Here is a 44,573-nt window from a genome sequence, read left to right as displayed (position 1 = left end):
GCGGGTCGCGGCGACCAGCACCCCGGCGCCCAGCACGGCGACCACCGACGGCTCGTAGTGCAGCACCGGATGCAGCACGAACGCCGCCATGACCAACGCCAGCACGGCCAGTGACTGCCACAGCAGCCGCCGGTCGGCGATGGCCTCCCGTTCGTTCAGTGCCATGACCTCCGCTGCCCGTTCCGGGTCGTAGACGAAGGACTTGCGGAACAGGAAACGACACATACCGATATATACGATCATCAGCACGACGACCATCGGCGCCATGTGCACGAGGAAGTCGTTGAAGCTCAGCCCGCCCCGGCTGGCGATGATGATGTTCGGCGGGTCGCCGACCAGGGTGGCGGCGCCGCCGATGTTCGAGGCCATCGCTTCGGCGATGAGGAACGGCGCCGCCGGCAGCGCCAGCCGCTCGCACACCAGGAACGTCACCGGCGCGATCAGCAGCACCGTAGTGACATTGTCCAGCAGCGCCGAGGCCAGCGCGGTGATCACGACCAGCAGCACCATCAGCCGATAGGGCCGGCCCCTGGCACGCTTGGCCGCCCAGATCGCCAGATATTCGAAGACGCCGGTCTGTTTCAGCACACCGACGATCACCATCATGCCGAGCAGCAGGAAGATGACGTTCCAGTCGATGCCGGTCTCTTCGGAGAAGAACGCGGCGTGCGCGTCGGTGGCGTGGATCAGCAGCATGATCCCGGCCCCGCCGAGCGCCGCCGCGACGCGGTGGATCTTCTCGCTGGCGATCAGCGCGTAGGCGCCGAGGAAGACCGCCACCGCCACCCAGGCAGTGACCGTCACGCGGACACCGCCCGGTCCAGCAGCGCCTGCAGCGTCACGGCGCCGATGAGCTGCCCGTCGTCCACCACGGCCACCAGCGGGCTGCGCGTTCGGGCCATCAACGCAGCCATCTCGAGCAGCGTGGCATCGGGATCGGTGATGGGAAGCTCCCGAGGCCGTGGCGGCAGCGCTTCGCGGACAGTACGGTCGGCCACCGACCGCAGGAACCGGTCGGCGTGCTCCTCGTCCACCACCCGTGCCAGCGCCGGATCTTCCTGGCAGTAGTCCGGCACCGCCAGGCGCAGCACCTGCGTGCCGGGCAGGACGCTCAAGGGCATCCCCTGCTCGTCGACCACGATCAGCCCGGGCAACCGCTGCTGGGCCAGCAGACGTGCCGCCGCCGCAATGGATGTGTCCAGGGTAACGGTCGGAAAATCGGTGACCAGGTCGCGCGCACGCATCAGGAGGCCTCGCTTGGGAACGACGACATCAACTCGCCGACCAGGCTTCCCGGCACACCTGCCGACAACGTATCAGCAACCGCCTGCACCGGGCTGCTCGGCCTTGCCCATGGCGTATGTACCGCCCCTGTGGCACTCGAACAGACAGGAGCAGGCAGGACCAACAAGGCTGACTGGCTGCGGCCGAGGCGCGTGCCGGCCGCCGAGAGAAATCCCGGCGGTAACGCTGATGGCGGCCATGCTCACCACGGCGGCCGGGGCCACGGCCGGTGCTCGATGGGTGATCAGGGCGGCGAGCACACAGCGTGAGGACCAACACGGGAAGCCTGAGACCGAACGCCACCGCAGCGAATCCGACCAGGTCCGCCGAAGCGCCCGTCTTCGTGCCGATTCCGAAGGCGCTCATCACCAGCAGGCCCGCCCCCACTGCTACGCCCCAGGCTGCCGGCGACTCGCGCCGCCTCGCGCCCCAGCCATAACGACGCTGACTTGCGCGACCCCGGCCGCGTGGATCTCGGAGGCCTCAGACCCGGGCGTCCATGAACACGAAGCGAACGCGGATCTCACGCTCGTCCAGGTCGACTACGCTCGCGGGCCCACGTGCTTGATCCCCGCTGCTTCGCTCCGCCGCACGTTCGCCAGGCATCCCAAGGAGAGAACTCAAGCCCATCAGCCGCCCTGCACGTCACGCCGCTGAAAGGCCGCCATCCCCGCCAGCAGGAGCACGGCTGTGACGAAGCCGAGCCAAAGCAGCGGTCCGACATCCACGGGCTGGCCCAGCGCCCGCGGCACGTGGGCGAAGGGGGACAGGTCTCGCACCCAGTCGTCCAGCTGGAGCAGCTCGCCGAGCTGGCCGAGCAGGGCGAAGGCCAGCAGCGCCGCCCACGCGAGCACGGTCAGCCGGGGCAGCAGCCCGAACAGCAACATCGCGATCCCCACGAGCGTCCACGTGGCCGGCACCTGGATCAGCGCCGCGCCGAGCATGCGGACGCCCTGCCCGACCGGGTCGCCGATCCTGAAACCGTGCGCGATCCCGGCGGTCAACCCGCCCGCCGCGAGGACCACGGCGCTGCCACCGAGCGCCGTGCCCAGATGGCTGAGACTCCAACGCCGGCGGGCCACGGCCGTGGCCAGGACGGGTTCGGCCCGGAGCGCCGACTCCTCGTCCCGCAACCGCAGCGTGGCCTGAACGGCATAAGCTCCCGCGACCAAGCCGAGCAGGCCCATTTCGGCGGCCAGGAACGTGTCGGTCAGCGCTCCCGCGCCGCCCATCGCCGCCAAGATGGCGGCCAGCTGCGGATTGTCACCGACGATGTCGCCGACGCTGTGGGCCAGCGCGCCGAACAGCAGGCCCACGACGGCGAAGCCGACGCTCCAGCCGAGCAGGCTGCCGCGCTGCAGCCGCCACGCCAGGGCCATCGGGCTTCTGAGATACGGTGCGGCATCCGGAACGCCCGGGCGCGCGGGCACGAGTCCCGAGCCGAGGTCTCGCCGCCTGGCCAGCAGCGCCGCCCCGGCTACCAGCGCCGCGCCGGCGACGGCGAACAGAGTTATCAGCCACCATCGCTCGTCGGCGAACGCCCGCACCCGCTGCGCCCAGCCCAGGGGAGACATCCATGCGAGCGTTTCCACCTTCGCAGCGTCGCCGAGGGCGCGCAGTAGGAAGGCCAGGCCAAGGACGGCGGCGGCGATGGCGTTGGCGGTCCTGGCATACGCCGTGAGCTGGGCGGCGAGGACCGCGACCCCGGTGAACACCCAGCCCGTGCCGCCCACGGCCAGGCCGAAGGCGAGCGCACCCGCCAGGGGGAGCCCCTGCCCGGCCAGGCTCACCGTGATCAGCAACGCTATGAGCATGTTCGCGCCCGCGGCCAGGAGCACCGCCGCGGCAGGCACTGCCTGGCGGCCGACCGCGCATGCGCCGATCAGCTCGGCCCGGCCGGTCTCCTCTTCGGCCCGCGTGTGCCGGGTCACCGTCAACATGCTCATCAAGGCGGCCAGCACCGAGGTCATGGTGGTGGCTCGCCACGCGGTCAGCCCCCCGACCGAGGCCGCGTCGAAGACCGGCCCGGTGAGCGCTTGCAGCGCGGGCGCCGCGCCGATCGTGACGCCCAGCGCGATGCGCTGGCCCGCCTGCGGGTACAGCTCGGCGATGGCCGCGCCGCTGGCGGCGATGACGCCGACGATCACGGTGATCCAGACGGGCAGCAGGATGCGGTCGCGGCGCAGCGCCAGCCGCAGCAACGTCAGCGTGCCGGTCATGCCGCGACCTGGTAGTGCCGCAGGAACAGCTCCTCCAAGGTGGCCGGTTGGCAGGTCAGCGTGCGCACGCCCGAGTCGGTGAGCACGCGCAGCACTGTCTGGAGGTGCTCGCCGTCGACCTGGAAGCGTACGCGCGGGCCGTCGACGACCAGGTCGTGCACACCCGTCAGGCCGGTCAGGCCGTCAGGGCCGCGCTCCAGTTCGGCGCTGATCGTGGTACGGGTGAGATGGCGTAGCTCGGCCAGAGTGCCGGTCTCCGCCGTCCGCCCGTCTCGGATGATCGTGACCTTGTCACAGAGCGCCTCGACCTCGGACAGGACATGGCTGGACAGCAGCACGGTCCGCCCGCGGGCGCGTTCCTCGCCGATGACCTCACGGAACGCGGCCTCCATCAGCGGGTCCAGGCCTGAAGTGGGTTCGTCGAGCAGCAGCAGCTCGACGTCCGAGGCCAGCGCGGCGATCAACGCCACCTTCTGGCGGTTGCCCTTGGAGTAGGCGCGGCCCTTCCTGCTGGGGTCGAGGTCGAAGCGCTCCAGCAGCGCCGCCTTGCGCCGCCGATCGAGCCCGCCGCGCAACCGGCCGAGCAGGTCGATGGCCTCGCCGCCGGACAGGGCAGGCCACAGCACGACGTCGCCGGGCACGTACGCCAGCCGCCGGTGCAGCTCGACCGCGTCCCGCCACGGGTCGCCGCCGAGCAGTTCGGCGTGACCGGAGTCGGCCCGCAGCAGGCCGAGCAGGATCCGTAGCGTGGTGGTCTTGCCCGAGCCGTTCGGGCCGAGAAATCCGTGCACCTCGCCGGCCTGCACGGTGAGATCGAACCCGTCCAGGGCACGGACCTTGCCGAAGTGTTTGGTCAAGCCGCTGATGAGGACGGCAGGAAGGTTCTCCATGAGGCGCCTCCATGAGGCTGGTCCGATTTGACATTGCCGACCAGACTTCCCGGCGCTCCACGAGCGACAGTAACAGCGTCGCTGACGCTCCGCCAGACGGGCCGGCCTTGATCACGGCCCTCTATGACGCTCAGCACCAGCCCCAACCGGCGACCCCACCAAACCCAGGGCACACCAGAGTCTCCACCGACCCCGGAGCGGTTCAGCTCAGCCCACCGGCGAACTCTGGGCTCCCGCCTCGTCAGCCGAGGATCACCTTCTCCTCGGGCAGTTCGTAACGGCGGGTGCGCTGTTTCAGGGCGAGCGCCGAGCCCAGGGTGAGCGGGCCGATGCGGCCGATGAACATCAGCACGCTCAAGAGCACGTGCCCGGCCAGTGAGGTGTCGGCGGTGATGCCGGTGGACAGGCCGTTGGTGGCGAAGGCTGAGATCACCTCGAACAGCACCTGGTCGAGGCTGTGTGAGGTGATGATGAGCAGCAGCCAGGTGGAGATCGCGACCAGGATGACTCCGAGCAGGCTGATGGACAGCGCCTGACGCTGGCTGGCTGAGGGCAGCCGCCGATGGCCGATGTTGACCTGATGCTCGCCCCGCATCTCGGACCAGATGATGAAGAGCAGGAAGCCGAATGTGGTGACCTTGATGCCGCCCGCGGTTCCCGCGCTACCGCCGCCGATGAACATCAGCACGTCGGTGACCAGCCAGGAGGAGGGGTACATCTGGCTGATGTCGAGGGTGTTGAAGCCGCCGGAGCGCGGCATGACGGCTGCGAAGAAGGCGGCCAGCAGCTTGTGGGAGTCGTCCAGGGGGCCCATCGTCGCCGGATTGCGCCACTCGGTCACCAGGAACGCGAGAGTGCCGGCGCCGAGGAGTAAGGCGCTCACGCCGACGGTGATGCGGGTCAGTATCGACCAGCGGCGCGGGTGGCGCCAGGTGCGCAGCAGCTCGAAGACGACGGGATAACCAAGGCCGCCGACGATGACCGCCAGGGCGATGGTGAGGCAGATCCACGGATCGGTGACGAAACGCATCAGATTGTCCGGCCAGAGCGCGAAGCCGGCGTTGTTGAACGCTGATACCCCGTGGAAGACGCCGAGGTAGAGGGCCCGGCCCAGCGGCTCACCGTACCCGGTGACGAAGCGTACGGCGAGGACGGCGGCGATGGCAGCCTCGCAGATCAGGCTGAACGTCACCACCTTGCGCAGCACGTGACGCAGGTCGGCCGCCACCACCGACTTGGTCTCCAACTGGGCGGACAGCCTGGCCCGCAGGCCGATCCGGCCGGCGACGATGACCATGACGAGCGTGGCGAGCGTCATGATGCCCAGCCCACCTGCCTGGATGAGCATGAGGATCACCACCTCACCGAACACCGACCAGTGCGTCTCGGTGTCGACCACGACCAGGCCGGTCACGCAGACGGCGGAGGTGGCGGTGAACAGCGCGGTGAGCCAGTGGGAGCTGTCTCCCTCCGTCGTAGCGAGCGGGGTGCCGAGCAGCAGTGTCCCGATCAGCACTGCCGAGCCGAACCCGGCCGCGATGACCACGGCCGGATGCCGGCCGCGCCCCGGCACTGCCGGCTGACGCCGCTTCACTGGGTTCCCTGGCAACGCAGCTTGCCGGGCGAGCTGGAACCACCGTCATCCATCGCGGAGCCTCCGTTCAGTCGCGCGGCTGTAGACCTCGCCGACCAGACTTCCCGGCACTCCGGGCCATACCGTAGCGCACCGCGGCGCGCGACCAGAACAAGTCGGCCCGTGCCGAACACAGGTGGTTGATGTTCGGCCGCGTCGCAGTGGTGGTCCAGTGCGCCTTCGGATCCTCGATCGCGGTTCGCTGCTGGCGCGGCGTCCTTTGCTGGTATCCAATGATCACCCGTGCACGGATCGATCACCTGCTTGCACAGCAGCCTGGCTGGAAGCTGCGCGTGTTCGGGAGATCGGGCGCGTGACACCGGCGGCGGTTCCGGACGTGTACGCCGAGGCAGTCTTCGAGTAGCTCAGGACGCCAGCCTGTCAGGCCCCGCAAGAAGACGTGCCTGCCTACGTGCTGCCAGGCACCGTGTGTAGCGTGACCGTGCCGCGATGCAAACCGACATGATCAGGCCGACAGCACCGGCTTCCCTCTCCGCTGACCATATGGTTAGCATGCTGTCCATGCGATCAGCCGAGGATGATTGACCGCACGAGCCCGGGTCAGGAACGCGGCGCTGGAGTTGTTCGGCGCCGAAGGAGTCGGCCCGGTGAGTCTTCGCGCGGTGGCCCGGCGGGCCGGCGTCTCGCACGTCCTGATCCTGCATCACTTCGGCACCAAGGAGGGCCTGCGCCAGGCGTGTGACGGCTACGTGATCTCGCTGGTGCGTGATGCTCCGGACGCCCGACCTGGGCGACACGGCAGGACTGGCCGCCATGCTGGAGGCGGGTACGGCGGTACGCCGCTACCTGGGACGGGGTTCCTGGACAGCACCCCGGAGGCGGCGGCGCTGTTCGACGAGCTCGTCGCCTCCACCAGTCAATGGCTGGAGCAGGGGGTACGTGAGGGCTGGGTGCAGCCCAGCGACGACCCGCCCGCGCGGGCCGCGATGCACGTGACGTGGCTGCCGGCGCCGCTGGCGTTCGGTGAACATCTGGCACGCTCGCTGGGCGTGACGGACGTGCACGACATGCGGACGTTGCTGCGCTTCTCCCGCGCCGGCATCGAAATCTTCACCCGGGGCGTGTTCGCCGACGAGCGCGCCCTGGAGGCGTGGAAGGCCGTGCGTGACGAACGCGGGCCACAGTGCGGCTCGCGATGAACGCTGCGCCTCTGCCAGGAAGGGAACATCTGTCATGAGCATCGCCGCCAGAGTGCTGGCCAAAAGGGCGAAACTGGCCCCGGCCGAGACCGAGAACGTGACCATCGACAAGGACCTGCCTGTCCCGATGCCGGACGGCGTCGTGCTGCTGGCCGACCACTACGCCCCCCAAGGGCTCGGCGACCGGCCGACCGTGCTGATCCGCTAGGTCTGCACCGACAGGACCAAAGGCGCCATGGTCAGTCTGTGCGCGAGCTTCGGCGGTGCTAACGTCCGGAATGGAGCGCCGGGAAGCCTGGTCGGCATTGTTGCGAATGATGCTGGCCTTGGGAAAGAAGGCGCGATGGACCTGATCCGGCTGCCTGACATCGATGGCTCCATGCTCGGCCTCGTGGGCGGTAAGGCCGCCGGGCTCGGGGAGATGATCAAGGCGGGGGAGCGAGTTCCCGACGGCTTCTGCCTGACCGTCGAGTCCTACCGGTCGGGGCGTCTGCCAGAGAAGGAGCTGGTCGAGGCGTACGAGCGGCTCGGCGGCGGGCGGGTGGCGGTGCGCTCCAGCGCCACCGCCGAGGACCTGCCGGAGGCCAGCTTCGCCGGCCAGCAGGACACCTATCTCAACGTCGAAGGCCCAGGTGCGCTGATCGACGCGGTTCGCCGCTGCTGGGACTCCCTGTTCACCGAGCGCGCCGTCGCCTACCGCGCCGCCGCAGGCGTCGATGACGCGGCCATGGCCGTGGTGGTCCAGCGGATGGTCGACCCGGTCGCGGCCGGTGTGATGTTCACCGCCAACCCGATCACCGGCTGCCGTACCGAGATGGTCGTCGACGCGGCCCCCGGCCTGGGCACCGCCATCGTCGAGGGCACCGTCGTGCCCGACCTCGTCCGGCGGTGGCTGGCCGTCTCACGAGGCCAGCGGGTAGGGCCGCCACCACAGGCGCGTTCCGGGGTCCGCACCCACGCGCTGCTCATGGCGGTCATCCGGCACGCCGAACTCGGCCACGGCCGCCGGGACATCCTCAACGAACTGGCCGCCGCCGCGCTGCGCCGTTCCTGGTACGCCGGAAGCGAAGAGGAACTGCTGCCCCTGCGTGCGCTCCGACCCGGGCGGCGCCATCCCCCTCGCGCTCATCAGTGCCGTCCTGCTGGTGTCGCCACGGTTGTGGAAACGCCTGGCAGGCTCCGGCATGCCCGCCCACGCCCTCACCTCGGAGGGCTGGCAACAACTCGCCGGACACTAGAGAGCCGCCCATGTGACTCCCACGGCGCTGACCGTGCCTCTTCCTGACCCCGCTTCCGCGGCTTCTGAAGATGATGGGCGTGCGGCGTGTCGTGTGGGGCTTTTGTGGCGATCGTTGATGACGTTACGTCCAAACAAAAGCGGCCACTTGTCTTGAGAGGGCCAAAGAAATGCGAACGCGATATGCGGCAATTGCCGCATATCGCTGGAGGCTTGATAGTGCGCGGTGACATGGTCACCTCGTCCTCAAGTGGGCCGGTGGCGCGCCGGCCGTCCTCGCTGCAGCTCGTCGCCACCAGGACCGTGTACCCCTGTAGCCGGGACGAGAAGGGAGGAAACGCCCGCTCAACCCGTTATCAGGGTTCTGGCCTTCCTGAGCGGCTCGAAGAGGGCCAGGTCCTGGTTGGTGAGGATGACGATGGTGTAGCCCTTGGTGGGGAACATGTCCAGCTCGCTCCAGTAGCCGGGGATGCCGCCGTTGTGGCCGACCACGCGCACGCCGTTGCGCAGTTCGTCGCTGAAGCCGTAGCCGTACTGGCTGTCCTTGTTCAGGCCCTGCACCTTGCCCTCCATGACGGTCCGGGTGAGCTTGGCGTTGAGCAGCCGGTGCCCCTGCAGGTCCGCCGGCAGCAGCCGGCCCTGGTTGAGCGCGCGGTAGAAGGCGCTGAGATCGCCGGAGGTGGAGACCACCCCTCCGGCCGCGCCGCCGAAGCTCGCGTTCTGCCGGTCGACGTCGCGGGCCTGCCCTTGGCGTCGGGGTGGTAGCCGTGCGCGTGCGGGCCCTTGATCCCCTGAGGAGGCCTGCTGGTCACATAGGTGTGCCTCATCCCCAGAGGTACGAAAAGACGCCGCTCCAGCTCGGCGGACAGGCCGCGGCCGGTCACCTTCTCGACGATCAGGCCGAGGAGAACGTAGTTGGTGTTGGAGTAGACGAACCCCGCGCCCGGCTCCCCGACGCGGGAGACCTCGCGGGAGGCCTTCACCAGATCGATCGGGGAGTGGTAGGTCGTGAAGTCGAAGGTGTCGCCGAACTTGCCCGAAGCGAAGAAGTCAGGGATGCCGGAGCTGTGGCGGAGCAGTTGCTGGACGGTGATCTCGCCGGCCCGCTCGACCAGATCCTGCTGCGCCACCTGCGGCAGAACGGAGGCCAGCGTGTCCCCCAGGCCGAGCTTGCCCTCCTCGACCAGTTGCAGGACCACCGTGGCCGTCATCAGCTTGGTCTGGGACCCCACCCGGTAACGGGAAGCCGCAGGAATGTGCCCACCCTTGCCGCCAAACAGGCGCGTCCCCGCGCTTCCCTGCCCCTTGCGCCGGCCATCAACGTACAGCTCGCCGATGGCCCCCACCACGCCATCGGTCTTCGCCAGGTCCTCCATCGCCTGCTGGACGTCTCCCGGCTTGACCTCCACGGCGGCGGTGGCGGATGTGTGGAGACTCAACGCTGGCATGGCCGATGCCAGCCCGGTCATGCCGGACGCTCGTGCACGGCTCATCTCGTCGTGATCCTTTTCATGAGGTTCTTCGAGGGTGATCACATCTACCGGCCGCTGCTTATCGGCGGGCGATCGGCGGACCATATGTGGCCCATAGGTGGACGCCTGCGATACTGCCCGGATGCGTGTGCTCCTGGTCGAAGACGAGCAGCCCCTGGCCGGCTACATCGAGGCCGGGCTGCGCAAGCACGGTTTCACCGTCGACGTCGCCCTGGACGGTCGAAGCGCGCTGGACAAGTGCGAGCTCACCCCGTACGAGGTGGTGGTCCTGGACCGGGACCTGCCCGTCGTGCACGGCGACGCGGTCTGCCGCCGGCTGGCCCAGCGGGGCGAGTCGCGGGTGCTGATGCTGACCGCCTCCGACGCGGTGGAGGACCGGGTCGGCGGGTTGATGCTGGGGGCGGACGACTATCTGGGCAAGCCGTTCGCGTTCTCCGAGCTGGTGGCCCGGGTGCACGCCCTGGTGCGGCGCAGCGCGCCGGCCCGCCCGCCGGTGCTGCGCGCGGGCGGGGTGAGCCTGGATCCGGCCCGGCGCAGCGCCGAGCGGGACGGGCGGCTGCTGCGGCTGACGCCCAAGGAGTTCGGCGTGCTGCAGCAGCTGCTGGCCGCCGGCGGCGACGTGGTCAGCGCCGAGACGCTGCTGGAGCGGGTGTGGGACGAGCACGCCGACCCGTTCACCAACGCGGTCCGGATCACCGTCGGCACGCTGCGCCGCAAGCTCGGCGACCCGCCGCTGGTCGAGACCGTCATAGGCGCCGGCTACCGGATCGGCCCGTGCGGCTGACGGCCCGCGCCCGGCTCGCCCTGCTGCAGACCGCGCTGGTGCTGGCCGCCGGTGCCGCGCTGACCGGGCTGACCTACCTGCTGATGAAGCGCCGCCCGGCGCTCGTCACCCACCTGGACCCGAACGGCCCCGACCCGCGCAGCACGCTCCGGCTGATGCCGCCGCAGCCGCAGGACCTGCGCGATCTCGCCGACCGGGTGCAGGCCGACACGCTGTCCGCGCTGTTGCCCCAGGCCGCTCTGGCGCTCGTCGTGGTGACCGTCCTGGCCGCCGTGCTGGCCTGGCTGGTGGCCGGCCGGGTGCTGCGGCCGATCCGGGTGATCTCCTCGGCCGCCCGGCGGCTGTCGGCCGAGAACCTCACCGAACGGGTCCCGGTCACCGCCCCGGCCGACGAGCTGTCCGCTTTGGCGGGCACGGTCAACGACATGCTCGACCGCATCCAGCGTGGCGTCACCGAACGCGACCGGATCCTGGACAGCCAGCGGCTGTTCACCGCCAACGCCGCCCACGAGCTGCGCACCCCGCTGACCACCGCCCGCACCGCCATCGACGTCACCCTGGACGGGCAGCCCGGCCGGGACGAACTGCTCACCATGGCCGGTGACGTCCGCGACGCCGTCGAGCACATGCAGCGCGTTCTGAACGGGCTGCTGCTGCTGGCCCGCAGCCAGGCCGGAGCCGGCACGCAGGAGACGACCGACCTGGCCGCCATCACGGCAGCCACCCTGGGCACGGCCGAGGAACAAGCGGCAGCCGCCGGCATAGCCATCCGCGCACGGCTGCGGCCCGCACTGGTCACCGGCGAGCCCGTCCTGCTGGAACGCCTGGTCGGCAACCTGGTCGACAACGCGCTCCGCTACAACCACACCGACGGGCACCTCACCGTCGAGACGTCCACCGTCGAGACGCGCACAGCGGGCGCACGCGCCGTGCTGCGGATCAGCAACACCGGCCGCGAGATCCCGCCCGAGCAAGCGCAGACGCTGCTGGAACCGTTCGTGCACGGGCACGGCACCCGCGTCCGCACCGACGGCCCGGGCCTGGGCCTGGGACTGTCCATCGTGCACGCGATCACCCATGCCCACCAGGGACACATCACGATCACAGCCCGCCCAGGCGGCGGCCTCGACATCACCATCGACCTCCCGCATCACTCACGGGCCGCAGAGCGGCCGGCACGACGACCCGCTGCGGTCACCGCACAGCCGGCGTCCGTGATGCGTGCGGCACCACCGGGGAGCCGTCCCGCTGAATGAACGCAGTGAACCACGTGATGAGGCGGAACGCCGATCATGGCGGGAAGCGCGAAGCGGTGGCACCGCAGGTGATCTTCGGGGTCCTGGGACCGGTGCAGGCCGGCAGGGCTGGAGCAGCGTGCGGAACTGCACCGAGGCAGGCTGGCCGACGGACGCTACCTGGTGGTGTTGGACGACGCGGCCGACGAGCGGCACCTGGCGGCGCTGCTGCCCGGTACGCCGGGCAACGCAGTGCTGATCACCAGCCGGCGCCGGCTGACCGCCAATGCGTACCCCCGTCCCTGACCCGGCACGCGCACACGCGACTGTGCGGCCGGGCTACCGGCTGCCGCGCGGCCGTAGGCGGACTGGGTGGCCACCCACGCCCGTCCGGAGACCCGCACGCGCGGCCGGCCGATCCGCGTTGCGCAGCCCTGCCTGGATGTATCCGGCGAGAGGCTGCTCGTCTTCGGCCAGGAGCACACGTATCCGGGGAGTATCGCAGGCACTCCCTATGGACCGCCTATGGTGCGTCGATCGCCTGCCGATATGCGCCGGTGGATAGAAGTGATCACTCTCGAAGTTCCGTAGAGAGGATCACAGGAGATGAGCCGTGCACGAGCGGCCGGCATGACCGGGCTGGCCTTCGCCTCTGATGGAGGCCACGGTCATCCTGCGGCTGGGCGGGGAGGGCAAGCTCAAGCTGGAGGACAAGCTCGGCGACCTCCTGCCCGAAACGGCCGATCGACCTGGTCGAAGCCGCACGTGCTCAGCCTCAGGGCGAGCTGGGGCGGTATTGCTACTCCACCACCAACTACGTGCTGCTCGGCGTGATCATCGAGAGGGTGACCGGCCCCGACCGGGCCGCCGAGTTCAGGCGGGTCATCCGCCCTTCCCTTCGACAAGGAATGCTTTCATGAGACGACGAATCCTCAGCACGCTGGTCACGGCACCGATCGCGCTCACCCTGCTCCTGACCGGCTGCGGCTCCGGTGATGGGGGTGGAGCGGAGGTGGCCTCGGCCAGCGGCCCCGGCAAGCAGACCGCGGCAGGCGCGCAGCCGAGCGCGGACTCGCAGGAAAGGGCGCTGAAGTTCGCCCAGTGCATGCGCGACAACGGCGTGGAGTCCTACCCCGACCCCGAGGGCAGCATGATGCGCATCACCCAGGAGGCCGGTGAGGACCCCGACTTCGAGGCCGCGCAGGAGAAGTGCCAGAAGGAGTCGGCTGCCGCCAGCCCGGGAGGTTCTTGATGGGTATGGCCACCATCGACGGAAGGGCGGAGCCGGAGGCACGCCTGGCCGGCAGCGCCGCCGCCGCGGCAGGGGCAAGCTGGTGGCCGGGCTCCTGGTCGCAGTGGCGGCGGCGGGTGGCGGGTTCGTCGCGGTCAGCAGCACGGGCGTGCTGGAGGGCGGCGCCGGCCCGACCAGGTCGGCCGGCGCCCTGCCCCCGGCCACCGCCACGGTGGCCAGGCAGACCCTGAACGACACCAGGGACGCCGACGGCGAGCTCGGCTACGGCCCCGTGACCTCGGCCCTGGCCCGGCAACCCGGCACGATCACCTGGCTGCCCGGCAGCGGCGCGACGATCACGCGTGGCAGGTCGCTGTACCGGGTGGACAACAAGCCGATCATGCTCTTGTACGGAAACGTGCCCGCCTACCGCGACCTGAAGATCGGTGTGGAGGGCAAGGACGTGGAGAACCCGGAGCGCAACCTCAGCAAGCTCGGCTACAACGGCTTCACGGTGGACGAGGAGTTCACCTACGACACCTGCTGCCGGCGGCCGGCTGACCTCGGCGGCGGGCGCCGAACTCCTCCTGAGGTCTCCCGCGCCGCCGACACCCAGGCGAAGATGCCAATCGCAGCCGCCGGGGGAGCGGGCTTGTGTGCGGCGATGACGAGCTGCGGTTCGCGGTCGACGTGCTGATGGACGGGACGGCAACAACTGCCCGTAGCGACAGTGTGATCGTCGGCGATATCGATAGGTGACGGCTGACTTCCGGCGGTGTGCCGTCCTCGCGGTGTCCTGCGTTCCCACCCCGGAGGCGGCTCATGCTGAGCGAGACGGTACGGCTGCGGCTACGCGTGATCGACGCGGCCGCCGATCCCCAGGAGCTGGACGAGGCCACCGCCAGGCTGAGGGAGGAGTTGCTCGAACTGGACGTGGTGTCCGGCGCCGCCGAGGCGGGGGAGATCCCGGAAGGCGCCAGGGCGGTTCTGTCGTTCACGCTCGGTGGCCTGGTGATCGCGCTGGCCGGTACGGAACTGCTCGCCTCGATCGTGAACGCCGTGATCGCCTGGCTCAATCGCCATCAGCACCGTTCGGTCAAGCTGGAGATCGACGGCGACGTGCTGGAGTTGACCGGCATCCCGTCAAAGGAGCAACGCGAGTTCGCCGACGTTTGGTTGCGCCGCCGCGGGCGACCGGAGGCATCCACCCAGCCCGGGCGCCGTCTCGCGCTGATCGTGGCCAGTGACGAGTTCGGCGATCCCGGGTTGCGGCGGCTGAGGGCGCCGGCAGTGGACGCCGAGGCCCTGGCGAGGGTGCTGGGTGACGAGGCCATCGGTGGCTTCGACGTACGCACGATGCTCAACGAGTCCACCGCTGTCGTCAACGAGGCCGTGGAGGAGTTCTTCGCCGATCGCCATCCTGACGATCTGCTGTTGCTGCACTTCTCCGGCCACGGGGTCAAGGACGACAACGGCGAACTGTACCTCGCCACGCCCAGCACCAAGCTCAACAGGCTGGGAGCCACCGCGGTGTCGGCGGAGTTCGTCAACCGGCGGATGGGCCGCAGTCGCTGCCGGCGCATCGTCCTGTTGCTCGACTGCTGCTACGCGGGCGCCTTCGCACGCGGCGCGCTGCCGAGGGCGGGGACGGACGTGCACGTCGAGGAGCAGTTCGGCGGGCGCGGGCGAGTGGTCATCACGGCCTCCAACGCCCTGGAGTACGCCTTCGACGGGACCGACCTCGCCGATGCGCAGGAGACGACCTCGCCTTCGGTGTTCACCAGAGCGCTGGTGGAAGGGCTCGAGACCGGCGAGGCCGACCGGGACCAGGACGGCTATGTGGGCATCCATGAGCTGTACGACTTCGTCTACGACAAGGTACGGGCGGTCATGCCCAGCCAGACGCCGGGCAAGTGGACGTTCGACGTTCAGGGAGACCTGATCATCGCACGGCGCGGCCGTCCCGTGGATCGGCCCGCGCCGTTGCCGACCGAACTGCAGGAGGCCATCGACCACCCGATCGCCAAGATCAGGGAGGGCGCGATCGGTGAGCTGGCGCGGTTGCGGCACAGCCGCCACGCCGGGCTCGCGCTTGCGGCGCGGCTGGCCCTGCAGGAGCTGGCTGACGACGACAGCCGATCCGTCTCGGCGGCGGCGTCACGCGCCCTCGCCCGGCACGACGTCGTGCCCGCCGTCTCGCCCGCCGCTCCGTCGGAGGTCGTGCCCGTCGTCTCGCCCGATGATGCCCGCGGTGCGACATCCGCGGACGGCGTCCGTCGTATGCCCTCGGACGTCAGCCGCGCCGCGCCGGCCGCTGACGCACCAGCAGCCGATGAGAGGCCCGCCGACGACGTGCGGGCCGACGACGTGCGGGCCGACGACGTGCGGGCCGACCACGTGCGGGCCGACCACGTTCGCGCGGCGCCGGACGACAGTGCTCGCGCCGCCGTGTCGGCTCCCGGCTCCTGGACCAGCCCTGGAGCGAGGAGCGCCGCACCGCCGGCCGCCGGCGCATCGCCTGGCGGGGATCCCGGCACGCCGGGCGGAAGCGCGTGGCTGCTCCTCGCATTGCGCGGGCTGGCGCTGCTGGCGGGCCTGCTGCTGCTGGTCGGCCCTGGAAACACGCCCGAGTTCTCCCTCATGCTCAGCAGGGTGGTGGTCGCGGACTACAGAATTTGGCTGTGGCTCCTGATCGCAGCGGCATTTGGGGCCGGCCTGTTGCCACAGGGCCGATGGCGCACTGCGAGCCTTGGCGCGGCCGCCGGTCTGGCGGCTGTGCACCTGGGCGTGTTCGCCCATTTCGAGGCGGCCTTCAGCCGCGACGAACTGATCTTCATCACGGTATCCGGGCTGCTTCTCCTGCTGATCGCGTGCACTGAGACGACCCTGGCCCAGCCAGGCAGCCGGCTGTGGAGAGCCGCCGGGGCCGTTGGCGGGGCACTCGCGCTGGTCGTGATCGTCATCAACCTGCGGTTCCCTCAGGACATGAGGGACGATCCCGGCGAGGAGACCCCGTGGCTGGTGGTGTTCTCGGCGGTCGCCCTCTTGCTCGGGTTCTTCCTGACGCGCGTGGTTCTGCGCTGGCGAGCGGGCCAGACGCGGCCGCCGCTGGTCTTGGGCACGGTGGCCACGCTCCTGGTCGTCGTGGACGTGTGCGGCATCTACCTGTGGGAGAGCGGCTCCGACTACCCGCAGATCCCTGTGTACCTGCCCGCCCTGCTGGTGCTGCTGCTCGTGGCCGCCCAGACGATAGAGGACCGGCCGGAGCTGCTGGCGGCGGTCCAGCTCACCGTCATCGCGGGACTGGTGCACAACCTGGCCATGGTCCGGAGCTGGCCGACTTTCGTGGCGGTGCTCTTCGTCGCCGCCGCTTGCTCCGCGGCAGCGGTCTACCTTCCCGGCAGACGCTCGCGGCCAGGACAGTGAACGCCGGTTGCGAGACGCGTGCGGAGCTGCGGGGGAGCAGCAGCGAACGCCGGATGGAGGTCGGCGCCCATGAACACGGCCGGCCGGGCCCGCGCTCGCCGTCCACCACAGTTGCGGGTGCCTTGTGCTACGCAGCTTCTCCAGCACTTGTGACTCTTCGTGTTCCGGGATATGCCTAACCGAATCTAGCGGGCAGTGGCGAGCCATCGGCTGACTGCGGCCATGGCAGTCCTTTCGCTGTCGGAGTCGATGCGGGCGGCGAGGTCGGGGATCGTGACCTGGTGCAGAGGGTCCGCCCAGGCGTACCGTCGTCGAACCCGATGCACAGGTTCGTCCAGTCGCCAGCGAGCTTGTCCCAGGCGGGAACGGCGAGGCGGGCGTCATGCTCGCCTGGCGCGGCGAAGAAATGACGACTGGACGTCAGCAGGGGGCCTGGTGCCGGTGTGGGGCGGCTATGTGATGCGGCAGCGTGCAGCTGCGGCGCGAGCCTCGGCCGCGATTCGTTCTGCGGACTCTCGGCGGATGCCACCAACGGGCCAGGCGGTGCCCGACACCTCCACGGCCATCAAATGCCGGTGCAGCCGCCGCCCGCCGGCGCGCACGGCCTTGGCGGCGGCAGGGTCGACGAGGTCGATCATCGCAGCGGCGAGCATCCACCGCGACCTCCACCGGGCGATCGCGATGCCCCGATCGGCGCTGGTCATGGCCTTGCGCATGTCCGCCCGCAACTGGGGGAGTGTGGTGATCAGGCTTGCTGCCGCCTGATGCGCCAGCCGCCGGCCCGGCCACGCTTTGACCCGGAGCCTTCCCCATCGCCTGGCGCCGCCGGTGATGGCCGCGGCCACCTCAGCCCAGGTGATGCTTGCACGCATGTCCCGGACCCTACGCGCGAGCGCCCCAACAGAAGATCAAAAACGGCTCCCGCCACCATCAAGACGACGTTCCCGTCTTACAGACGTTCCAGTCCGGTCGACCCTGCCGGGTTGTGTTTGGAGCGCACCGGGGCAACGAGGACTGGCAGAACACGGCCCATCGGCTGGCCGCTGGGGGTGGCCTCAGTGCACAGGCCGGCTGCGGTGCGGCGCGTACGAGCTCTGCGGGGAGACAGTGCCGACGCAGGTCCAGTGCGGCCGCCACTCGGTAGGCGCGTGGCGCCTCCGCTCCGGGGGCAATCCGAGCACGCCGGCTGGCTGTGCCTGATCTGTGCAGGAGCCTGGCCTGCTGCGGAGCCCTGATGATCTGGGAGGCCAGCAGGTGGTGGTCGGCGACCTGGCCCGATGGTTCGCTAGGCTCGGCGCATCACCCTGCTGGCCCCCGATCGACCAGGAGAAGCATGCACCTTGCCCACGACGGCGATGAAGGCCTTCCTGCGGAGGTGTCCGCGGACCTGTTTCGGCTTCTTACGGGAGGCTGGGCCATCACCGGCCTGCAGCTCGCCAGCGGAGAGACGGGCCCGGCGTACCTGGTCAGCGCCTCAGCGGGGGAGTGGTCACTGCTGTCCAGCTATTCTCGCGACGCCGGGATCGCCGCCGCATGGACGGCCAGCTTGTACCGTGGCCTGGATGAGTACATCGTGCTTGATCGGCAAGAGTTCATCACCATCGTCGGTGGAACGCACAAGGACCTGATGCGTGCTTGGGCGAACAAGGAGCACCAGCTCGAGGTGCCGGAAGAGCACGAGGACGGGCCGGCAGGCGATGAGCCAGCCGGGGCCGACGGCTTGGAGCGGCTGAGCTTCACCGGCTTCATGACCATTCGAGGCAACAGCGCCGTCTACGCCGAACTGCTCGGCCGTAAACAGCAGTTCGGCCGTTTCGTCATCAACGCTGACGCTCTGCTCGGCCTTGATGAGGGTTCGTTCATCGAGGTCAGCTGAGCTGCGTTGATGCTCACGCGCAGATCCAGCGCATGCCGCCTGCCCGGTGGCGACGCTTCCGAACGGCCCGGGCCGGACGCGTCGACCTGGTGGCGGGAACGTGGGGCACCGGCGGAGCAGGCGACTGCAGCGCGAGGTCCAGCGGAGAACAGCGACGGGTGACGGCGGAGTGCCGGGCTCGTGTGTATCGGCTCGGCCTGCCCTGTTGGATCGCTTCTTCTGGCGAGCCGCACGTTCGGCCCCCACCACGGTGCCGTGGGCCGCAGGGGCCGCAGGGGCCGCGTGTGGCGGCAGGGCGGACGCCGCTCCTCAGGGCAGGAAGAAGATCACGCGCGCAGGCGTTCGACGGTACGTTCGTCGAGCTGTTGGGCGCTGCCCACGCCACGCGCGCGGAAGCGCGCGAGGTCGCGACGCATCCGGGCGACGGCCTTGCGGGTGCGCGCGGAGGTGACGCCGTCCATCTAGTCCAGGGCCCGTGACCAGGTAACACAGGCTTGTTTCGATGCTGCCTTGAGCGAGAAGGGGCTCAGCTTCCGCGACCAAGTCCAGGGCGATGATGCGCGCGTAGGTGGTGGCGGGGCGGCAGGCCGCTGCGCGGGCGAAGTGCTCGGCCGTGTTGCGCAGGTCGCCGAGAATCTGGAACGCCTTGGCCGAGCGCGACCACACAGTGCCTTGCGGCGGTCCCCACGCTTGTGCCCAAAACGGCAGGTCGGTGTCCTGGTCGCGAGTGAGAAGGTCATGGGCTCGCTGGATTTCGTCCATGGCCCTGCGCCGCTGTCCGCTCGTGGCCAAGGCGCTGGCGTGAGTGATGCGAAACAGCGCCTCGGTGGCGGGATCGACCTTGCCGCCGGCGCGGTCCAGCCCCTCTTTCGGCCAGGCCGAGGCAGTGTTCGGGGTGCCGAGCTTGAGGCCCTGCATGGCCATCGTGCGCAAGATGAACCCGTCGTGGCCGCTCACGCCGGATTCGACGGCCAGCGCGTACGAGTGCAGGTAGTAGCGCTGAGCCAGGCCCTGCTGCCGGCGTCGTAGCTTTCCAGCCGGCCAGGTGTACGGCTCGAGCGGCGGCTGAGAGCAACTGCCGGCGGGCTTGTTCGGTGCGGAAGCGAGCTCGGCACAGTGGGGCCACGTCGTCGCGGAGATATTGGATCCATGCGGTGCGGCCGTGCTGTCCGCCGTGACGTTCGTCCATGGCGGTGAAGGCGGTCACCATGTCGCGTACGGCGGTGACTTCTGCCATGCCGACGGTCAGGCCACCGTGAGCCGCCGCCGGTGGTGCGGGTGGCGATCTCATGTACCTGCTGGAGGGGGAGCGCGGCGGCGGCGACCGAGTAGGCGGAAGCGCTCAGGAAGTGTCGTCGGTCCACATCGCCTCTCCGCAGCGGCGTCAGTGCGTCGATCGGGTCGATGTCGAGGGTCAACCCGATCGTGTCATCGATGTGCCCGTCGGCGGGAGCCCATCCGAGTCCATCTTCGGTGATGATGCGGCCCAGACGGCGCGACAGGGCCGCAGCGAGATGATGGCGAGTCTTCTCGGCCGGGCGGCTGCCACTGATCCAGCGCTCCACGGCGGACTTGTTGGCGCGCTCGGCCGCGGCCTCGACCTGGCCGCCCTGGCCGCGCAGTTGCGCGCCGCTGGCGCCGGCCTGGAGTTCCTCACCGGTGAGGTGCAGGGCTCCCGCGATCCGGCCGGCGCGGTGCTACCCAAGCAGCGAGGCAGGTACAGAGCCCTGACGATCATGGAGTTGCGACGCTCTTTGATCACGGATGGTGCCTTTCTTAAGTACACCCGCTCACTCGGCGGCCACCGTCGCCTGCCACGCGCCCGGGCGCATGCCTGTCGCCTTCCGGAAGAACACCGAGAAGTTGGACGCGTCGGAGAAGCCGAGCGTGTTGGCGCAGGCGGCCGCGGTGAGGCGGTCGTGTGCGAGGAGCCGTTTGGCTTCCAGGACGATCCGATCGACGATGTACGCCTTCGCGCTGCGGCCGGTGACCTGCTGCACCGCTCTTGTGAGGGTGCGGGGCGCGTATCCCAGTGTCCGGGCGTAGTAGCCGGCGTCGTGATGTTCCCGGAAGTGCGCGTCGACGCTGGACCGGAACAGTCGGAACACCGGATTGATCGACCGTGCTTCGGCGTGGGGGGGCCGTAGCCGGGCGATGAGCGCGGAGAGCAGGATCTCGGGCAGCTCCGTCGAGATATCCCCGGGTGGGGCGGATGCTTCGAGGAGGAGATGGTCGCGCGCGGTGTCGACGAACGGCCAGTCCGCGTCGGAAATGCACCAGTGTGCGACCAGGTCCGGGGACGCGACGAGCTCCCGGGTGGCGTGGGTGACCGGCGCGGTCGGCACGAACAGCACGACGTGCCCAGCCACGCCAGCGATGTCATCCCATCGGTGCACAGCCCCAGGAGCGACCCACACCGCGGACCGCTCCTGGAGCGGGTGTCGGAGGAAGTCCACGGTGACGGATCCGTGCCCGGCATCGACGACGGCGAGGACGTGGAAGTCGGCACGCTGTGTCCCGCCGTCATTCAGCTCGCGAAGGCGGTCGAACGTCATGGTTTCGACAGTGGCGGCATGGCGCCCGACGGGCTGGTAGGTCATCTGCCGGATCACGGTCATCTGTCCAGTTTCCACCATCAGGTGACCGGTCGTGCCGATGCCCTGGCACAGCGGAAGAGATTGGATGAACACACAGAACAACCACCTCAGCACCTTGATCAAGAGAGTCTCGATGAACACGACGCAGCAGCCGCTACTGCCCGCTTATGACCACCGGCCGGGGACCGGACCGACCCTGGTGTTTCTGCACTACTGGGGTGGATCCGCCCGCACCTGGGACCTCGTCGTCGACCGCCTCGCGGGACGCGACATGCTCACTGTCGACTTCCGCGGGTGGAGCCGCTCGAGCAACCTGGCCGGCCCCTACACCCTCCGCCAACTCGCCGACGACACGCTCGCCGTGATCGCCGACGCGGGCGTCACCGAATACGTCCTCGTCGGACATTCCATGGGTGGCAAGATCGCGCAGCTCATGGCGGCGACCCGGCCCGCCGGCCTTCGCGCGATCATCCTCGTCGGTTCCGCTCCGGCGAAGCCCGCCGTAGAGATCACTCCCGAGTACCGGGAAGGCCTTTCCCACTCCTACGACTCCGACGAGTCCGTCGCTGACGCACGGGATCACATCCTCACCGCGACAGAGCTGCCCGAAGCGATCAAGTCGCAGATCGCGACCGACTCGCGGGCCAGCACCGACGCCGCCCGCACGGAGTGGCCGCTGCGCGGCATCGCGGAGGACGTCTGCGAGCACACCCGCATGATCAGCGTCCCCGCCCTCGTCGTCGCCGGGGAGAACGACCATGTCGAGCCCGTCGACGTGCTCGCCAACAACCTGGTGCCCTACCTCCCCGGAGCCGACTTCATGGTGATTCCGAACACGGGTCACCTGATCCCGCTGGAAGCTCCGGCCGACCTCGTCGACGCAATCACAGCCTTCGCACCAGCCTGAAAATCGACTTCGTCCACGATCACCCGCGGGACGCCCCGCCCCGTGACAGCGCGAGGCCGAGGCCCGGCCCTCCCGCGGTGATACGCACCCCGCCAGACCTGCTTGCCGCGGCCGACCGGGGCGACAAGCAGGTCGGCCTCACCGCCCGGCGCCGTGCCGAGACACCTCAGCAGGTGGGGCCCGTGTTCATGGACTACCTGCAGGCCGGTGACGTTGAGGATCTACTGTCGCTCCACGAGCCGACAGCGGCGGCTCCACCGCCTCGCGGACCGGGAACGTCTGCGGACCAAGGGCGAACCCGCGGCATGGCCATATGGCCTCTGACCTGATGGTCGTGGACACCAGCCGACGACCAGCGCGAATAGTTCTCCTGCCCCTCACATCAGAGCCGTGACCAGCAACTTCACAATGCACACCACTCATTGGGGAGACCTGTGCCTGTGCTGCCATCATGGCTGACCGAACCGCTTTGGGACCAATCCGCGTCCCTGCTGCTGTATGCGGCCGCAGTACCACCCGGACGATCCGCTGGGCTGCCACCGCCCACGCATCAGCGACCGGATCATCTTCGACAGAATGCTGCAACTCCTGCGCTTCGGCTGCTCCTACCAGGCGATCGCCGACACGACCTGCTCGGCCACCACGATCCGCAACCGCCGCAACGAGCGGATCCGTCTCGGCGTCTTCGCCAGGTTCAAGCAGATCGCGCTGGAGTCCTACGACCGGATCGTCGGCCTCGTCCTCGACCAGATCGCTGTCGACGGCTCCATCGCCAAGGCGCCCGGAGGCGGCGAGGTGGCCGGTCGCTCGCCGGTCGACCGCGGCAAACAGGGCCTGAAACGCTCAGGCATGACGGACGGGTACGGCATTCCACTGGGCCGCCTCCTGGCCGGAGCCAACCGCCACGACTCCCCATTGCTCGCCCCGACCCTGGACCGCTTGGACAACCTCCGGCCGTTACCCGACGACATCACCGTGCACCTGGACGCCGACTACGACTCGGACAAGACCCGCGCGCTGCCCCATCCGATGACGATGCCATCGTCTCTTTCGGGCTGTTGGCCTCTTTCCGCAGGTGAGAGCGAGATGCGTGGCCCCGGAGCACATGGAACCCGAGATACCGATTGGTCTCCGTGGCCGCCAGTCCCCGGTCAGCGTGACTGTGCGGCCAGCGCCCGGCGAACAGCGCGTGTGTCTTCGCGAACTGCCGCCAGGCGCTCCTTTTCTGCCCGGTTCACGGCAAGCACCTGCTCGATCACCTCGGGCGACTCGGCGACCGCGAAGGTCCACGGCGGCGGCGCGGTACCTCTGCCGTGTTGCCGCCTGATAGTGATCGACGTGCGTGGTCGCCATCCATGCCGGCACGCGCGGCATCGCGACGATGTCGGCGTGGGTGCGGTAGTCCGGCGCAGGATGTCGAGCAGCCACGCGGTGGCCGACCGCACCCGTTCCGGGTCGTCGGGTGGCAGCACCTGCGACGGCCACCCGGGCGGCGCCAAGCGAGCGGGACCGGTTCCCTCGGCGGCGCTCTCGGGGGTGTGCTCGACGTGCTCCACGACCGCTTCGATCGCGGTGTAGTCCGTGCCGGGCATGCGCCGGATTCGAGCTTCGGGAAGCCGCGCAGGTTCGTGATCGACGAGTCTGCGTTTGAGGCCGGTCTCGGTCTTGACCCAGGAGACGAGGGCTTCGCGGGTTCGCCCGGCAGGACACGGAGGCCATGCAACCAGCCGGCCCGGGTCCGGGAGAATCTTCACCGGTTGCGGTGCGGGCGCCGCCATCAATCCCGCCCCTTCTAATCGAAAACTGGTTCGATCAGGGTGGCGCGAGGATCCCCTTGGGGTTGTCGGGTCCGGGCGTGATCTTGCCATGCGTGCGAGAGGCGCCTCACCGGCTCGACTCGGCGTCTCGGCGGCCCGCGAATTCAACCGAAGACCGCCCATACGTCTATGCAAAGCCAACTACCCACGTATTTCTGCAAGCTGACCGTTTCGGCGCGATAGCGTTCAGCAGAGGGGGTTGCTCATGCAGCAGGATGGGGCGGGGCTGGTCAGCGTACTCAGCATGGTCGCTACCGTTATTGCCGTCATCGGCCTCGGAAACTTGGCGGTGTCCTTCTTCAAGGAACGCAAACGGGACCAGGCGACCTCAGTTGCCCTCAGGGATGCCTTGAGAAAGGCTGAACAAGCCTTGGCCGACAGGCAAGAGGATCGGCTTTCGCTTCCTCAGCTTTGGGAGGTTACCCATAGACGCCTTGACTACTACCACCAAATCGCTACGAGCCAGGCCAGGCAGAGCTTCAGGAATGCCCAAGTTGTCATGGGCATCGGTTTCCTCATCCTCGTCGTGTTCGCTGGTTTGGCGATAGGCGCGCCCGATCCCACCAGCAGCATCGTTACGGGTGTCCTCGGCGCAGCCTCCACCGCCTTCGCCGCCTACCTCAGCCGCACATTCGTGCGCTCGCAGGAGAGCGCTGCCAGCCATCTGCGCGCCTACTTCGGCCAGCCACTGGAGTTTTCTCGCTATCTCGCGGCTGAACGCCTTGTCTCAGAACTACAGACCCTGGAGGAGGGTGAGCATGCCAAGCTCACGGCCGACCTCGCGCGAGCAATAATGACGTCCACACCAGCTGAGGGCAACACGGCGGACCTCTCTGACCATCGGAGGTGAGGCGCTGAGATCGACTCCCGGCGCCTCACTTTGCGAGTGACATGGCCATCAGACCAGGTCAGTTAGGCCGCGAGCCCGGCCACCATGATGAGCGTTCCGCGCGTGCCGACAGGTCCTACATGCTGCCATCAGGCGATGATCATTTATGTTGGCGGAGATCATCAGCGGTGGTCTCCGCACGCCGTTCCAACTGAGATGGAGGAGTCGGGCTCGGTCGGGGGTGGCGTGTGAGCGACACCATGAAGCTGTCCGACCGGGAAGTGCGAGGTGAAGCATGACCACGCGTGGAGACAGCGGCCGGATGCGGTGGGTGGGCGACGGCTGTGTGGTTGGTGCGTGTTACTCGCTGTCGTGGGGCTTCGTGGACGGCATCGTGGAGGACTACGACCTCAACCCGGACGATCATCCGAAGATGATGGATGTCATGCAGCAGAGCGTGGGCGAGGCCATCATCGACACCATCCTCCAGGTGCTCGATGACAACGCCCACGACCCGGGCCAAAACGAACGCCTCCAAGTTCGCACTGGGCACGAACCGCATCTCACCGTCCGGGAAGCACTCGCCGACAGCGGGCACGCCGCAGCGTCCCAGCCGCCGGTGCCGTCAGGGTACGAGCTGCCAGTCTCGTCGGTCTGGGCCAGCGCCGTGACCACGATGTCCGGGTGAATCTCGGCTTGTAGCCGAGCGGCGGCCTCAGCGCGCGGTCGCCGATGAACACCGGGCAGTCGTTGTTCGTCCGCCACAGCACGTAGCATCGCGGTCGGGCGCGGTCCTGTAGACGATGAGGCTCATCCGGCCTCAGCCTCTTCGTCGTCCCCGCCCCGAGAGCGAGCCGGCCGCCGGAGTCCACCTCAACTCGGCTCGCCAGCATGGCCAGAACTGGGGCATGGACAATCTCCAGATCGGTGGCGGCGCGCTCCAGGTTGTCGGCCGCGTCCTTGGTCGAGCACCACGGCAAACGCGAGGTCGTTCTCGGGCTCCTCCTCTTGCTCCCGGGCGGAGCACTCCGGGTAGTGGCCAAACACCACGTCGCGCGGCGACACGGTGTTGTTCGACTCCAAGAGGAGATTGAACGCCATGGGGGTGCGCATCCCGCACGGCTTGTGGATCAGGTCTTCCCGGTCAGCTCGTCAAGGCCTCCGGGATGGGCCTTTCCAGGGCCTCGACGGCGCACGAGGGCGTCGGACAGGCGGCGGTGGTACGAGATCTGACCGGTGACGGTGCTGTCCTTGTCCGCCAGCTGGCCGGCGAGCTTGTCGCGTGTGCGGCAAGATCGACTCAAGCTTCGCAGCCGGCATCTCCACGCTCTCCGCCGACATGCTCATACCAGAGCATCGGCCGCGAACCCGGGATGCTACGCGTTATTTCTCTGCAGGTCCTTAGGCATTCGCCCGGCGGAGGCGTTCGGCTGCCTGTGCCCGCAGCGCATCGCCGCCCGCCGGGGGGCCACCGCACAGTGCCATCTCCCGGGCATTGTAGGCAGCCATCCACACGCTGGCCGCCCATGCGATCTCCAGCTCCACGGGCGTGAACAAGCGCCCCCGAAAGTCCTGATAGGCCGCCAGGAAGGCCGCGGAGCTCTCGATCGGCGCCAGCGTCGGCGACCCGGCACTGGCGAACGACCCGCTCGCCGCACCCACGAGCGCCGCCTCCGGCTGCCACGCCAGGCTGTCCCAGTCATGCACCGCCCACACCTGCCGCCCCTGCCACCGCAGGTTCTGCGCCTCGAAATCGGCGTGGCCGAGCACGCACGGCAGACCAGCGGTCAGCAGCCGCCCCCGGGCCCGCTCAGCCGCCTGGACAATGTGCTCGGACACGACACTCTGGTCCAGGTCGTCGAGGAAGTCCATCGCCGGCCACGTCCCAGAACCGGTCTCGTCCCAGCGCACCCAGGGCGGATTTGGCAACGGCGGCGCGACGATCACACCGGCGAGTTCGGCCATCAGCCGAGCGAACACCTCCGCGCAACGCACGGCCAGGTCCGGCGAGTCCCCGTGCAGCACCTCGCCGCCGGGCCGGAACTCCTCAGCGTGCACGGCCAGCGCACCGACACCGACCACCGGCGTCAGCGGCCGGGCACACGGAAACCCGCGCTCGGCCAGCCGGGCCTGCGCCGCGACACACGACGCCGCCCGGCCTTCGTCGGCGCGCGCCTTGACCACGACGTCCCGGCCACCGGCCAACCGCAGACCGAACACCATCGAGACCTGCTGCGACCGGAACAACACGTCGGAGGGTCCGCTGCCCAGATGGTCAAGACACCAAGCCGGCAACCAGTGCGGCAACTCGTTCAGGGGCACGCTCATGACTGTGCCAAAGACGCCGAACCAGCGGCCAGGACTGCCGGGCAGAAAGGCATCGCAGGGCTTGTCCACGCCGATGTCGTGGGAGACAACCAGGGCCGTGAACAGGTCCTCTATCCCGGCCGGCCGCAGCGCCAGGGGGCGGTCCTGGTGGGCTCCCGCGTTGGAGGCCAGCACCAGGCTCCACCCTTCCATGCGGAGCTCACGTACGGCCGCGACCGCGCCAGTGTCGACTGGTTGTTGCATGTGCTCTGGTGGGAAGCGATCCGAGTGGGTGAGGGCGCCGCCGTAGTTGATGGCAAGGGCCGAGAACCGTACGGCTCCGTCCTTGTTCACGCCGGTAGAAACGAAAGTGCAGGGCCGAGCCGTGATCCGCGGCCCGGCCCTGGCCACGTGATGGCGACTGCTCTTGGAGACGGCTCTCGGCTGAAGCCGTCTCCGTCAGGTGGGCTACGAACAGAGACCGGCCTTGGCCGGCGCCTCCTCCGTCGGCTCCGGCTTCACCGGCTCGGCGCGCGGCATGCTGTCGATGTCGAAGCCGCTCTCCTGAACCTGCATGACGAAGGCCTGCCACGCCTCCTCCGGGACCACCAGGGGGCCCTTCTTGCCCGTCCGTGGTCCACAGCGACGCCTCACCGCGGACGATCTCCACTGGATGTCTCCCGTGGGCCGCTCCTCGCTGGCCGTGAGGTCGGCCCCCAGGCACTGCCAGGGTCCTTGGACACCTGCAGCGCGTCGGCGCCGAAGCGGATCTCCACGTGATCGTTGGCGCGTTGCGCGATGAGCTCGAGGTTATCGCTCTGTCGTGACGTCATGATCATGCCCTCTGTGCGGGCTTGCCGGATGACGAAACCGTGAACGACCGATCCCTCCGAGCGGTGGGGCCGTGACGTGCACGGATGGAATTGTCGGCAGGCGCAGACTCAGGGCCGAGCATCGCGTGCGCCCACGGGGCCACGCATCAGGCCCGTGGACGGCCGGTCCGAGATTACGGCCAGCCTTCCCGCCTGACGAGCGCACGCGGCCTTTCTCACTGCACGGAGCATCGACTCAAGCTCATGCTCGCTTCGTGAACTGCGCGCGTACCCACAGGTAGCCGAGCAACGAGAGCCCGACGCACCCAGCGATGGCCATGATGACCTGGCCCGCCGACGGCGGGCCGGTCAGCAGGCCGCGCAGGGTCTCGATGAGCGGGGTGAACGCGGCCGCCTCCTGTGCCGTCCGACCGCTCAGTCACCTACCTGGCAACGGGCAGCCCGCTGACCCGTCGGTCCGTCTCCCACACGGAGATGCCTCATGACCACGTATCGGCACCGGCCTTCTCGCGCCCATGCCGCGCCGCTGCTCTTGCCCGGCTCCTGCCGGGCACCCCTGCTTCCCGTAGCCGGCTGGATGGTGGCCCGCGGCAGCCACAGGAGCTCCGAGCCGTGAGGCTCCCTGGCTCATGGCGGTCGCTCTACGTTCCTTACGTACCTGACAACATCATCTTGCTTTGACCTGCGGAAAGAGGCCAGACCAAAGATGACGATGGCTGCTTCGGCGGTGATGCGTGCGGAGGTCTGCTCGCCCAGGCGCACATGGCGGCCGAGGCCGGCAAGGTGCTGGTGGCGGCTCTTGGCCTGCAACTCCGGGGCGGTACGCCTGGCCTGGGCGAGATGCTGCAGCGCGCTGTGGCGAAGCTGGTGGGTGGACTACGTGGCCGGCCACGGCGACCCCATCGGGCTTTGTCAGCGCGGGCGATCGTCCGCGCGCAGGATGTCGATGATCTCGTCCACCGCAGGACCTCGCCCCGGTGTCGCCTTGGGCGCGGTGATGGAGACCTTGGCCTGCCAGTCCCAGAACCGCGTGGCCAGGCGCACCGAGCGGATCCGGTTGTCCCCCAGCCCGATGGAGTCGGCCTTCGTGGTCGTCCGGAAGTGCCAGACGAGCCGGTCCGGCAGGCCACGGTCGTCGTACAGGTATTGCCACCAGATCTCGTCCGTGCCAACGGCCGAGGTGCCCGCCGCCTCGCGGAAGGTGGGGGAGACCCGGTAGAGCTCCTTGAGGGTGATCGTGCCGCTACGGGTGTAGATGCGCTGGTTGCGGCCGCTGGTGCGGTTCTTGTGCCAGGGCGTGACCGATGAGCGGTCCGCGGTGGACAGCAGCTTGGTCAGAGTGGCCGGCTCCAGCACGTTGATGATCTGGTCGCCGTACGCTGCGGCGCCCCCGCCGGCGCGGCCGGTGCGGAGCCACGTGCGGGCTTTCGGTGGCAGGTGGTAGAGCCAGCCCCTTGTGCTGATCATGCGGGTCGTCCCAGCGGATTTGAGCAGGCCGGCGAAATAGGCGTCTCCCTTGGCCGCCTCCTGCTTCATCAAGGACTGTCCGCTCAACTGCACCACGCGGGTGATTTCGGAGGCCGTCACGCCGGTGGGGCCCAGTTGGAGCTTGCCGGTGCCCTTCAGGCCGACACCGCCGGATATCTGCTCACGAGTGGCGTCGTTCTGCCAGAACAGATCGGTGCCGGTGCTGCCGAGAAACTCCAGCGTGACCCCGGCATTGCGGGCCAGAAGGGCCCGTACGGCGGCCACCGGGTCGGGAGCGGCGGCGGCGGCATGGGCGGTCGCGGGGACCGCGGTGGCGAGAGCCAAGGTTGCTATGAGGGCTTTCATGTCCTGTCCAGGGAGGGGCGCCAAGATCGCCGCCCATTGTGGCGGAGTGTGGAAGGGCTGTCGATTTCTTGACTGCCGGTCGACGTTTGATCTGAGCTCTCGAGCGTTTCGCCAGGCCGCCGAAAAGGAGTGATCGCCCAGTGAGAGCCTCTCCGTGGCGGTGGTGGGCGCGGGCCGGTCGGACTGATCACCGCTCGCTGGACACCAAGGCTTGGGACGATCCTCACCCGCACTCTGGAGGGGGTCAGCCCACATGGGGTCGAACCCACATTCACGATCTTGTAGGGCGGCGACCGGCCAGGCGCGCGTAGACATGAGCACGTCCCGCAACTGCGTGCGATCACGCGAGGGGAACCGCCGATCGAGGACGGCCACGCGGGCGCGTCGGACGTGACCGGGCTGGGGATCGCCTGGGACCGGGACGTCCTGGACGATCTCTGGGTGGCCATGGAAGATGTCCGGCCAATGTCCGGTCGCCGCCCTGGGACGCGCGCGGGCGCCAAGGCAGGTTGAAGGAGAGAGCCGAACCCGCCCTGAGAGGAAACACATGCGCGTTCGCACAGCCCTCGCCGCCGCCAGCATGGCCGCCCTCACACTGGCCGCCTCCGCCCTCCCCGCGCAGGCCGCAGGGTGGATCTACGTCGGAACGTTCGACACACAGGCGAAGTGCAATTTCGACCGGTCGGTGAGACACGCACAGGGATATCCCACCGACCCCACCACTGGCTGCTATCGCTTCAGCACCGGCTATTACTTCTTCTATTACGCCTGATCGGAGAGGACTCATCGTGTACGCCAAAACCACCTTCGTTAGGACCGCGCTCCTGGCCGGGGGCCTCATCGCGGCAGTTCTCGCCCCCACGGCGGCCACCGCGGCCACCACCACGGCGTCAGGCGCCCAGGCGGCCTTCGCCTGCGCCACCCCCTGCGACTGGTACTCCGGGTCGGTATCTGCCAGGATCACCGCCCTGAAACTGGCGGAGCAGCAGGCCGTGTATCTCATGCAGATCGGCTACACGATCATGACCACCGAGGCGCAGATGCAGGCGGACGCCTCCTCCTGGAAAGGACACGTGCGCTACCACGGCTGATCCGAGGTCAGCCCTTGGCGAAGCCCCGGGCCTGCAGGCGGGGCCTATCTGGAGCCATGACGTCATCGCGGTGAACTGCCGCAGGTGCGTGCGCCTGTTCGCGGACGCCGGGAACGAGCCGTGCGCGCCGGCTCCGATGCCGTGACCTGTCGACGATCTGATGGTCCGATGTTGGAGCGGACGTTGGCGATGGCGTCGCCGATGACAGTGAGGTTTCGCAGGCCGAGGAAGTCCATTTTCAGCAGCAGGAGGTGACGCTGAGTGAGGCCGGTGCCGGGGCTCAGCGCAACAACGTGACCACCGTGGCGATGGACGGTGGGATGGCGATGATCACGGCCATCCACGCCGGGCCGATGAGGCGGATGCGGCGCGCGAGCCGTCGAGCCGGGCGATGCCACCAGACGTTGCATGAACAGCGAGGGCAGTGGGCGGGAACGAGTGCGTGCACCAAGGTCTCCTATACCTTTGGCCCGGGTCACTCATCCGGCCTGCTGCCACCAGCCTGCCTCGCACGCCTCGGAACGGTCGCCAGCGCGGCATGCTCTTCCATCACGCCTTCTGGGTACGCCACGTACCTCGGCTCGTGCTGTGGTGCCGGGTCCGTGGTCACAAGCCAGTGTTCGACGGACACGGCCCGATCGGGTACGGCCGCCGCACGGCACGCTGGTTGACCTGTGACCGAGGGCGGCGGGGATCAGCCGCGACAACGCCGCCAGCCAGAGCCGGTCGGCGTGACCCCGTTGCGGCCGGCCGCCGAGCTGACGGCGGAGCACCTGGTTCTCGTGACGGAGCACCAACAGCTCAACGTCCTTGGGCAGGTCAGCGCGGACCAGTGCCGCCAGCAGTTCGAACACGCCCCTCAGCAACCGGTTGGCAAACGATAACAACACCCTGGGACGGTCGCAGCAGCCGTTCCGAGCGCGCAGCGAACTGCCCGCTCACAGTACGAAACCGGGTTTCCGAGCGGGACAGCATGCCAGCACCGTGATGACCGCCGACACCTACGTCTCGGTGCTGCCGCAGCTGTATCACGACAGTGCTCGGGCGACGGCGCGGCTGGTGCTGAAGGCGGTCCGGGCGACCAACCGGAAGATCAGCGAGGCCCGGGAGACGACGTGACTCACATGCCGCTCACCGTGACTCACGATCAGACGACGCGACTACAGACTCGGGTAAAAGCCGCAGGTCGGCGTGGTAGGGCGGGTGGGACTTGAACCCGCGACCCACGATTATGAGCGACATTACATGTCATTTATTCCCCTGCAACACGGCTGCTCACGCCAGGCTTTCAAGGACGAGTTCGAGCAGCCGCTCCATCCAGTAAGAAGATCAGCAGCACATCCCGGCCACAGACGACGGCCCAGGGCACAGGGAACAACAAATCGTCGCCCACCTATCGTGCCCCCGGTAACTCCACAATTGCCTACGACTACGGCGCAATGACGAGATACGCCCTGCAGTACTGGGACAATTACAACCCGAACTATCGAACCTACGGCGGTGAAGGTGGCGACTGCACCAACTTCCTGTCGCAGATAGTCAAGGCCGGAGGCTGGGCGGAGACGGGATCCTGGCCAGGTGAGAACCGGCCCCTCCCCGACCTGTGGTACTACGGGCACGAAGGGAACTGGAGCTCCACCTGCACCTGGGCAGCGGCCGAAAACTGGTACTGGTTCGCCTCTCCCTTCAATTCTGGCAGGACAGAAGTTCTCGGCCACATCTGGGAGATGGGTGTCAGCGACGTTCTGCAAATTGACTTCGACCGGAACGACAACATCAGCCACTCCATGCTCGTCACCGGCCGCGACGGTGCAGGACAGAATGCCGACGAGCTGTACATGACCACCACAGCGTCAATACTTACAATAAGAGACTGAGCAGTATCACCGCGGCGACCCCCGATGCATGGTTCTACGCACATCGGACGTGACACGGCAGACATGAGCATCATCTCGGACATCCGGTGGAGGCCGACCTTGGCTTTGGCCTGGGCTTTGACCTTCGCCGGATGCACGCAGCTGTTCGGGTGCGGCATCGCGGAGGCTCCTGGAGTGCCGCCACTCCCCGGGCCGCGGTGGACGCCTATGTGCTCGGGCTGAACGCATGATGCGCAGAGGCTCGCTCTGCTGGCTCCGATCGGGAACGACCCGGCAGCCGATATCCGGCGGCGGCTGGACACGCATGGCGGCCGGCAGATCCGGCTGGAGAATGTCGACATCAGCAGCGAGATCTCGCCGAAGATGGCGACTGCCCGGCTCGTGGGGCGCAGCACCTCTGGGCGCTATCACGAGACCCTGGTGCTCACTCGCCAGGAGCGGCGCTGGTATGTCGCCCTGGGAGCGCATCCCCATCCGGCAATGACCCCGGCCTCGACGGCTCGCCCTACAGGCTATGTGCAATGAGGTGCTGGTCATGGCACGAATGTGGTCGTAGCAGATCATAGATCGTTTACGGGTTGCACTGCAGGCCCAGTTGCGCCAGATCGCCACGTCGAGGGCCAGTAGGGTTGCGTCCACGGGAGCGGTGTATGAGTTTGGCCTGGTCACAGGCATGGCGTGGTGAAATGACGTGATCCTTCGAGTAGCAAGATCAAGATTCGAAGGAGAACCAGGCGATGGCCGTGGATCCCAGTGTGACGTCCGAGCAGTGGTCGGCGAAGCAGATCGAGACCGACGACGCGGATCTGTTGCGATCCATGGTGAAAACCATGGCCGGTCGGCAGATGCAAGAACCGGCCCTCACCGACGGACCCCCGCTCCTCACGTTCAGGAACTCACGCGAGCCGTCGCAGACCGTTTCTCCAGCGCGGGCTGTGCGATGGAGGCGAGATGGCGCTGAATCTCGACATTGCGGAACTGGTAGACGGATCCTGATCTGCGCAACACGCCCAGCCGGTGCGCCTCTTCGAGGAAGGTCATCAATTTCCACGGGAAGTCCCACTTGAAGAATAGCCATATCCGGGCGAGGTTGAACGTCAGCCAGGCCCCGCCGACGCGCGCCGCCGCGCAGATGACCACGCAGTAGAACAGGGTCTCCGCGAGCTCGATCATCAAGGAGAACATTCCGTGCGGGGTCTGGATCAGAGCGCGTATCAGACCCATGAGGACGATGGCCAGCAGCGCTGCGCGCTGGACGCCGAGCATGGTCCGGGGCCTGCTCGGATCGGACCGACGAGGCGGGTGCGCGCTGAGCAGCAGGGCCGCCCAGCCGGCCGTAGGGAGGCCGATCACGGCTGCGGCGAACCATCGCAGGTCCGGCGGAGCCAGCGCGAACGCTCCCATCCCGGCGGCGATGCCGGCAAGGCCGGCGAGCAGCAGGCGCTGGTGGTGGAGCCCCAGGTGCCGGGGCTCGCCGCCTAGCGTGATGGACATGGCTAGCCAGTAGGCCACAAAGCCTGCCATCAGGCTAAAAGGCCGGAAAGGACCGTATTGAAGGGCGAACGCGGCAAACGTCGCGAGGGCGATGGTGACCCCGACCCGCTTGTGCACGTTGGGAATCTGCAGGTGCAGGCGCCACCACGCCAGAGCCACCTCCTGCCTGCTCTCCAGGAGCCTGGCCAGAACCCCGAGTTGCTTGGTCGCTCGCTGCGCGTCGCCGCCGTACAGGGCGGGAAGGTAATGCTCGAACAGGTAGCGGCGAATGTCAGCTTCCTCTTCGAGGGCGGCCAGTTCGTCCGGCTCCTTGCCGCCGTCCCGAACGGCCACATTCGCGAGATGAGCCATCAGAGGATTACGCAGTACGTTGAACAGCGCTCCCTTCCTGTCCCGCATGCGGGCCCGCACCTGTTCCCACCGATCGCTCTCGTGCGTGAAGGACGCGGCGGTCAGAAATTTCATGATCTCTTTGGGGTCGCCGATCGGCTGCAGCTCCGCCACGGCGGCTCGCCCGAGCGCACGCCGGGACGTTTCGACGGCTTGCTGGTACGGCTCGAGCCGGCAGGTCACGATGAAGGGCAGACCTTCGGTTCCCGAACAGGTCAGCTCTTGCAGGGCAAGGGCGCCCACGTCCGGTGCCAGCTCGTCGAACCCGTCGAGGATGATCGGAATGCGCCCGCCGTCCACCAGTGCGGCCGCATCTCTGCGGTTGAAGTCGGCCTGCGAATCAAGAAAATCCTGGTCGATCTGGGCCGCTATCCACTCTCGCAACGGTTGCCGCGCGGGCCTGCCGTCACCGCGTTCGCGGGCGAGGCGCCAGTCGGAGAACGAGACGAGCACCGGCAGCCACCGCCGCTCGGCCTCCTCGTCCGACAGAAGCTCCTCGGCGAGCAGCAGGGCTGTCACGCTCTTGCCGCATCCTGGCGGCCCGACGATGACCATCTGGGGAGACTTCAGCCTGGTGAACGCGCGGGCGAGTGCCGCCACGTCACGGCCCTGGCTGTCATCGAGTCTCTGCGATTCTCTCGCGGTGACCTGACGCTCCTTGCTGATGGGACGCCATTCCACCTTCAACGGCGTCGTGAGCTGCAACTCACCCTTCCGGTCGCCGTAACGCCGCCGGAGCTGCCTGCGCAGCTGTGTTTCCAGGGGCGTGAGATCGAGAGCGGCCAGGCGCGCGGCCCGCCTGCCGTAGAGCGTGCCGAGCACGGTCAAGGGCAGGCCCACCGCCGTCAACGCCAGACTGGCCACGCCTGCTCGGCTGTTCCAAACCGCCAGCGGCGCATCGCTGGCGGCTCCGTCCAGGCCGAACAACCACCACAGGTAACCTGCGACCCCCGCCAGGAACGCCGCCAAGCCGAGCACGGCCAGCAGGCGCCCCCGCTGACGACGTCTACCCGCCCACATCATCATGATCGCGCTGCTCCGCTGTCCCGTTTCGACGAGCGTCCCACAACCTTGCCGACCCCATGGATCGATTCATGGGAAATGGTTGATGAGAGTGGTTTAGGCGTTCATGGCCGTACAACGCGCGGAAGGTCCGCTCCGGGGTCAGTCAGCTGAGAGCGCGTCGGCCGATGGCGGCAGGCACCTCTGCGGCCGTCGCAGACACCGCCGGCACCGGCGGCACCGGCGAGGCGGAGGTTGTCACCGCGCTCGACTCCGTGGCCAAGCCGCTGACCCGCGACCTGGACGCCTTCGGCGCGATGGTGGGTGACGCGCAGGTGGTCGGCGTCGGCGAGGTCACGCACAGCACCGCCGAGTTCTACGCCCTTGGGAATGGCAGAGGAAGTACGGCGCCGGCACGTCGTTCTCCAGGCCGATGTAAGGGCTGGAACCCCCTGGCTTGACCTCCCAGCGCCACTCCCATGTGGAGTTCGCCGGTTTCCACGAAATGAGATAGCCGTAATTGACGTGCTGGTACATGCAGTACGTTTTGTTGGTCCGGTTCCAGAACGACGTCGTCATGTCGTTGATCCAGTCCCCTACGTTGGGTGCGTCCCCGCTGCTCGTGAGCCGGCGTCCCTCGTAGTTCATATCGCCCCAGATGCAGAACCTGCCGGGGCGCAGATCTCGCTCCCAATGGCCGCGGCGTCCCCCTGTTTCACGTCGTCGCCTTTCGCCGGACCGGGCGCCGTGGGTATCGGGCTCGGCTCGGGCGAGGCGGCCTCGGCGTGCTGGACCGGCACGCCCCATGACGCCGAGGCCGTGAAGATCGCGGCACCGGCGACGAGCGCGGTGATAACCCGCCGACGACCACGGGTGTCAGGTCTGGTCAACAATGTGCTCACCTCTCTTGAACCGGCCCGGTGGGCAGGTTTTCCGCCGGAACCCGTTCGAAAGCCCGGTGAGAAGAACCGCCCTACGGCGGCTCGATCAAATTAAGCCCAGATCCTGACCGATCGCCGACCACCTCGCCGGCGACCGGGAGGAGGCGTCACGCCGGGTGACCGGGCGTACCCGGCTCCGAGACGGCCGCATTCTTGGCTATGGCCGGCCCCTATTCACCCGGGTGAGTAGAGCGTTACTTTCTCCGCCCGTGATCCCGGGGGATCGTGGGGTGCCCGCACCAAGGCAGGTGAGAATTCCTCAAGGAGGCCGCCGTGTCGTACCTCGATGTCCTGGACCCGGACTTCGACTTCGATACTCCGGAGGTCTATGCCGCCCAGGCGGAGAGCTGGTACGCCGACAGCCCCATCGGCCTGCTCGTGCTCCGCTACCACGAGGCCAGCGAACTCCTGCGCGACCGCAGGATGGAGCACGACGGCAAACGCTACATGGAGACGCACGGCATCGTCGACGGCCCGATCTACGACTGGTTCGTACCGATGATCGTCAACCACGAAGGAGAGCACCACCGCCGCCTCCGTGGCCTGTCGAACAAGGCGTTCACCGCCCGCCGCCTGGCCGCGCTGCGGCCGTTCGTACGGGAGCAGTCCGAGCGGTTGGCCGGCCGCCTGACCGGCGACGAGACGCGCGACTTCGTCACCGAGTTCGGCAACCGGCTGCCGCTGACGGTCATGTGCCGGCTGCTCGGCGTACGGCCCGAGGACTACGACCTCATCGGCACCTGGACCGCCGACCTCGGCCTGGTCTTCACCCTGTCCGGGGGCGGCGACGTGGTGGCCCGGCTGGAGAGGGCAGTCGTCGGCCTCTACGACTACGTCGGTCACCTCATCGACGAGAAGGCCGCCCGGCCGGGCGACGATCTCAGCTCCGACCTGGTCGCCGCCCACCTCGCCGACGAGAGCCAGATCAGCCGGGATGAGCTGAGCAACCTCCTGGTCACCCTCGTGTTCGCCGCCCACGACACGACCCGGCACCAGCTCGACAACGCCATGCTCGCCTTCGCGGGGCATCCCGATCAGTGGACGCTGCTCGGGCGGCAGCCGGAACTCGCGGTCCAGGCCGCCGAAGAGGTGATCCGCTGGCAGCCCTCGGTGCCCACCGTCTACCGGTACGCCGTCGAGGACTTCGACTACCAGGGGCTGCCCATCGCGAAGGGGGCGTACCTCACGATGTGCGTGAAGGTCGCCCAGCGGGATCCGCGCGCGTACAAGGCCGCCGACCGGTTCGACATCACCGCCGTCAGGGACGTGCCGCCGCTGCAGTTCGGCGCGGGCCCGCACCACTGCCTGGGCGCCGCGCTCGCCCGCGTCGAGGTCAGCGAGGCGCTGGCCGCCCTCGCCACCCGGCTGGGCCCGCCGTCCCTCGCGTGCCCGGTGCCCCGGATGACCCCCATCGGCATCCAGGGCCCCGAGGTTCTGCCCCTGCGCTTCGGCTGATCATTCCTTGCCTGACCGGCCGCTCGGAGGGCAGCGGCGCCACGGGGTGGGCTTGCGACCGACAGGTCAGTCGTGTCCGGGTGCTGGGCGGCGTGCGTTCGCCGCTCTCGCGGGTGCTTCAGGGCGGTGCGCCCTGGGTTTGGTGGAGTCGCGTTCTTGGGTTGTCATGCCACGGTGAACGTGTCCTCGAACTGGATCGGGGCCGGCGGCGGCTCCTGCGGGAGTCGTGTCCTGTTCAGGCGCCGTCCGACGGTGGTGGCCTTGGCGCCGCCGGCGAAGCGCACGCCGAAGCGCAGCAGCTGGTCCGGCAGGGGTCGTTCGGCCTTCACCCCGGTGATCATGTGGGGGAACACCGCCCGTCGCCACGCCGTGCGGTCTTGGCGACCTTGCCGGCAGCGGTAGCACACGGGTTCCTGTCCCTTGCCACCGCTTCGGCCTCGCGGCGGTCGGCGAGGAACGCCTTCAGATCGCGGTCGAGGGCCGCGGCGCCCGCGCAGGACTTCCCCTTGAAGCCGGAAGGCTTGCAGGACCGGTAACGGGCCCGCGACACCCCCGGCGTGCTCCCCGACGCGCCACCGGTGTGGCACCGGACCTCTTCGGCCGCGGCCTGCCGATGTGCCGGAGTCTCTGCGGGCATCAGGGCGAGAAACTCGATGCCCAGCAGGGCGAGTAGCGTGACGCCAGCGCACAGTCCTGCCCGCGTCCACGTGGACTGTCGAACGGGCTCAAGGAAGCCCGCCCGTTCAGGGAGTGCAAGTGGAGCCTATATCGCTGGGCGACATAAAGGCCTGCTCACGCATCACGCCGAAAGGTTTGCCTCCGGGAGGGAGACCGGGCTCGCGCATCGGGGCAGGGTGGTGGGGGAGAGCGAGGGTGTTTCATCGGCGCCCCGGTCAGTGCTCCGTCAGCCCGCATCGTCTGGGCGAACGTCTACATCATGAGGTGATCTCTGATGGTCGGACATCTACTGGTAGCGGCAAGTCTGGTAAGCACTTCGGCTGTGCCCGCGGCACAAGCCGCCGACGGGGCCACCACCGTGGCGCAGGCACCTTCCGGGCCCGTTCCCGTTCCTCCCGAGCCCCTGCCTCCGGGGGTTCCGGACGATGAATGACCGGTGACCGAATCGCCTGCCGCGGGGGTGGATGTCACCGGGGGCGGGGGATGGGGTGCACCTGGATGACGTCGTGGTGGCCGACCAGCAATGATGTCTCATCGTTGACGTCCGCTGCCGCGGCAGCGGACGTCACAGCCACCATTTCTTGCGGCAGCCCGTGAACCGGGCGGCGCATGACCACGTCGTCCAGGGTGTGAAGCGAATCGTCGCGCTCCTGCTCCTCGCCTCCGGCTGCGGAACGCCGCTGGCGGACGCCGCCGAGCCGACCTACACCTGCCACGACCGGCCGATCCCGCTGGACGTGATGAGCACCGCACGCCCGGCGACGCAGCTCGGCCCCGACGGCCGGGCCGCCCTCAAGGGGCACGAGGTCCGCCCGGTTGAAGACCTGGACAAGTGGCGCATCGTCGAGGAGACCGGCGAGCGCGTCGCCATCATGAAGAGGTTCGACGAACCGGAAGAACGCGGGAGGGCGACGGCCACCCACGACTTCCTGGTGGTCGAGCGCTTCGGCCCGCCGGCTGCGGACGGCCGCCCGAGCTGGCACCTGCGCAGCCGCGGCGGCTGCAGCCTGCGGCAGGACCTGGGCGACCTGGGCGTCGCCGAACTCGCCCTCGACCCGGCGAAGCCCGCCACGGGCAACAGCCTCCACCTGCTGGTGACCGAACGGGATTGCGCCAGCGGGCAGTCGGCCGCCGGGCGGATCCGGGTGGTCGGGCTGGAGGAGACCGACCGGGACGTGCGCCTGGTCATCGGCGTCGAACGCGCCCCTGGCAACTTCCACAACTGCATGGGCAACCCGGCGACGCCGTACACGGTCGAGCTGAGCCGCCCGCTTGGCGACCGCGTCCCGCTCGACGCCAGCCTGCACCCCACGCGCGAGATCATCACTCCCTAGGACGGCGCTACCTCCGGGAAGGGTTCGCGGCGAGAGCGCGTTGAGGCGGGATCGGGACACGATGACGACGGGGTGGAACCCGCTCCACCAGGGAGGGTCGGGAGCCGATCAGCCTTCGCCAGTTCGAGTACGCCCTGACGGTCGCGACGGAGGGCTCGGTGACGGCGGCGGCGGAGTCGTTGCGCGTCGCCCAGCCGTCGATGGCTTGCCACCGCGGTCGGCGTGCTGGGCGCTGCTCGCCACGGTTGCACCTGCCTGCACCCCGATGATCACCGGTCGGGCTCTGTGGTGCAGGACAGGTGAGCAGGGGTGGTGGCAGGACCGGTGGCAAGGAAGCCGAAGGAGGTGGTTGCGCCGGGTCGGACGGCGGCGTTGTATCGGGTGTTGCCGGCTGTGATCCGGCCGCCGGAGACGGTGAGGGCAGTGTTCCAGTGCCGTGTGACGGCCTGGCCCGCGGGTGGACGCCAGCCGACGGTCCAGCCCTTGATGGTGGCCGCGCTGGTGTTCTTGACCTTCACCTCGCCGAGGAATCCGGTGTCCCAGGAACTGAGGACGCGATAGGCGGCGGTGCAGCCGGAGCCGTGGTTCTTGAAGTCGCCGAGCTCGTCGCGGGTGATGACGTGCGGGTCCTGGTAGACCCGCTTCAGGAACTCCAGCGAGTTGTGCTGACCGTCCTGGACGAACGATCCCGACCAGGTGACGAAGAAGCTCCAGTGCGCATGGTAGGCGCGGGCCAGGGCCGGGTCGGGGATGGAGCCGACCTCGCCGAGCGCGACGAGCTTGCGGTTGCCGCTCAGGTCGACCAGCTTCTCGTACTGGCCGCTGAGCGGACCATGGTCTCCGGCAGGCGGGTAGGAGTCGACGCTGACCACGTCGACCACGTCGTCGCCCGGGTACCAGGCGGGCGAGACCGAGTTCCAGACCCAGATGAGATTGTTCAGCCCGTGGTGGTCGGTCAGCCGCTCGTAGAGGATGCGCCACAGCTCCTTGGCCGCCTCCGGGCCCTTCGCGCCCCACCAGAACCAGCCGCCCTCGGCCTCGTGCAGGGGACGCCACAGCACCGGGACGTCCGCGTCGGCGAGCCTCTTGAGCTGGACGGCGATGGCGTCCATGTCGCGGATCAGCAGCCGGTAGTCCTGCGAGTCCTTATCGGCGAGGGCGGCGGCCACGTCGAAGGTGGTCGCGTCGGTGTAGAAGCCGCGCCACCACTCCTTGCCCGGTTCGTCGATCAGCCCGCTGGGGGCGTTCCAGTGCCACACGAACGTGGTGATGCCGCCCTCGGCGTCCCACTGAAGGGCCCGCTCGACCTCCTCACTGGTGGCGCCCCGTTCGACCCGGCTGGGCGAGTAGTCCATCATGTCCAGCCCGGCGATCGCGGGAGTCGCCCCGACGTTCTCCCGCACCCACTCGACGCTCGGCATGTCCTGCTGCCCGGAGATCAGGTTCTTGCCGAAGTTGGCGGTGAGGTAGCGCATCAGTCCCTTGGCCTCGGCCGCGGCGTGCGGGTTGACCAGTGTGCCGGTGACCTGGTGCGGCGGCGGAGGGTTCACGGGCTCGACGGTGATCGCGTCGATGTAGTACCAGCCCCAGTTGTTCACGATCGTCACCGTGTTGTCGCCCTCGAGCAACAGGACCTTGCCCGCCGCCGCGCTGGTGAAGGCCGTGCTCTCGGTCAGCACCACGTCACCATGGCCCGCACCGTTGAGCCGCAGGGTGGCGGTCTTCGTGCCGAACGGCGCGCTGTAGCGCACGGTAAGTGAGTGCAGGCCGCCAGGGCTGTCCGGGATCGTCATCGTGAGAGTGTCGGTGGCGGTGTCGAACCCGGCGACGTATCCGGTTCCCGAATAGCCGGCGGCGTCGGATTCGACGACGACGCCGTCCAGCACGCCGTCCTCCGCCTCGACCGTCTGCGCCGCCCGGACGGCGTTGGCTGCCGTCGCCGGTACGGCGAGCAACGCGGCGACCAGCGCGAGCAGTGCGACCAGCCTGACCTTCATGGCACCGCCTTGACGAAACGAGGAGACCGGGGGCGGCCCTCAACCTAGGGGCGCGGCGCCGGCCAAGGAAGATCACCAGCCGGTGGCGGGCCCCGCGCGCCGCCTGCCAGCACCGATCCGTGTCCCGCCGGTGAAACGTTCACACCATGCTCATGACACGCCACGGCGGCGTTGGTAGGACGCCGTGACGGCGGCGAGCAGCGGTGCCCACGCCACGAGGGGCAGGTAGACGAGCCCGACGAGCAGCCTTCCGGTCCCGGTCATGTCGGCGTGCGGCAGTGTCCACCAGAACAGGAACGGCGTCCACAGCAGGGTCAGTACCGCGACGCCGAGCGTGAGCAGGGCCGCACCTTCGGTCAGCCCGGCCAGAGCCACCAGGTACAGCGGTCCCCACATGGTCGTGCCGATGATGTCGCGCAGGCCCTGCTCGGTGTAGCCGAGCGGAAGTCCCGCGGCCAGGCCGACCCGCCACAGGCTCGACGGCAGCACGAGCAGGGGCACCGCGTGCGCCGCACCGACGGCCCATCATCTGCCACCATGACCCGCACGACCTGCCCGAACGGCTCGCCCAGTTCGCCTGCGCCGCGCTGCGGTCCAGCACCTCCACGCCGGCCATATCCGCGTGAACCTCCACTGTGCTTGTTCTTGACCCCCCGGTTTGTTGTCGGGCCACGAGGGCACGGCCGCGTTCGGCGGACTTGCTCACGTCGGAGCAAGACAAGCCGGCGCAGCGCCGGAGTTGTGCCCGGAGGCGGCGCTTGGGCCGGCGTCCGGGCCTGCACGTCCTGTCGCGGCGCCGCATGGACGCGCGTAGTGCTCGCGGATCGGCGGGCCGGTCTCCACGGCCTCGGCCGGCAGGATGATGAACAAGCGCGTACCCCGCAGCCGGATGAAGCCCATGATCTGGTTCGCGCCTTGCCGGCTCCGTCGGACGGGGGGAGCCGTGACTGACGCCCGTCTTGTCGGCGATGTCGATGAAGCTCCTCTGCCGGACCCCTTCTCGGCGAAGAATTCGGCCGACGGCTCTCTTGAGTCCTCTGATGCGTCGCGTGACCATGGATGCCATCCGATCAGGTATGCCGGATGGCAGATTGCATGCTGGCGGATATAACCTATGTCCGTCAACATAGAAACTGAGGAGGCTTCCATGCGTTGGGTGACCTACGCGACCGACATCGGTGACCGCGCCGGCGTGCTCGGCGATGACCTGATCCACCCCGTCCCGCCGGGTGTCGGTCTGATCGAGCTCATCAGGCGGGGCGCAAACGAACTGCGTGCCGCCGGGGAAGCAGCCTTAGCCTCGAACGAGCGCCCGGTCCCGCTGGCCGACGCCCGGCTGCGCGCGCCGATCCCACGCCCACCGTCCGTCCGCGACTGCCTGTGCTTCCTGGACCACATGCGCAACTGCCAGCAGGCCTCCGGCGCGCCCCCCACGCTCAAGGACGCCTGGTACGAGATCCCCGCCTTCTACTTCGCCTCCCCGGCGACGATCGTCGGCCCGTACGACGACGTACCGATCTCTCCCGGGAGCGCCTGGTTCGACTTCGAACTGGAGGTCGCCGCAGTCATCGGCCCCGGAGGCCGCGACCTCACTCCCGAGCAGGCCGAGCAGCACATCATCGGCTACACCATCTACAACGACTGGTCGGCCCGCGACCTGCAGTTGCGCGAGTCGCCGCTGGCGATCGGCCAGGCCAAGGGCAAGGACGGCGCCACCACCCTCGGCCCGTTCCTGGTCACCCCGGACGAGCTGGCGCCCTACCGCCGCGACGGCCGGCTCGCCCTGCGCGTCGAGGCCAAGGTCAACGGCCGCACCATCGGCTCGGGCCGTACCGACGCCATGGACTGGAGCTTCGGCGAGGTCGTCTCCTACGCCTCGCGCGGCGTCGACCTGCTGCCCGGTGACGTGTTCGGCTCGGGCACGGTGCCCGGCTGCTGCCTCATCGAGCACCTGTCGCTCGCCGACCCGGCCTCCTTCCCCGGCTGGCTGCGGGACGGCGACGTCGTCGAGCTGAGCGTGGAGGGGCTGGGCGAGACCCGGCAGAGCGTGCGCGCGTCGGCGGCGCCGTACCGGCTGGCGCCCCGGCCCAACCCCGACCGGCGGCCGCCTCGCCCGCGCGTCAACCGCGCCCCGTCGCGGCTGCCCTACACGCGCGGCCTGCACGAGGTCGGCGCCGGCGTGTGGGCGTGGCTGCTGCCCGACGGCGGGTACGGCTGGAGCAACGCCGGCCTGATCGCGGGTGACGGCGCGTCCCTCCTGGTGGACACCCTGTTCGACCTCCCGCTCACGGCCGAGATGCTCGCCGCCATGCGCGCCGTCACCGACCGGCACCCGCTCGCCCACGCCGTCATCACGCACGCCAACGGTGACCACACCCACGGCAACCAGCTGCTGGGGGAGAGCGTCGAGATCATCGCCGCGGCGGCGACCTGTACCGAGATGCGGCACGAGATGCCGCCGGAGATGCTGACCGCCACCCAGGTCGTGGACGTCGGCCCGGCGACGCCGTACTTCCGCGAGCGCTTCGGCGCCTTCGACTTCAGCGGCATCCGCCTGCGGCTGCCCGACCGCTCCTACGAAGGGGAGCTGATCCTGGACGTCGGCGGCCGGGAGGTGCGCGTGATGGACCTAGAGCCTGTACGAAGTTCGGATCTTTAGACTGGGCGGAGGCTTCGGATCCATAACACGGCTCCGCGTAGGTGCAGGCCGGCCAGATAGCTGT

Annotated in this window: 38 protein-coding genes and 4 pseudogenes; 23 read left to right on the top strand and 19 right to left on the bottom strand. The window is 68.8% G+C overall.

Annotated features, from left to right (window positions below):
• From AB0I79_RS59470 to AB0I79_RS59450, 5 genes are all read right to left on the bottom strand, one after another.
• On the bottom strand, positions 1 to 804 hold an 804-nt coding region (locus tag AB0I79_RS59470; protein WP_357894324.1), incomplete at its 3' end, for an SLC13 family permease.
• Positions 801 to 1,244, bottom strand: a complete 444-nt coding sequence (locus AB0I79_RS59465) for a CBS domain-containing protein (protein WP_357894321.1) — start codon at positions 1,242 to 1,244, stop codon at positions 801 to 803. The genes AB0I79_RS59465 and AB0I79_RS59470, both read right to left, overlap by 4 nt.
• 669 nt (positions 1,245 to 1,913) lie before the next feature.
• Entirely contained in the window at positions 1,914 to 3,503 is a 1,590-nt protein-coding gene (locus tag AB0I79_RS59460; protein ID WP_357894318.1) for an ABC transporter permease, read from the bottom strand.
• The gene (locus tag AB0I79_RS59455; protein ID WP_357894315.1) at positions 3,500 to 4,393 is read right to left on the bottom strand and encodes an ABC transporter ATP-binding protein; all 894 of its coding nucleotides are present in this window, start codon (positions 4,391 to 4,393) and stop codon (positions 3,500 to 3,502) included. The genes AB0I79_RS59460 and AB0I79_RS59455 overlap by 4 nt, the downstream gene beginning before the upstream one ends.
• A 241-nt stretch (positions 4,394 to 4,634) precedes the next feature.
• On the bottom strand, positions 4,635 to 5,987 hold the full coding sequence (locus AB0I79_RS59450) for a potassium transporter TrkG (RefSeq protein ID WP_357894312.1): 1,353 nt from the start codon (positions 5,985 to 5,987) through the stop codon (positions 4,635 to 4,637).
• Between the two features lie 581 nt (positions 5,988 to 6,568).
• On the opposite strand from AB0I79_RS59450, the gene AB0I79_RS59445 reads away from it, so the two are divergent.
• From AB0I79_RS59445 to AB0I79_RS59435, 3 genes and pseudogenes are all read left to right on the top strand, one after another.
• The gene (locus AB0I79_RS59445; protein ID WP_357894309.1) at positions 6,569 to 7,186 is read left to right on the top strand and encodes a TetR family transcriptional regulator; all 618 of its coding nucleotides are present in this window, start codon (positions 6,569 to 6,571) and stop codon (positions 7,184 to 7,186) included.
• 34 nt (positions 7,187 to 7,220) lie between these two features.
• Positions 7,221 to 7,394 (top strand): hypothetical protein, encoded by a 174-nt coding sequence (locus AB0I79_RS59440; RefSeq protein WP_357894307.1) that lies wholly within the window; start codon positions 7,221 to 7,223, stop codon positions 7,392 to 7,394.
• 135 nt (positions 7,395 to 7,529) lie between these two features.
• Positions 7,530 to 8,063: pseudogene (locus tag AB0I79_RS59435) on the top strand (PEP/pyruvate-binding domain-containing protein); the annotation flags it as partial.
• 705 nt (positions 8,064 to 8,768) lie between these two features.
• On the opposite strand, the pseudogene AB0I79_RS59430 reads toward AB0I79_RS59435, so the two are convergent.
• Positions 8,769 to 9,149, bottom strand: a pseudogene (locus AB0I79_RS59430) (serine hydrolase); the annotation flags it as partial.
• Positions 9,150 to 9,229: 80 nt separating this feature from the next.
• Positions 9,230 to 9,799: pseudogene (locus AB0I79_RS59425) on the bottom strand (serine hydrolase domain-containing protein); the annotation flags it as partial.
• A gap of 238 nt (positions 9,800 to 10,037) precedes the next feature.
• Between AB0I79_RS59425 and AB0I79_RS59420 the strand changes: the two are divergent.
• The 6 genes from AB0I79_RS59420 to AB0I79_RS59395 all read left to right on the top strand — a co-directional run bounded on the left by AB0I79_RS59420 (position 10,038) and on the right by AB0I79_RS59395 (position 16,592).
• Positions 10,038 to 10,700, top strand: a complete 663-nt coding sequence (locus AB0I79_RS59420) for a response regulator transcription factor (protein WP_357894304.1) — start codon at positions 10,038 to 10,040, stop codon at positions 10,698 to 10,700.
• Entirely contained in the window at positions 10,691 to 11,956 is a 1,266-nt protein-coding gene (locus tag AB0I79_RS59415; protein ID WP_357894301.1) for a HAMP domain-containing sensor histidine kinase, read from the top strand. The genes AB0I79_RS59420 and AB0I79_RS59415 overlap by 10 nt, the downstream gene beginning before the upstream one ends.
• 162 nt (positions 11,957 to 12,118) lie before the next feature.
• Entirely contained in the window at positions 12,119 to 12,241 is a 123-nt protein-coding gene (locus tag AB0I79_RS59410) for a hypothetical protein (RefSeq protein WP_357894298.1), read from the top strand.
• Positions 12,242 to 12,851: 610 nt separating this feature from the next.
• A complete protein-coding gene (locus AB0I79_RS59405; protein WP_357894296.1) occupies positions 12,852 to 13,187 on the top strand; it encodes a hypothetical protein in 336 nt (111 codons plus the stop codon).
• 82 nt (positions 13,188 to 13,269) lie between these two features.
• On the top strand, positions 13,270 to 13,863 hold the full coding sequence (locus AB0I79_RS59400; protein WP_357894294.1) for a hypothetical protein: 594 nt from the start codon (positions 13,270 to 13,272) through the stop codon (positions 13,861 to 13,863).
• Positions 13,864 to 13,988: 125 nt separating this feature from the next.
• On the top strand, positions 13,989 to 16,592 hold the full coding sequence (locus AB0I79_RS59395; RefSeq protein ID WP_357894291.1) for a caspase family protein: 2,604 nt from the start codon (positions 13,989 to 13,991) through the stop codon (positions 16,590 to 16,592).
• 452 nt (positions 16,593 to 17,044) lie between these two features.
• Here AB0I79_RS59395 and AB0I79_RS59390 read toward each other — a convergent pair whose 3' ends face one another.
• Complete coding sequence (locus tag AB0I79_RS59390) at positions 17,045 to 17,464, bottom strand: hypothetical protein (RefSeq protein WP_357894288.1); 420 nt, start codon at positions 17,462 to 17,464, stop codon at positions 17,045 to 17,047.
• A gap of 461 nt (positions 17,465 to 17,925) precedes the next feature.
• On the opposite strand from AB0I79_RS59390, the gene AB0I79_RS59385 reads away from it, so the two are divergent.
• Positions 17,926 to 18,468: a hypothetical protein gene (locus AB0I79_RS59385; protein WP_357894285.1), complete on the top strand. Its 543-nt coding sequence runs from the start codon at positions 17,926 to 17,928 to the stop codon at positions 18,466 to 18,468.
• Positions 18,469 to 18,777: 309 nt separating this feature from the next.
• On the opposite strand, the gene AB0I79_RS59380 is transcribed toward AB0I79_RS59385, so the two are convergent.
• Both AB0I79_RS59380 and AB0I79_RS59375 read right to left on the bottom strand, forming a co-directional pair.
• Positions 18,778 to 19,392 (bottom strand): hypothetical protein, encoded by a 615-nt coding sequence (locus AB0I79_RS59380; protein WP_357894282.1) that lies wholly within the window; start codon positions 19,390 to 19,392, stop codon positions 18,778 to 18,780.
• Positions 19,393 to 20,258: 866 nt separating this feature from the next.
• Positions 20,259 to 21,179, bottom strand: coding sequence for a helix-turn-helix transcriptional regulator (locus tag AB0I79_RS59375; protein WP_357894334.1), 921 nt, complete (start codon positions 21,177 to 21,179; stop codon positions 20,259 to 20,261).
• 19 nt (positions 21,180 to 21,198) lie between these two features.
• Between AB0I79_RS59375 and AB0I79_RS59370 the strand changes: the two genes are divergently transcribed.
• The 4 genes and pseudogenes from AB0I79_RS59370 to AB0I79_RS59355 all read left to right on the top strand — a co-directional run bounded on the left by AB0I79_RS59370 (position 21,199) and on the right by AB0I79_RS59355 (position 25,306).
• Positions 21,199 to 21,972 (top strand): alpha/beta hydrolase, encoded by a 774-nt coding sequence (locus AB0I79_RS59370; protein ID WP_357894279.1) that lies wholly within the window; start codon positions 21,199 to 21,201, stop codon positions 21,970 to 21,972.
• A gap of 434 nt (positions 21,973 to 22,406) precedes the next feature.
• Positions 22,407 to 22,986: pseudogene (locus AB0I79_RS59365) on the top strand (transposase); the annotation flags it as partial.
• Positions 22,987 to 23,994: 1,008 nt separating this feature from the next.
• Complete coding sequence (locus AB0I79_RS59360) at positions 23,995 to 24,639, top strand: hypothetical protein (RefSeq protein ID WP_357894276.1); 645 nt, start codon at positions 23,995 to 23,997, stop codon at positions 24,637 to 24,639.
• 361 nt (positions 24,640 to 25,000) lie between these two features.
• A complete protein-coding gene (locus tag AB0I79_RS59355; RefSeq protein ID WP_357894273.1) occupies positions 25,001 to 25,306 on the top strand; it encodes a hypothetical protein in 306 nt (101 codons plus the stop codon).
• 713 nt (positions 25,307 to 26,019) lie between these two features.
• Here the strand turns inward: AB0I79_RS59355 and AB0I79_RS59350 are convergent.
• From AB0I79_RS59350 to AB0I79_RS59340, 3 genes are all read right to left on the bottom strand, one after another.
• Positions 26,020 to 27,279 (bottom strand): hypothetical protein, encoded by a 1,260-nt coding sequence (locus tag AB0I79_RS59350; protein ID WP_357894270.1) that lies wholly within the window; start codon positions 27,277 to 27,279, stop codon positions 26,020 to 26,022.
• A 114-nt stretch (positions 27,280 to 27,393) separates the two neighbouring features.
• Positions 27,394 to 27,534, bottom strand: a complete 141-nt coding sequence (locus AB0I79_RS59345) for a hypothetical protein (protein WP_357894268.1) — start codon at positions 27,532 to 27,534, stop codon at positions 27,394 to 27,396.
• A 1,136-nt stretch (positions 27,535 to 28,670) separates the two neighbouring features.
• Positions 28,671 to 29,510: a hypothetical protein gene (locus AB0I79_RS59340; protein WP_357894265.1), complete on the bottom strand. Its 840-nt coding sequence runs from the start codon at positions 29,508 to 29,510 to the stop codon at positions 28,671 to 28,673.
• Positions 29,511 to 30,138: 628 nt separating this feature from the next.
• Between AB0I79_RS59340 and AB0I79_RS59335 the strand changes: the two genes are divergently transcribed.
• Positions 30,139 to 30,363, top strand: a complete 225-nt coding sequence (locus tag AB0I79_RS59335) for a hypothetical protein (protein WP_357894262.1) — start codon at positions 30,139 to 30,141, stop codon at positions 30,361 to 30,363.
• Positions 30,364 to 30,379: 16 nt separating this feature from the next.
• The gene (locus tag AB0I79_RS59330; protein ID WP_357894259.1) at positions 30,380 to 30,682 is read left to right on the top strand and encodes a hypothetical protein; all 303 of its coding nucleotides are present in this window, start codon (positions 30,380 to 30,382) and stop codon (positions 30,680 to 30,682) included.
• 62 nt (positions 30,683 to 30,744) lie between these two features.
• Here the strand turns inward: AB0I79_RS59330 and AB0I79_RS59325 are convergent, their stop codons facing one another.
• The gene (locus AB0I79_RS59325) at positions 30,745 to 31,092 is read right to left on the bottom strand and encodes a hypothetical protein (RefSeq protein WP_357894256.1); all 348 of its coding nucleotides are present in this window, start codon (positions 31,090 to 31,092) and stop codon (positions 30,745 to 30,747) included.
• Positions 31,093 to 31,666: 574 nt separating this feature from the next.
• On the opposite strand from AB0I79_RS59325, the gene AB0I79_RS59320 reads away from it, so the two are divergent.
• Both AB0I79_RS59320 and AB0I79_RS59315 read left to right on the top strand, forming a co-directional pair.
• The gene (locus AB0I79_RS59320) at positions 31,667 to 31,801 is read left to right on the top strand and encodes a hypothetical protein (protein ID WP_357894253.1); all 135 of its coding nucleotides are present in this window, start codon (positions 31,667 to 31,669) and stop codon (positions 31,799 to 31,801) included.
• A 131-nt stretch (positions 31,802 to 31,932) separates the two neighbouring features.
• Positions 31,933 to 32,559: an amidase domain-containing protein gene (locus AB0I79_RS59315; RefSeq protein WP_357894331.1), complete on the top strand. Its 627-nt coding sequence runs from the start codon at positions 31,933 to 31,935 to the stop codon at positions 32,557 to 32,559.
• 888 nt (positions 32,560 to 33,447) lie between these two features.
• Here AB0I79_RS59315 and AB0I79_RS59310 read toward each other — a convergent pair.
• On the bottom strand, positions 33,448 to 35,469 hold the full coding sequence (locus AB0I79_RS59310; protein WP_357894250.1) for a hypothetical protein: 2,022 nt from the start codon (positions 35,467 to 35,469) through the stop codon (positions 33,448 to 33,450).
• A gap of 164 nt (positions 35,470 to 35,633) precedes the next feature.
• Here AB0I79_RS59310 and AB0I79_RS59305 point away from each other — a divergent pair, with 164 nt between their 5' ends.
• Positions 35,634 to 35,906 (top strand): hypothetical protein, encoded by a 273-nt coding sequence (locus AB0I79_RS59305; RefSeq protein WP_357894337.1) that lies wholly within the window; start codon positions 35,634 to 35,636, stop codon positions 35,904 to 35,906.
• Here AB0I79_RS59305 and AB0I79_RS59300 read toward each other — a convergent pair.
• Positions 35,800 to 36,252, bottom strand: a complete 453-nt coding sequence (locus AB0I79_RS59300) for a peptidase inhibitor family I36 protein (RefSeq protein ID WP_357894247.1) — start codon at positions 36,250 to 36,252, stop codon at positions 35,800 to 35,802. The genes AB0I79_RS59305 and AB0I79_RS59300 overlap by 107 nt on opposite strands.
• Positions 36,253 to 36,659: 407 nt before the next feature.
• Between AB0I79_RS59300 and AB0I79_RS59295 the strand changes: the two genes are divergently transcribed.
• A complete protein-coding gene (locus tag AB0I79_RS59295) occupies positions 36,660 to 37,841 on the top strand; it encodes a cytochrome P450 (protein WP_357894244.1) in 1,182 nt (393 codons plus the stop codon).
• Between the two features lie 164 nt (positions 37,842 to 38,005).
• On the opposite strand, the gene AB0I79_RS59290 is transcribed toward AB0I79_RS59295, so the two are convergent.
• Positions 38,006 to 38,170, bottom strand: a complete 165-nt coding sequence (locus AB0I79_RS59290) for a hypothetical protein (protein ID WP_357894242.1) — start codon at positions 38,168 to 38,170, stop codon at positions 38,006 to 38,008.
• A gap of 978 nt (positions 38,171 to 39,148) precedes the next feature.
• On the opposite strand from AB0I79_RS59290, the gene AB0I79_RS59285 reads away from it, so the two are divergent.
• Together AB0I79_RS59285 and AB0I79_RS59280 are read left to right on the top strand one after the other, a co-directional pair.
• Entirely contained in the window at positions 39,149 to 39,853 is a 705-nt protein-coding gene (locus tag AB0I79_RS59285) for a hypothetical protein (protein WP_357894239.1), read from the top strand.
• Positions 39,854 to 39,960: 107 nt separating this feature from the next.
• Positions 39,961 to 40,122 (top strand): LysR family transcriptional regulator, encoded by a 162-nt coding sequence (locus AB0I79_RS59280; RefSeq protein WP_357894328.1) that lies wholly within the window; start codon positions 39,961 to 39,963, stop codon positions 40,120 to 40,122.
• Here the strand turns inward: AB0I79_RS59280 and AB0I79_RS59275 are convergent, their stop codons facing one another.
• Together AB0I79_RS59275 and AB0I79_RS59270 are read right to left on the bottom strand one after the other, a co-directional pair.
• Positions 40,123 to 41,850 carry a glycosyl hydrolase gene (locus AB0I79_RS59275; RefSeq protein WP_357894236.1) on the bottom strand — a complete coding sequence of 576 codons (1,728 nt, stop codon included), beginning with the start codon at positions 41,848 to 41,850 and terminating at the stop codon, positions 40,123 to 40,125.
• A gap of 150 nt (positions 41,851 to 42,000) precedes the next feature.
• Positions 42,001 to 42,351, bottom strand: a complete 351-nt coding sequence (locus tag AB0I79_RS59270) for a hypothetical protein (protein ID WP_357894234.1) — start codon at positions 42,349 to 42,351, stop codon at positions 42,001 to 42,003.
• Between the two features lie 646 nt (positions 42,352 to 42,997).
• Here AB0I79_RS59270 and AB0I79_RS59265 point away from each other — a divergent pair.
• On the top strand, positions 42,998 to 44,509 hold the full coding sequence (locus tag AB0I79_RS59265) for a fumarylacetoacetate hydrolase family protein (protein WP_357894231.1): 1,512 nt from the start codon (positions 42,998 to 43,000) through the stop codon (positions 44,507 to 44,509).
• Positions 44,510 to 44,573: the final 64 nt, after the last annotated feature.

The sequence above is a fragment of the Nonomuraea sp. NPDC050202 genome (assembly GCF_040656115.1).
GTDB lineage: Bacteria > Actinomycetota > Actinomycetes > Streptosporangiales > Streptosporangiaceae > Nonomuraea.
This window is presented reverse-complemented; position numbering and strand designations above follow the sequence as displayed.

Excerpts from the sequence above, each read along its gene's own strand:
- AB0I79_RS59380 (WP_357894282.1), bottom strand. The coding sequence starts at position 19,392 with ATGGCCATGCAGGGCCTCAAGCTCGGCACCCCGAACACTGCCTCGGCC.
- AB0I79_RS59395 (WP_357894291.1), top strand. The coding sequence starts at position 13,989 with ATGCTGAGCGAGACGGTACGGCTGCGGCTACGCGTGATCGACGCGGCC.
- AB0I79_RS59325 (WP_357894256.1), bottom strand. The coding sequence starts at position 31,092 with ATGCAACGTCTGGTGGCATCGCCCGGCTCGACGGCTCGCGCGCCGCAT.
- AB0I79_RS59465 (WP_357894321.1), bottom strand. The coding sequence starts at position 1,244 with ATGCGTGCGCGCGACCTGGTCACCGATTTTCCGACCGTTACCCTGGAC.
- AB0I79_RS59305 (WP_357894337.1), top strand. The coding sequence starts at position 35,634 with ATGGCGGCAGGCACCTCTGCGGCCGTCGCAGACACCGCCGGCACCGGC.
- AB0I79_RS59460 (WP_357894318.1), bottom strand. The coding sequence starts at position 3,503 with ATGACCGGCACGCTGACGTTGCTGCGGCTGGCGCTGCGCCGCGACCGC.
- AB0I79_RS59300 (WP_357894247.1), bottom strand. The coding sequence starts at position 36,252 with ATGGGGCGTGCCGGTCCAGCACGCCGAGGCCGCCTCGCCCGAGCCGAG.
- AB0I79_RS59310 (WP_357894250.1), bottom strand. The coding sequence starts at position 35,469 with ATGATGATGTGGGCGGGTAGACGTCGTCAGCGGGGGCGCCTGCTGGCC.
- AB0I79_RS59385 (WP_357894285.1), top strand. The coding sequence starts at position 17,926 with ATGCACCTTGCCCACGACGGCGATGAAGGCCTTCCTGCGGAGGTGTCC.
- AB0I79_RS59440 (WP_357894307.1), top strand. The coding sequence starts at position 7,221 with ATGAGCATCGCCGCCAGAGTGCTGGCCAAAAGGGCGAAACTGGCCCCG.
- AB0I79_RS59370 (WP_357894279.1), top strand. The coding sequence starts at position 21,199 with ATGAACACGACGCAGCAGCCGCTACTGCCCGCTTATGACCACCGGCCG.
- AB0I79_RS59420 (WP_357894304.1), top strand. The coding sequence starts at position 10,038 with ATGCGTGTGCTCCTGGTCGAAGACGAGCAGCCCCTGGCCGGCTACATC.
- AB0I79_RS59275 (WP_357894236.1), bottom strand. The coding sequence starts at position 41,850 with ATGAAGGTCAGGCTGGTCGCACTGCTCGCGCTGGTCGCCGCGTTGCTC.
- AB0I79_RS59335 (WP_357894262.1), top strand. The coding sequence starts at position 30,139 with ATGCGCGTTCGCACAGCCCTCGCCGCCGCCAGCATGGCCGCCCTCACA.
- AB0I79_RS59360 (WP_357894276.1), top strand. The coding sequence starts at position 23,995 with ATGCAGCAGGATGGGGCGGGGCTGGTCAGCGTACTCAGCATGGTCGCT.
- AB0I79_RS59265 (WP_357894231.1), top strand. The coding sequence starts at position 42,998 with ATGCGTTGGGTGACCTACGCGACCGACATCGGTGACCGCGCCGGCGTG.
- AB0I79_RS59405 (WP_357894296.1), top strand. The coding sequence starts at position 12,852 with ATGAGACGACGAATCCTCAGCACGCTGGTCACGGCACCGATCGCGCTC.
- AB0I79_RS59455 (WP_357894315.1), bottom strand. The coding sequence starts at position 4,393 with ATGGAGAACCTTCCTGCCGTCCTCATCAGCGGCTTGACCAAACACTTC.
- AB0I79_RS59390 (WP_357894288.1), bottom strand. The coding sequence starts at position 17,464 with ATGCGTGCAAGCATCACCTGGGCTGAGGTGGCCGCGGCCATCACCGGC.